The organism is Ruegeria sp. AK4 (assembly GCF_056541025.1).
Map to the genome: position 1 here is coordinate 111,774 of NZ_JBQFXS010000002.1, position 56,048 is coordinate 167,821.

The 56,048-nt window shown below is 61.0% G+C and carries 52 protein-coding genes (2 of these 52 cut by a window edge); 17 read left to right on the plus strand and 35 right to left on the minus strand.

The genetic code is table 11. The features are described from left to right. The 3 genes from ACR0EZ_RS04505 to ACR0EZ_RS04515 all read left to right on the plus strand — a co-directional run. A protein-coding gene (locus ACR0EZ_RS04505; RefSeq protein ID WP_480611414.1) for a cysteine hydrolase family protein crosses the window boundary here: on the plus strand, positions 1-128 show its 3' end. 340 nt of this gene lie to the left of the window's left edge; only the last 128 of its 468 coding nucleotides appear in the window; the start codon falls outside the window, past its left edge; its stop codon occupies positions 126-128. Positions 129-505: 377 nt separating this feature from the next. Beyond that, the gene (locus ACR0EZ_RS04510) at positions 506-1,006 is read left to right on the plus strand and encodes a peptidoglycan-binding domain-containing protein (protein ID WP_480611416.1); all 501 of its coding nucleotides are present in this window, start codon (positions 506-508) and stop codon (positions 1,004-1,006) included. 268 nt (positions 1,007-1,274) lie between these two features. Then, the gene (locus ACR0EZ_RS04515) at positions 1,275-5,531 is read left to right on the plus strand and encodes an autotransporter domain-containing protein (RefSeq protein ID WP_480611418.1); all 4,257 of its coding nucleotides are present in this window, start codon (positions 1,275-1,277) and stop codon (positions 5,529-5,531) included. Between the two features lie 113 nt (positions 5,532-5,644). On the opposite strand, the gene ACR0EZ_RS04520 is transcribed toward ACR0EZ_RS04515, so the two are convergent. From ACR0EZ_RS04520 to ACR0EZ_RS04540, 5 genes are all read right to left on the minus strand, one after another. Continuing rightward, positions 5,645-6,388 carry an outer membrane protein gene (locus ACR0EZ_RS04520; protein ID WP_480611420.1) on the minus strand — a complete coding sequence of 248 codons (744 nt, stop codon included), beginning with the start codon at positions 6,386-6,388 and terminating at the stop codon, positions 5,645-5,647. Positions 6,389-6,461: 73 nt separating this feature from the next. Beyond that, positions 6,462-7,697 (minus strand): DUF3179 domain-containing (seleno)protein, encoded by a 1,236-nt coding sequence (locus ACR0EZ_RS04525; RefSeq protein ID WP_480611422.1) that lies wholly within the window; start codon positions 7,695-7,697, stop codon positions 6,462-6,464. 46 nt (positions 7,698-7,743) lie between these two features. Beyond that, entirely contained in the window at positions 7,744-9,411 is a 1,668-nt protein-coding gene (locus tag ACR0EZ_RS04530) for a sulfatase-like hydrolase/transferase (RefSeq protein WP_480611424.1), read from the minus strand. Between the two features lie 82 nt (positions 9,412-9,493). After that, positions 9,494-11,131 (minus strand): sulfatase-like hydrolase/transferase, encoded by a 1,638-nt coding sequence (locus ACR0EZ_RS04535; RefSeq protein ID WP_480611426.1) that lies wholly within the window; start codon positions 11,129-11,131, stop codon positions 9,494-9,496. Then, the gene (locus ACR0EZ_RS04540; protein WP_480611428.1) at positions 11,128-11,412 is read right to left on the minus strand and encodes a hypothetical protein; all 285 of its coding nucleotides are present in this window, start codon (positions 11,410-11,412) and stop codon (positions 11,128-11,130) included. Before ACR0EZ_RS04540 ends, ACR0EZ_RS04535 begins: the two co-directional genes overlap by 4 nt. A 121-nt stretch (positions 11,413-11,533) precedes the next feature. On the opposite strand from ACR0EZ_RS04540, the gene ACR0EZ_RS04545 reads away from it, so the two are divergent. Beyond that, a complete protein-coding gene (locus ACR0EZ_RS04545) occupies positions 11,534-12,850 on the plus strand; it encodes a tetratricopeptide repeat protein (RefSeq protein ID WP_480611430.1) in 1,317 nt (438 codons plus the stop codon). Between the two features lie 4 nt (positions 12,851-12,854). On the opposite strand, the gene ACR0EZ_RS04550 is transcribed toward ACR0EZ_RS04545, so the two are convergent. Beyond that, entirely contained in the window at positions 12,855-13,742 is an 888-nt protein-coding gene (locus ACR0EZ_RS04550; protein WP_480611432.1) for a LysR family transcriptional regulator, read from the minus strand. A 117-nt stretch (positions 13,743-13,859) separates the two neighbouring features. Here ACR0EZ_RS04550 and ACR0EZ_RS04555 point away from each other — a divergent pair, with 117 nt between their 5' ends. From ACR0EZ_RS04555 to ACR0EZ_RS04565, 3 genes are all read left to right on the plus strand, one after another. Then, on the plus strand, positions 13,860-14,483 hold the full coding sequence (locus tag ACR0EZ_RS04555) for a glutathione S-transferase family protein (RefSeq protein WP_480611434.1): 624 nt from the start codon (positions 13,860-13,862) through the stop codon (positions 14,481-14,483). A gap of 80 nt (positions 14,484-14,563) precedes the next feature. Continuing rightward, positions 14,564-16,621 (plus strand): 2Fe-2S iron-sulfur cluster-binding protein, encoded by a 2,058-nt coding sequence (locus ACR0EZ_RS04560; protein ID WP_480611436.1) that lies wholly within the window; start codon positions 14,564-14,566, stop codon positions 16,619-16,621. Between the two features lie 24 nt (positions 16,622-16,645). Next, positions 16,646-17,113 carry a nuclear transport factor 2 family protein gene (locus ACR0EZ_RS04565; RefSeq protein ID WP_480611438.1) on the plus strand — a complete coding sequence of 156 codons (468 nt, stop codon included), beginning with the start codon at positions 16,646-16,648 and terminating at the stop codon, positions 17,111-17,113. A gap of 41 nt (positions 17,114-17,154) precedes the next feature. Here the strand turns inward: ACR0EZ_RS04565 and ACR0EZ_RS04570 are convergent, their stop codons facing one another. The 6 genes from ACR0EZ_RS04570 to ACR0EZ_RS04595 all read right to left on the minus strand — a co-directional run bounded on the left by ACR0EZ_RS04570 (position 17,155) and on the right by ACR0EZ_RS04595 (position 22,365). Further along, the gene (locus ACR0EZ_RS04570; protein WP_480611440.1) at positions 17,155-17,610 is read right to left on the minus strand and encodes a hypothetical protein; all 456 of its coding nucleotides are present in this window, start codon (positions 17,608-17,610) and stop codon (positions 17,155-17,157) included. A 106-nt stretch (positions 17,611-17,716) separates the two neighbouring features. After that, positions 17,717-18,661 (minus strand): hypothetical protein, encoded by a 945-nt coding sequence (locus ACR0EZ_RS04575; RefSeq protein ID WP_480611442.1) that lies wholly within the window; start codon positions 18,659-18,661, stop codon positions 17,717-17,719. Between the two features lie 86 nt (positions 18,662-18,747). Then, a complete protein-coding gene (locus ACR0EZ_RS04580) occupies positions 18,748-19,386 on the minus strand; it encodes a nucleoside/nucleotide kinase family protein (protein ID WP_480611444.1) in 639 nt (212 codons plus the stop codon). Beyond that, positions 19,383-20,159, minus strand: coding sequence for an ATP-binding cassette domain-containing protein (locus tag ACR0EZ_RS04585; RefSeq protein ID WP_480611803.1), 777 nt, complete (start codon positions 20,157-20,159; stop codon positions 19,383-19,385). The genes ACR0EZ_RS04580 and ACR0EZ_RS04585 overlap by 4 nt, the downstream gene beginning before the upstream one ends. Beyond that, a complete protein-coding gene (locus tag ACR0EZ_RS04590) occupies positions 20,159-21,232 on the minus strand; it encodes an ABC transporter permease (protein ID WP_480611446.1) in 1,074 nt (357 codons plus the stop codon). Before ACR0EZ_RS04590 ends, ACR0EZ_RS04585 begins: the two co-directional genes overlap by 1 nt. Before the next feature lie 113 nt (positions 21,233-21,345). Further along, on the minus strand, positions 21,346-22,365 hold the full coding sequence (locus tag ACR0EZ_RS04595; RefSeq protein WP_480611448.1) for a substrate-binding domain-containing protein: 1,020 nt from the start codon (positions 22,363-22,365) through the stop codon (positions 21,346-21,348). Between the two features lie 257 nt (positions 22,366-22,622). On the opposite strand from ACR0EZ_RS04595, the gene ACR0EZ_RS04600 reads away from it, so the two are divergent. From ACR0EZ_RS04600 to ACR0EZ_RS04615, 4 genes are all read left to right on the plus strand, one after another. Then, the gene (locus tag ACR0EZ_RS04600) at positions 22,623-23,744 is read left to right on the plus strand and encodes an ROK family transcriptional regulator (protein WP_480611804.1); all 1,122 of its coding nucleotides are present in this window, start codon (positions 22,623-22,625) and stop codon (positions 23,742-23,744) included. Positions 23,745-23,843: 99 nt separating this feature from the next. Then, positions 23,844-26,021: a Tex family protein gene (locus ACR0EZ_RS04605; protein WP_480611449.1), complete on the plus strand. Its 2,178-nt coding sequence runs from the start codon at positions 23,844-23,846 to the stop codon at positions 26,019-26,021. A 201-nt stretch (positions 26,022-26,222) separates the two neighbouring features. After that, on the plus strand, positions 26,223-27,620 hold the full coding sequence (locus tag ACR0EZ_RS04610) for a bifunctional enoyl-CoA hydratase/phosphate acetyltransferase (protein WP_480611450.1): 1,398 nt from the start codon (positions 26,223-26,225) through the stop codon (positions 27,618-27,620). Beyond that, positions 27,617-28,819: an acetate/propionate family kinase gene (locus tag ACR0EZ_RS04615; protein WP_480611451.1), complete on the plus strand. Its 1,203-nt coding sequence runs from the start codon at positions 27,617-27,619 to the stop codon at positions 28,817-28,819. Before ACR0EZ_RS04610 ends, ACR0EZ_RS04615 begins: the two co-directional genes overlap by 4 nt. 33 nt (positions 28,820-28,852) lie before the next feature. Here the strand turns inward: ACR0EZ_RS04615 and ACR0EZ_RS04620 are convergent, their stop codons facing one another. From ACR0EZ_RS04620 to ACR0EZ_RS04640, 5 genes are all read right to left on the minus strand, one after another. Continuing rightward, positions 28,853-29,629 carry a citryl-CoA lyase gene (locus ACR0EZ_RS04620; RefSeq protein WP_480611452.1) on the minus strand — a complete coding sequence of 259 codons (777 nt, stop codon included), beginning with the start codon at positions 29,627-29,629 and terminating at the stop codon, positions 28,853-28,855. Further along, entirely contained in the window at positions 29,626-30,813 is a 1,188-nt protein-coding gene (locus ACR0EZ_RS04625) for a CaiB/BaiF CoA transferase family protein (protein ID WP_480611453.1), read from the minus strand. Before ACR0EZ_RS04625 ends, ACR0EZ_RS04620 begins: the two co-directional genes overlap by 4 nt. Next, positions 30,803-32,314: a tripartite tricarboxylate transporter permease gene (locus tag ACR0EZ_RS04630; protein WP_480611454.1), complete on the minus strand. Its 1,512-nt coding sequence runs from the start codon at positions 32,312-32,314 to the stop codon at positions 30,803-30,805. Before ACR0EZ_RS04630 ends, ACR0EZ_RS04625 begins: the two co-directional genes overlap by 11 nt. A 1-nt stretch (position 32,315) precedes the next feature. After that, the gene (locus ACR0EZ_RS04635; RefSeq protein WP_480611455.1) at positions 32,316-32,798 is read right to left on the minus strand and encodes a tripartite tricarboxylate transporter TctB family protein; all 483 of its coding nucleotides are present in this window, start codon (positions 32,796-32,798) and stop codon (positions 32,316-32,318) included. A 67-nt stretch (positions 32,799-32,865) separates the two neighbouring features. Then, on the minus strand, positions 32,866-33,849 hold the full coding sequence (locus tag ACR0EZ_RS04640) for a Bug family tripartite tricarboxylate transporter substrate binding protein (protein ID WP_480611456.1): 984 nt from the start codon (positions 33,847-33,849) through the stop codon (positions 32,866-32,868). Positions 33,850-33,957: 108 nt separating this feature from the next. Here ACR0EZ_RS04640 and ACR0EZ_RS04645 point away from each other — a divergent pair, with 108 nt between their 5' ends. Genes ACR0EZ_RS04645 through ACR0EZ_RS04655 form a run of 3 tightly spaced genes read left to right on the plus strand, consistent with a single transcriptional unit; the run spans position 33,958 to position 36,969 of the window. Further along, complete coding sequence (locus ACR0EZ_RS04645) at positions 33,958-34,626, plus strand: response regulator transcription factor (protein WP_480611457.1); 669 nt, start codon at positions 33,958-33,960, stop codon at positions 34,624-34,626. Further along, on the plus strand, positions 34,616-35,983 hold the full coding sequence (locus tag ACR0EZ_RS04650) for a sensor histidine kinase N-terminal domain-containing protein (RefSeq protein ID WP_480611458.1): 1,368 nt from the start codon (positions 34,616-34,618) through the stop codon (positions 35,981-35,983). Before ACR0EZ_RS04645 ends, ACR0EZ_RS04650 begins: the two co-directional genes overlap by 11 nt. Then, a complete protein-coding gene (locus ACR0EZ_RS04655; protein ID WP_480611459.1) occupies positions 35,962-36,969 on the plus strand; it encodes an ABC transporter substrate-binding protein in 1,008 nt (335 codons plus the stop codon). Before ACR0EZ_RS04650 ends, ACR0EZ_RS04655 begins: the two co-directional genes overlap by 22 nt. Here the strand turns inward: ACR0EZ_RS04655 and ACR0EZ_RS04660 are convergent. Beyond that, positions 36,956-37,357: a winged helix-turn-helix transcriptional regulator gene (locus ACR0EZ_RS04660; RefSeq protein WP_480611460.1), complete on the minus strand. Its 402-nt coding sequence runs from the start codon at positions 37,355-37,357 to the stop codon at positions 36,956-36,958. The two genes, ACR0EZ_RS04655 and ACR0EZ_RS04660, sit on opposite strands and share 14 nt — an antisense overlap. 128 nt (positions 37,358-37,485) lie before the next feature. Between ACR0EZ_RS04660 and ACR0EZ_RS04665 the strand changes: the two genes are divergently transcribed. Then, positions 37,486-38,094: an NAD(P)H-dependent oxidoreductase gene (locus ACR0EZ_RS04665; RefSeq protein ID WP_480611461.1), complete on the plus strand. Its 609-nt coding sequence runs from the start codon at positions 37,486-37,488 to the stop codon at positions 38,092-38,094. Next, positions 38,081-38,800 carry a glutathione S-transferase family protein gene (locus ACR0EZ_RS04670; RefSeq protein ID WP_480611462.1) on the plus strand — a complete coding sequence of 240 codons (720 nt, stop codon included), beginning with the start codon at positions 38,081-38,083 and terminating at the stop codon, positions 38,798-38,800. Before ACR0EZ_RS04665 ends, ACR0EZ_RS04670 begins: the two co-directional genes overlap by 14 nt. A gap of 21 nt (positions 38,801-38,821) precedes the next feature. Here ACR0EZ_RS04670 and ACR0EZ_RS04675 read toward each other — a convergent pair whose 3' ends face one another. The 10 genes from ACR0EZ_RS04675 to ACR0EZ_RS04720 all read right to left on the minus strand — a co-directional run bounded on the left by ACR0EZ_RS04675 (position 38,822) and on the right by ACR0EZ_RS04720 (position 50,581). Further along, positions 38,822-40,138 carry an HlyD family type I secretion periplasmic adaptor subunit gene (locus ACR0EZ_RS04675; RefSeq protein ID WP_480611463.1) on the minus strand — a complete coding sequence of 439 codons (1,317 nt, stop codon included), beginning with the start codon at positions 40,136-40,138 and terminating at the stop codon, positions 38,822-38,824. Beyond that, positions 40,138-41,859, minus strand: a complete 1,722-nt coding sequence (locus tag ACR0EZ_RS04680; protein ID WP_480611464.1) for a type I secretion system permease/ATPase — start codon at positions 41,857-41,859, stop codon at positions 40,138-40,140. Before ACR0EZ_RS04680 ends, ACR0EZ_RS04675 begins: the two co-directional genes overlap by 1 nt. 217 nt (positions 41,860-42,076) lie before the next feature. Further along, positions 42,077-43,201, minus strand: a complete 1,125-nt coding sequence (locus tag ACR0EZ_RS04685; RefSeq protein ID WP_480611465.1) for an aminotransferase — start codon at positions 43,199-43,201, stop codon at positions 42,077-42,079. 37 nt (positions 43,202-43,238) lie between these two features. Then, positions 43,239-44,261 (minus strand): Ldh family oxidoreductase, encoded by a 1,023-nt coding sequence (locus ACR0EZ_RS04690; protein ID WP_480611466.1) that lies wholly within the window; start codon positions 44,259-44,261, stop codon positions 43,239-43,241. A 75-nt stretch (positions 44,262-44,336) separates the two neighbouring features. Next, positions 44,337-45,089 carry an ABC transporter ATP-binding protein gene (locus ACR0EZ_RS04695; RefSeq protein WP_480611467.1) on the minus strand — a complete coding sequence of 251 codons (753 nt, stop codon included), beginning with the start codon at positions 45,087-45,089 and terminating at the stop codon, positions 44,337-44,339. 1 nt (position 45,090) lies between these two features. Continuing rightward, the gene (locus ACR0EZ_RS04700; protein WP_480611468.1) at positions 45,091-45,939 is read right to left on the minus strand and encodes an ABC transporter ATP-binding protein; all 849 of its coding nucleotides are present in this window, start codon (positions 45,937-45,939) and stop codon (positions 45,091-45,093) included. Further along, positions 45,936-46,847, minus strand: a complete 912-nt coding sequence (locus tag ACR0EZ_RS04705) for an ABC transporter permease (RefSeq protein WP_480611469.1) — start codon at positions 46,845-46,847, stop codon at positions 45,936-45,938. The genes ACR0EZ_RS04700 and ACR0EZ_RS04705 overlap by 4 nt, the downstream gene beginning before the upstream one ends. Next, positions 46,844-47,902 carry an ABC transporter permease gene (locus ACR0EZ_RS04710; RefSeq protein ID WP_480611470.1) on the minus strand — a complete coding sequence of 353 codons (1,059 nt, stop codon included), beginning with the start codon at positions 47,900-47,902 and terminating at the stop codon, positions 46,844-46,846. Before ACR0EZ_RS04710 ends, ACR0EZ_RS04705 begins: the two co-directional genes overlap by 4 nt. Beyond that, entirely contained in the window at positions 47,903-49,498 is a 1,596-nt protein-coding gene (locus tag ACR0EZ_RS04715; RefSeq protein ID WP_480611471.1) for an ABC transporter substrate-binding protein, read from the minus strand. It abuts the gene before it with no gap. 27 nt (positions 49,499-49,525) lie between these two features. Continuing rightward, the gene (locus ACR0EZ_RS04720) at positions 49,526-50,581 is read right to left on the minus strand and encodes a dipeptidase (protein WP_480611472.1); all 1,056 of its coding nucleotides are present in this window, start codon (positions 50,579-50,581) and stop codon (positions 49,526-49,528) included. A gap of 121 nt (positions 50,582-50,702) precedes the next feature. On the opposite strand from ACR0EZ_RS04720, the gene ACR0EZ_RS04725 reads away from it, so the two are divergent. Then, positions 50,703-51,614: a LysR family transcriptional regulator gene (locus ACR0EZ_RS04725; protein WP_480611473.1), complete on the plus strand. Its 912-nt coding sequence runs from the start codon at positions 50,703-50,705 to the stop codon at positions 51,612-51,614. Between the two features lie 6 nt (positions 51,615-51,620). On the opposite strand, the gene ACR0EZ_RS04730 is transcribed toward ACR0EZ_RS04725, so the two are convergent. The 7 genes from ACR0EZ_RS04730 to ACR0EZ_RS04760 all read right to left on the minus strand — a co-directional run. Then, positions 51,621-52,742: an energy transducer TonB gene (locus tag ACR0EZ_RS04730; RefSeq protein ID WP_480611474.1), complete on the minus strand. Its 1,122-nt coding sequence runs from the start codon at positions 52,740-52,742 to the stop codon at positions 51,621-51,623. After that, positions 52,739-53,116, minus strand: a complete 378-nt coding sequence (locus ACR0EZ_RS04735) for an ExbD/TolR family protein (protein ID WP_480611475.1) — start codon at positions 53,114-53,116, stop codon at positions 52,739-52,741. The genes ACR0EZ_RS04730 and ACR0EZ_RS04735 overlap by 4 nt, the downstream gene beginning before the upstream one ends. A gap of 4 nt (positions 53,117-53,120) precedes the next feature. Beyond that, positions 53,121-53,486, minus strand: a complete 366-nt coding sequence (locus ACR0EZ_RS04740) for an ExbD/TolR family protein (RefSeq protein WP_480611476.1) — start codon at positions 53,484-53,486, stop codon at positions 53,121-53,123. After that, a complete protein-coding gene (locus ACR0EZ_RS04745; RefSeq protein ID WP_480611477.1) occupies positions 53,479-54,144 on the minus strand; it encodes a MotA/TolQ/ExbB proton channel family protein in 666 nt (221 codons plus the stop codon). Before ACR0EZ_RS04745 ends, ACR0EZ_RS04740 begins: the two co-directional genes overlap by 8 nt. Continuing rightward, positions 54,141-54,575 carry a hypothetical protein gene (locus ACR0EZ_RS04750; protein WP_480611478.1) on the minus strand — a complete coding sequence of 145 codons (435 nt, stop codon included), beginning with the start codon at positions 54,573-54,575 and terminating at the stop codon, positions 54,141-54,143. The genes ACR0EZ_RS04745 and ACR0EZ_RS04750 overlap by 4 nt, the downstream gene beginning before the upstream one ends. 163 nt (positions 54,576-54,738) lie before the next feature. Next, positions 54,739-55,302 carry a TetR/AcrR family transcriptional regulator gene (locus ACR0EZ_RS04755; protein WP_480611479.1) on the minus strand — a complete coding sequence of 188 codons (564 nt, stop codon included), beginning with the start codon at positions 55,300-55,302 and terminating at the stop codon, positions 54,739-54,741. Between the two features lie 6 nt (positions 55,303-55,308). Further along, positions 55,309-56,048 carry the 3' portion of a flavin monoamine oxidase family protein gene (locus ACR0EZ_RS04760; RefSeq protein ID WP_480611480.1) on the minus strand. 322 nt of this gene lie beyond the right edge of the window, so the window shows 740 of its 1,062 coding nt (coding positions 323-1,062); the start codon falls outside the window, past its right edge — the gene reads right to left on this strand; its stop codon occupies positions 55,309-55,311.

Consider the following 56,048-nt stretch of genomic DNA (forward strand, 5'->3'; position numbering starts at 1 on the left):
GATTACAGCCGACCATCGTGGCGGACGCAGTTGTCGGGTCCTCGCTGGATCGCAGTGGCAAGCTGGGTGTGGATCTGTGGCGGCACCACTTCGGACAGGTGGTTGAGAAGCACTCTGACCTGTTCTGACCGCGTTAAGAGTATCGGCCGGATCAGCCGCGGAGTTTTGACCCTTTGGGTTCGGACGACCGGGGTGCGTTCGGTTCGTGATAGCAGCCGGTCGAACGCTTGCTCATGATCTCATTCGATGGGTGATACGCCGCTGACCCGATGTGAAGCACGGTGTTCCGACGCAATCACCGAAGCTGCGGATGGCCGAAAAGGACAATTGGATCGTTCCAGAGACGCACCTTCCTGACCCAAATTTATGATGAAGTTTCAAAGCGATATATTAAAATCTCGCAGTCCAGAAAAATTTAATAACAAAGATGTATGTAAAAGTGTTAATAAAGTTAACAGCTAAATTAGTGGCTTTTGAAAAGTTGTTTACGAGTGGTTAAGGTTAAATGTCGACCAAAGCTCAGATCATTCTTTATTCCGTTGTCGCGATGAGTTTGCTGGCCTGTGCCCCTCCGGGATATGAAAAAGCAGCTTTCACATCCGTTAACTGGCCATCCTCCGACCAGCCGATGTCAATTGAGCAACGTGCCGAAATCGAAGGACGCCTGCGCGCTCTGGACTATCTGAATGAGCCCGCTGACGGGTTGATCACCTCGAGCACGCGCGCTGCGATACGTTCATTCCAAAACGATATCGGAGCCCCGGCAAACGGTTATGTAAGCGCCCAGTTGCTGGACGCACTCAGGACCAACACCGCGTTTTTGTCGAACGAACAGTTGAATCTTCGCGTACAGACCCCTGCGCCTGCACCAACATCACGATCCGTTGCCTCAGCAGTGCCGGCTTCCGGCGCCGCAACGACTGAAACGGATAGCGGCGGCGAAGGCGGCAGCAGCGGCGGCAGTTCTGGCGGTGCCGGAGGCGGAGGTGGCGGAGCTTGGAATTGATCGCTTCAATCAAACCTAATTCTGCGCATTCATTATGCGGTTCTGTCTTGCCCAACTTGGCAAACGGAACCGTAGGCCCGAACTCACCTGTATTACAATCAACCGCCGGTTTCTGGACATCGCCGAAGAGCGGGTGCCGAATCTGGCCAAAACATATTGGGAAATGACGAAATTCCACGCTGATCTTTGTTGATTGGTTGGGATGTAGGGGGACAATACTATGCGAGTACGAAGTGCCAAAAGCACGATGCACGTGCTTATTGCAACCATGTTTTTTTTGCCAAGTACACTTTGGGCCGGCAGTTCAGACGTCGGTCCAGCCCACCAAAGCGTGTATGGAGGATCAATCGACTGCACGCTATGCCACGGGAGCACGACGTCGACCCCTGACAGAAACGCTCCGGAATATGGCTGGTATCTTTACCAAGGTATCGAGAACGCGGTTAATGGTGGGGGGTTTGCCTCGGGTACCCCATCTGCAATTCGGAATGCGTTTAGTGGACTGACGCTTTCTTCATCAAATAGGGACAATTCTGTCGCGCTCAAAGCATTTATTTTGGCGCTTGAACCTGAGTTTGCGCCTTCAATTAGCTCCACTAGAACGTTGACCATTTCACCGGTAGAAGGTGTTAATTCTTACACCGTCAACTTCAATTCAGGCCGGACCAACAAATACCAGACTGCTGGCAGGCTTTCTTCGATTAATGGCACTCCTTCATCGCTTGGTGAAACCCTGGCTCGGGTTGGCAGCGGCAACTCCGTAAAGGTATCATTTTCCTTGACGGAAACTGACATTCGGAAATTGAGCGGAAAAAGGTCTGAATCCTATGATGTAAAATTTGAACCGGTGAATTCCTCCGGCTTCAAGCCTTCGTCGAGCAGTTTTAGGGATCTGAATACGGTCAAAGTGAAACTCTCCAATCTTGCACCGCGCGGGACTGTCGACACGCTCAATGCAAGCAGTTCAAACGTGGACTCGAGTACGAACCAGTGGGTGCTGGACGTTTTGGTGAATGACGATGATCCAGATTCCAAAATACCGATGGGAAACACCGTTGCTCCGCCGTCGAAGCTTGGGTGCGTTGGATTTGCTAGCGGTTCTGCGGCTCTTGGTACAATTCAAGCGAACGGTGCCGGAAACCGTATACTTTACACGTTGCCTTCGCCACTCCCCGCAGGCCCTACGGCAGTCACTTTTGAATACTGCCCGATTGACAGAGAAAATCTGCAAGGTGGGACGATCACCTCGTCAATCTTGGTGCCGGGGCTCAGCAGCGCCGATGCGCCGACGGCTGTAAATGATACATTTCCTGGCACGGGCACGGCAGGTCCGATTGAAGACATTTCATTCTCGGCCTCAGTGGCCTTGAACGACTCGGTGCCACCGGGCGGCGGAACCCCAATATTCAGCGTTCTGACATCGGACACGCAAAACAAGGGTACAGTCACGATGGCACCCGACGGTCGGTTCACGTATACATCCGCCCCCAATTACAACGGCGACGACAGTTTCGTCTACCAAGTAACGAACAGCGCGGGGACAGCCCAAGGGACGGTCAACTTGACCGTCGCATCTGTCAACGATCCTCCGACTGCAAAGGTGGTTGCGCCGATCCAGGTCAATGACACTGTCAAAAGCTTGGATATCGACCTCTTGGATTCTAAATACGTGGTTGATGTCGATGGTGATCCACTCACTGTTACAGCCTCCTCGTTAGCGCCAATTGTAGAAAACTTCCGAGTGCCGAGCGAGATTATTTACGATCCCAAGACGATTGCTGTCCTAAGTAACGGAAATCGCACTCTCACTCTAAAGCCAGATCAACTGAAAGAAATGGATATCGGGGATTTTGCCGAGATAACGGTAAATTACTCGGTCAAAGATGCAGCGCTGACCGAGACTCAATCCCTCACTATCCGAATAAACGGCGTCGATAACTCTATCGGGCGGACACCCGGTTTGTATGCCAACAGTATCAGCAAGCGGTACAACAACCATTTCAAACCAGCCTCGCAACAAACCGGAGGCGCTTGTCTGACATGCCACTTGCCTGGTCGCGTAGGCGTTGACGTGGTATTCAAAAAAGATTGTGATCAGACACCTCCGGTTTTTAACGCCTACGGTTTGGCGCTTTGTCGTGACCGCACGGTCCAGCAAGGTGCGCTCACAAATCTTCCTCAGCGTATGGCAAATGCAGAGGATGTTTTTGCGCCCGAACTGAACACCCCAGCAGAAGCTTTGCAGATCAGTGAATCGGCTGTTGCCGGTGATCCTGTTGGTGCGCCTCTGACTGTTAAAGATGCGGGTAGGACCATTGGAGATAAAGACACTCAAATCGTAACCTATCTGTTTAGCCGTGGCAAAAACTCACCGCCCACCCAGATCGATACAAGCGGGAACTTCCAAATTTCCTCAACCGGGCAGATATCAGTCGCCCAAGGTGCCACATTGATGCCAGGGCGATATGATGTCGCCGTCCTACCGGTCAACGATGCAGGTCAACTTAACGGCAGCGGAAGTATTTTGCGGGGGTTGCCGGGTTTCTTCCCGGCTGAGAACCCTCCCATCGTCACGATTTTTGTAGGCGCTGCGCCCGTCGAACCACAACCGGACGTGACGTCCACCATCGCTAATCTATCGATCTCGATAGACGTTTTGGCAAATGACAAAGGCGGATCAGCAACATCGCTAGCAATACCCACTGCCGCAACAAATGGCACAGTGACGGTCAAAGGAGATTTGACTCTAACATACACGCCGAACCCTGGGTTCGTAGGGACAGATACGTTCACCTACACGGCAACAAACTCTGCCGCGACGACAAATCCCACGTTGGTGACAGTTACTGTTCTGCCCGAAGGCAGCGTCGCGGCGAGAGACGACAGGGCCGTATCGCTCTCAGGCGTTCCTCTGACCATATCCGTTTTGAAGAATGATCTGGGCGCCTTGACGTCCGGCAGCGGATTAACGTCCATCACTCTGCTTTCGGCGCCAGATGCGTCCACTGTAGGAACGATATCGGTTGTTGGCCAAACGCTGGTTTTCACTGCGTTGGACAGCTTTGTTGGAACCACAACTGCAGTTTATCGCGCCGAGAATCCCACAGGGGTTCCCTCCTCGGCGACAGTGACGATTGAAGTCCTCAAGGCTGGCACTTTCACGATTTCTTCCGCCGTACGCGATCCGGAACTGCGCCGCGTTGCGCAGAGTTTCGAGCAAAGCTGTGTGGGTGCGACGAACAAGGAATTTCTGGATACCTGCGTTAACCTGACTGCTGCAGCGCTGAACGGAGAGGATCTTGAAAACGCCATGCGTGCGCTTCGCAATGAAGAGCATTTTGCGACCGTCGACGTCGCTCAGACAATGGCGCGGGATCTGGGGCGCGGGATTTCCAACCGCATCCGCAACCTCAGAAACGGCGGTGTCCGCGGGTTCGACATCAGCGGCGTCAACGTTTCGATGTCAGGTGAGAACATCCCGACGCAGCTATTCAGTGACCTCATTCGCGGCACGCTCGGGCTGTCCCGGGATGATAGGTTGGGACATTCGCCATGGGGTTTCTTCGTGTCCGGTGACTTCTCGTTCAGTGAAAGGGATGGCACATCCAATTCGGACGGCTTTGACAGTCGGGCAGCCAATATTCTGGTCGGGCTGGACTACAGACCAACCGAGTCCAGGGCCATCGGTGCGGCGATCGGGTATACGGATGCGGACACCGACTTCTCGGATGGTGGCGGTCTGGACAGCAAGGCATTTCAGGCGTCCGTTTACGGCTACGCTGACAGTTGGATCGCGCCGGGTATCGATTTTGATGGCTATGTGACGGTCGGCACCGTGTCCTACGAAAGTGACCGGCGCATCCGGTTCCAGGCCAATGGCGTTTCGGTTGATGAAAGTGCGCAGGCCGATTTCGACGGCACTTATATCAATATCGTGCCGACGTTTTCCTATGTTCAAAGCCTCGGCAAATATGGCGATGCGCTCGAAGAGGTCACATCGGGCGCCGAACTGAGGTGGAGGATCGGGCTTGATTACCTGCGTCTGAAAACCGACGCCTACACCGAAACCGGTGGCGGAGGTCTGGCTTTGAACACGGAATCCGAGACCTACGATTCACTGCAACTTGTTTTGGGCGTGACAGCGAGCAGACCGATTTACCTGTCTCAGCAGGTTCGGGCTGAGGTCAGAGGAGGGCTGACCGCACGTGGAGAGCTTCTGGACGACACCCGATATGTCACGTCCAGTTTTGCCAATGCCGGAGTGGGCGCACCCGGTTTCACTATATCCGAGGATGGCACGAACGGGATCGGCGGAACGGTCGATCTGGGGCTGTCCGTGGATTTGTATCTTGGGCAACTGGACTTTGACTATGCCTACGATTTTGCCAGCGACGGGTTCAGTTCGCACGCGCTGTCAATCGGGTATCAGAAAAGCTTCAGTGACCGAAGCGACGTGAGCCTTGGGGTGCAACAGAACTTTACGGATTCGTTCGATCTGCAAGGCCAGTACAACTTGAGGTTCTAGCGATTTGGTGGCTTTGCTGGACACTCCGCTTGAACCGGGCGAACGGGGTGTTTGGCTGGTGACTGCACCCGTTGGTGCTGTGTTAAGTCAATCGCATCCGGTCCACTGCTCTCCTAGAACCGGTAGGTGGCCCCGATAACCGGGCCTGACTGATCGAATTTGAAGTCGTTGCCGTCTATTTCGTGATCGAATGAGATATAGCGATAGCCGCCCCGGATCAGCCACCGCTCGTTGATCGCGTAGTCCGCGGTCAGCAACACCTGCCAGGTTTCGCTGTCACCGCTGAAGCCGCCGTAATCCACGAAGCCGGTGCCGGACCATCTGTCAGACAAAACGACCCGCGCCCTAAGGCCGATCACCGGATCGGTCCAGCTTTCATCCACGGAAACCGACCGGCCGGGTGCTGTCCCGGGCAGAACGTCAAAATCCGTCTCGGTTCTGAACCAGCGGAACCCGGCGGCCACGTCCACATTGGTTGTCGGCGTCTGATACACCCGGTAGCCGAGATACCCGCTGAAGAATTGGGTGGTCAGGGACGTTCTGATCCCGGAACTCGCCGGGCCGGGCGTGTCGTTGCTGAACGAAAGGTCCGTGTAATTGTAATCGGCCAACAGGGACCAGCGCCCGTTGGAGGCCGAAAACGCGCCCATGAAGGCCAGATCAAGGTTCTCCAGTGCGTCGGAGAAGCTGAGCGTGCCGTCCAACGTGCCCATCGGGGTGGCCAGCGAGACATCAGTTTCCGGCGTGAACAGGTAGACAGTCGCCTCGTAAGACCAATCGGACTGCTGGGCCAGGGCCGTGCTGGCGGCCATTGAGAGAAGCGCCGCTGCGATGCTTCCTTTTGTTGTCCAAGCCATTCTGTCCCTCCCGCTCGTTATCTGGTCGTCTCTGTCTTGGCCGCAAACGCAAATTGTCTTTGAAGTTTATCCTTCACGCTGCGGCCTCCGTGGCACCGGCGCTGATGCGGTTGATGTCGGTGTTGGGAAAAAACTCGGCCCAGACATGCCAGAACACGCCCGCGCGCAGGGTTTCGACGCGCTGAAGCTGCCCCTGATCCGAGTGCCCCCAGAAATCGCAGCGGGTGACTGGCTGGCCGCTGTCATTGTACCAGACGCCAAGGCTTTCATATTTTGGGTCCAGGCTGACAACCACATCGCGCCCGCCGACATTGGCATTCACGACCCAGTCGTTTTCGACAATGAAATCATCCGTCCAGCAGGCGGCATCTTGGCCGATGGTGATGCCCCAGACATAGGTTTTGTTCGGCAGGCGATCATCGGACCGGTCCATATTGTCCATCACCGGGGCGTCTTCCTGATGCTGGCGGCCGATGCCCCAGCCAAATGTGATCTCGGTTATCATGTCCAGCAGGCGCAGCAGGGGGTTTGACGAGGGTTTGTTCAGAAACACCTCGCCATCGGGATAGGCCTTGCGGAACCCCCGGAAGGTCATCCGAAAAGTGGGCCAGGGTGTCATCTGCGCTTCGGGGCGCAGCGGGCAGGCGGGGCCGTCGGTATCGGGCGCGCGGTCCGCCTCGCGGAAGCCATAGATGTGCTGGATCGGCTCGCCGGTTTCGTTGTCGCGCAGGATCAGGTTGTTGCCGTGCTGGGCCAGAACTTCCAGGTTCAGGCGCTTGCCTTCGATCCTTGGGGAATAGCCCTGGCCCAGATTGGCCATCGCGCAATAGGTCATGACAACGTCTTCGCCGCCCAAGCCATCCGCATCCCCGGCCAGATGCGGGCGCATGATCTGGGCATCCGGGTGGGCGCGGGCATGGCCGTTGTTTTCCATCACGATGACCGGCGCGGTGGGGCCGACATATTTCTGCGCTTCGTCTAACGGGAAAAACTGCGCGTCATTAAGCTGGTTCCGAAGGCCCAGATGCACCCAGACGTAAGGGAACCCGTACAGAAATAGAACCAGAATGGCCGCCGTCAGCCACAGCCAGAACGGTCCGCCGCCCAACAGAAAATGCGCCAGCGTGGCCACTGCAAAAGCGCCAAGGCCAACCCCGATCAGGCGGTATTCGTTGCGGATGAACCGCACCATATTCTCGCGCTTCACCTTCAGCAGCATTTGCGAGACATCGCCCAGATCGCGGAAATAGACGAACCCGATGCCCAGCGAAACGATCAGTCCCAGTGCGAAGAATATGCTTCCAACCATGCTGTGATCCTCGAATTCGGTGGTGTCCTGCGCGCAGCGCCTTGGGTTATTGCTGCGGTGCACCCCGTTTGGTCATGAACGCCTCGACCGCTTGCTGCGTCTCGGGGCGGATGTTTTCGATCCCTTCATAAGGCATGCCATAGGCGGGTGGAGTATCCGGGTACTTCTCTTTCCGCGCTTTGTGGCGGCCCAGAATGCGTACGAATTCCTGCCCGCCCCAGGATCCGACTTCGGTTGAAACCGAATATTCTTCGCGGGTGTCGCGATAAAGATCGAAGAATTTTGCCAATATTGCGCTTTCGCCCGGCCCCGGCAGTTTCAGCTTGAGCTGATCTTTAACGATCGCCTCGGGTTTGGCGACCGAGTAGATGATCACGTGATCGCGCCGCGCCTTGGATTCATCCGCAAACAGCAGTGCCGCCGACTGGTCCACGCCATCGACCAGACGATCCCTTGGGATGAACCCATCCGCCCCGGCAAAGCGCGAGAGCGTGGTGTACAGGTCCGAGACGTGAATGATACTGTTCAGCAGCCCGTCGGCCTCGATCATGCCGGGCCAGCGGATGAAGGCATCGACCCGCACGCCGCCCTCGGTCGTGTCGCCTTTGCCGCCTGCGTAAATCAACGGGGTAAACCCGGATTGCGGCGCGTATTTGGTGAAATGCCCGTTGTCGCCCATCACGACAACGATGGTGTTGTCGCTGAGGCCAAGTTCATTCATGCGCGCAAACAAATCGCCCAGCCACTGATCCAATAGCTGCATCTTGTCCACATAAAGCCCGCCATTGGCACTTTCCGGCCCGTCCCGCCCGGCGCGGGTGTTGTCCAGCGGGATCATTGGCCAGTATTGCAGGAAGAACGGTTCGTTACCGGCTGCAAGGCGCTCCAGTTCCTCAAGCGTTTTGTCCTGAAAGGCCTGGTTCATCTCGTCATATTTGGCGGCATTCCAGCGCTCGCCGGATTCCATGCGGATTTCGCGGATCGGGCCGCCGGTCTCGCCTTCGATCACCGTCATCATTGCCGAGGCATCCGGCCTGAACCAACCGTCCAAAGTGTATTTGTCGTCGTAATCCCGGATCGCGACCGAGACCTGCTCCCTGATCGCATCGTCGTTGAAGATCGTCAGTTGCCCCTGCTGGTGGATGGCGTGCTGCGCGTAATCAAAGCCCTGATTCATCGCCCAGCTTTCGGCGATATCCCCCATGTGCCACTTGCCGACATGGCTGGTGGCATAGCCTGCCTGTTTCAGAACCTCGGCCAGCGTGACCTCGGCATCGGGCAGGCCGAAGCCCGCGATGTCGACGGTGGTGTCACCCATCCCCATCCGCACGGGCAGGCGGCCGGTCATTTGCGCCACCCGCGTCGGCGTGCACGAGGGTTCGGTATACATCCGAACCATACGCAGCGCCTGATCCGAGAAATCGTTGATGTTGGGCGTCTGGTAGCCCCGGACCGCATTGAGCTCGGGTATGCCCATATCGCCAAAGCCCATATCGTCGATCAGAACGCTGACGATGTTGGGCGGATTGCCGTCATTGCCATCGCGAAAGGCGGCTAGTGCGGCGTCAACGTCTGCGTCGTCCTGCGCCCATTGCTCGGCGTGTTGCGCCTGCAGAATGTAGAACTCTGCATCGTGTTGGATCGGGTTGTCCTGTGCGTATGCATCAGGCACCGCGATGCCCGCACACAAAACCAAATGCCATGGTCGTTTCATACCGTATCCCCCAGGTCTGAAATTTCGTGCATCATTCGAATTATAACATCATTATATTCAAACAATTAGTGAAATTCCCATTTTATTGCCAACTCATGAAAGTATCCCGTGCCAACTGGGATTCCGGGCGCAGATTTTCGATGCCTTCATAGGGCACGCCCTTGCCGATCTCAGTGTGCGGGTACTTGGCGATCATCTTTTGATGGCGCTTGATCATGTCCTGAAAGGACGCCCCGGCCCAGAGCGAGTAGCCGACCAGAGGATGTTTCTCGCGCGGGTCGCGATAGATGTTATAGGTCGGGGCCGCAGCGCCGGGTTGTCCGGGCGCGGGCAGGTGCATCTTGAATTCTTGCTTGACGACCGACCGCAACACCGGGCCTTCGTAGACATAGACATAATCGCGCCGCCCGTTGCCTTCGCCGTTCAGCAACAGGGCTGTCTGGTCGACGCCGTCAATGACCCGATCGCGCGGGATGTGATCCGTTGCCCCGGCGATCCGCGCCAGGGTGGTGTAGATATCGGACACGTGGAAGATGTCGCCTGCGGCGCTGTCGGGTTCGATCACGCCGGGCCAGCGGATGAAGGCATCGGTGCGCACGCCGCCCTCCAGATGCTGGGTCTTGCCGCCGCGATAGATCAGCTGGTTCAGGCCCGATGTGCCTTCGTAGTGATACATCAACCCGTTATCGGCCATCAGGACCACGATTGTATTGTCCGCCTGACCGGTATCCTCGAGCTTGGCCAGAAGGTCGCCGATCCATCCGTCCAGCAATTGCAGCTTGTCGGCGTGGAACCCGCCATTGCCCGAGATCGCCTGATCCGGATAGACGAAGTTCAGCGGATAAAGCGGCCAGTATTGCAGAAAGAACGGGGCCTCTTCCGCGGCAACCCGTTCCAGCTGCTCCAGCGCCTGCCGCTGATAACGCGCGTTCATGTCTTCGTATTTGGCCTGTGTCCAGACCTCTCCGGCGGCCATGTCCACCTCGCGCGCTTGCCCTCCGGCCTCGGCCTCGACACCTGTTACAAGGCCGTAGGGCTTGAAGCGCTCGTCCATCAGAAACTGATCGCTTTGGCCTTCGGGCACATAGCCCAGCATGGTGTTCGAGCGCATCGCCTCGGGGGTCATGAGGCTCAGCTGAACTTGTTGGTGCAGCGGAAAGGCGGCCCAGTCGAAGCCCTGATTGTGGGGGTAGGCTTCCTCGATATCGCCCTGATGCCACTTGCCGACATGGACGGTGTTGTAGCCCACCTGTTTCAGGATTTCGGGCAATGTCACTTCGCTGGCGGGCAGGCCCTCGCCCACCAGAGCGACTTTGACCTCTTCCACACCGGCCCGGATCGGGTGCCGCCCAGTCAGCATGGCGGTGCGGGTCGGGGTACAGGACGGCTCGGTATACATCCGCATCAGCGACAGGCCTTCGGTGGCCAGTTGGTTGATGCTGGGCGTTTCGATGCCCATGACATAATTCAACTTGCGGCTGCCCATCTGACCGAAGCTGACGTCATCAATCAGAATGTAGAGGATGTTGGGCGGCTTTCCGTCATTGGCCGCGCGGATGTCAGCCAGCCTGGCTTCGATTTCAATGTCTTGTGCGTCCCAGGCCTCGCCGTACTGCGCGCGCAGGAACTCAAACTCTCCGTCATGAATGATCGGGTTGTCCTGAGCATATGCGGACCCGGTTCCGATCATCAGCATTGGCAAAATATGTCTAAGTCTCATGGTAACCCCCCCCAAATCGTCGGCCCATTAATCCCCAAGTCAGCGCGGTGCGCCTGCAGCCGGGCATCAATACTGCCGCGCAAATCCGTAAGGCTTTCTGCCAGATCCGCCAGATACCGCATCTGTGGCACCGTCTGCGGTTTTGGCGGTGGTGCCAGTTCGGCAAATACCGCCTTGTAGTCCTGACACATCCGTTCGAACTCGCTGTCCCTGGCCCGCAAGTGCCGCAGAAGCGGAACCGCCCCCGGAAACTGTGACTCAAAGAATTCGTCATCGGTCATGGCCTGCGCTTTTTGCAGTTTTGCCCGCCAAGCCTGCATCCATCAGAATATGTGTTGAACGTTTATCGCCGCATGCTACCGTAGCATCAGGGTGCCAAGTCCTTCATGTGAATGGATAGTTTTGACGGCCACGACACATACCCACGCACAGCCCGCCGCGCAGGTCTTCTCATCGGATCAGATTCGCGCAGCGCTGGAAAAGGTCCTGAACTCGGATGAGTTCAAGGGCTCGGCCCGGATGCGCGCGTTTCTGACCTATGTCGTGACCGAGGCGCTTGCGGGGCGGTCTGACGAGATACGCGCGAAGACCATCGCGATGGATGTGTATGGCTATGATGCGGATGACATTTCGAAACGCGAAGGCGTTATCCGCGTGGATGCGGGCCGGGTCCGGCGGAAACTGGATGCCTATTACGACGGGAAGGGTGCCGCCGAGGATTTGGTGATCTCACTGCCTGTGGGCAGCTACGCGCCGGAGTTTTTGCCAAAGGGCGGTCACACCAAGACCACAATGAATAAGTGGATGGTCGTCGCCGCAGGTCTGGCGCTTGTTGTTGTCGGGGCAATCGGTGGGGTTCTGATCGGTCGCACTGTACCGCCCGAAGACCCCGAAAGCGGGATAACAGCCATCTTCGATGTGTCCCCCGCGCGGGTCGAGGCGATGAACCTTGCCGATGCCGGGCGGGACCTGATCTTTCCCGTCACCGATCTGGCACGGCTTCAGCCCGCCTTGCTGATGTTCCAGACGGCGGTCGAGCGGGACCCGCTTTATTTCGGTGGTCATGCCGGTGTTGCACAGGTCGAAACCATGCTCGCCATTCTGCAATCGGGATTGCCCGTGTCAGCCGAGTTGATGCAGTCGGCGGACCGGAACAGCGCGTACGCGCTGGAACTGGCACCGGACGCGCCGTGGTCGCTTGCTGCGCGCGCCTGGTTCGAGTTCGGGGTGGGCAACCATGACAGCGCGGTGTCTTTGTCCCGGCGCGCGGTCGATCTGGCGCCTGACGACCCGCATATTGCCGAATTCGACGCGCTGATCTCGCTGTACACATCGAATTTCGAGCGGGTTCTGGCCCAATCCGAGCATTATGGGAAACTGGCCCGGGGCAGTGGCCGGCTGGTGTTCGACAACGCGGTAGGGGCGGCCCGGTTCCACACCGGGGATGACCCGGCCGCGATCCGAACATTCGAAAAGACGATTTCCGATGGTGGCCCGTTTGGCCCGATCTCGGCCGCTTACCTGATGGCGGCGCATTGGCGAAACGGCGAACAGGCCGAGGCGCGCCGCCTTGCGCGGGTCTACATGGACACCTGGCCGGACTTTCCAATCGCGGCGGTGAAGTCCCGCGTGTTTGCCGATCCGCAGCCGGTACAGGAACTGATTGAGGCAATGAAAGCTGCGGGATGGTCCGGTCCCGGAGAAGGGGATGAGGGGTGAGCCGCTATTTGTGCCTCAGCTCAGCCACCAGATGATCAATCAGCGCCCGTATCCGCGCGGTCAGGTGGCGGTTCGGCGGATAGGCCGCGTAGAGCCCCACCACATTGGCCTCTTGCGCCTGAAACAGCAGCTGCAGGCTACCTGCGTCCAGAAACGGTTGCGCGGTGTAAAGCGGCACGCGGCCCACGCCCAGACCATCGGCGGCCATATTGGCCACGGCGCGGGGCGAGTTGGCGCGGAAATTTCCTGCCACTGTGATGGTGTATGTGCCGTCCGGCCCCCTGAATCCCCACTGATCCACATTGTTGCCGGTGGCTTGCAGCAGGCAGTTGTGCCCGGTCAAATCCGCCGGGGTTTCGGGTGTACTGAACCGGGCCAGATACTCAGGTGAGGCACAGTAGACGATCCGCATATCCGTCAGTTTGCGGGCCACTAGGGTCGAATCCTTCAGAGCGCCGAAGCGGATCGCCAGATCGAACCCTTCATCCACCAACGAGACATGGTGGTCCGACAAATGCAGTTCGACCGAGACCTTTGGATGCGCCTCCTGAAAGGGTTTCAGCAGATGCACCAGTTGGGCCGAGCCATAGCCCGTGGGGGCGGTGATCCGAATGCGGCCCGCCAGATCGGCCTGCTTTTGCTGCACTAGCCCCTCCAACTCGTCGAACTGTTCCAGCAGGGGCAGGCAGCGTTCGAAATAGGATTTGCCAGTATCGGTCAGGGTGACGCTGCGCGTGGTGCGATGGAAGAGCTGCGCGTTCAGCCGTTCCTCTAGCTGACCGACATATTTGCTGGCAAGCTTGGTGCTGATCCCAACCTGCCGCGCCCCTTCGGTGAACGAGGCATGGGCGGCCACGGCGGCAAAGGTGCGCATTCCGGTGATCGTGTCCATTATCTACACATTGTTCATAGTCATTGAATGAAATGGTATATTATCGCCGGTATCTGGGCAAGCTAAGTTGGGATCCAGTGAAAGACCGACCTCCACACTTGCAAAGGGAACCAACAGATGTCCAACGCCATCCGCATTCACAGTTTTCCGCTGTCCGGCCACGCGCACCGCGCTGTCCTGTTCGCCAACCTGGCCGGGATCGACCATCAGGTGATCAATGTCGATCTGACCGGCGGCGCGCATAAACAGGACGATTTTCTGGCCCTGAACCCGGCCGGGCAGGTGCCCGTTCTGGAAGACGGCGACGTGGTCGTGTCCGACAGCAACGCGATCCTCGTCTATCTGGCCCGGAAATACGCGCCGGCCTATCTGCCAAGCGATCCGGTGCTCGAGGCCGAGGTTCAGAAATTCCTGACCCTCGCCGCCGGAGAGATCACCTTTGGCCCCGCCGCCGCCCGGCTGATCAATGTGTTCAACGCGCCGCTGGACAAGGCGTTTACGCATACGACGGCGGCCAAAGTGCTGGGCAAGCTCGAGGCGCATCTGAACGGGCGCGACTGGCTTGTGGGGGACGCGCCGACCATCGCCGATGTCGCAATCTACAGCTACACGGCCCACGCGCCCGAAGGCGACGTGTCGCTTGAGCCCTATCCGAATGTCCGCCGCCTGCTGGCCAATATCGAAGCGTTGGACGGCTTTGTTCCGATGCCCAAAACCGCAGCCGGCCTGAATGCCGCCTGACACCATCGAAGAGATCGTTAAACACTGACCAGCCGCAAGGTCGCGGCTGGCACATTCCCTTTTGCCGCAAGAGGCCCGCCATGAACGCGCCGATACCGAAAGACATCTCAGTATTTCACAAGGGTGAACAGGCGATGCAAAGCCGGGTCGGTAAGCGCTCGGATATGGAAAAGCTGGGCCGCGCGGTCATTCGCCCCTTCATGCCCGACCAGCACCGCGCGTTTTTCGAGCAAATTCCGTTCATCGTTCTGGGCAGCGTGGATGAGGAGGGCTGGCCGTGGGCCTCGATGTTGCCGGGCAAGCCGGGTTTCATAGGCGCGCCGACCGACAGGCGGTTGACCGTGAATGCAATTCCCGCTGCGGACGATCCGCTTGGGGCCGCGCTCAAAGCCGGGGCCCCGATTGGTGCGCTGGGGATCGAACTGCCCACGCGACGGCGCAATCGGGTGAACGCGATTGTGGGCGAAGTGACAGAGACGGGGTTTGCGCTGGATGTCGTGCAGTCTTTTGGCAATTGCCCGCAATACATTCAGACCCACGATATTCGGTTTATCCGTGACCCTCACGCGCGGCAGCCCGCGCGGACCGAGCGGTTGGCGCAATTGGACAAGGCCGCGCAAAAAGCCATTGCCACCGCCAATTCGTTTTATGTTGCAAGCCACGCCCATACACCCGCGCAAGCCTTTGCCAGCGGGGTCGATGTCTCGCATCGCGGCGGGCGCTCGGGTTTTGTCAAAGTGGACGGCAACAGCCTGCTGGTCCCGGATTTTGCCGGAAACAACTTCTTCAACACGCTGGGAAATTTTCTTCTGACCCCCCGCGCCGGGCTATTGTTTCCCGACTACCAGACCGGTGATCTGCTGATGCTGACAGGAACGGTCGAGGTGCTGGATGAAAACCACCCCGATTTTGCCGCGTTTCACGGCGCGGATCGGGGATGGCGGTTCGAACTGGACCACGGGTTGCGCCTGATCGACGCTTTGCCGTTTCGCGGCGAGTTGCAGGATTATTCGCCCAACAGCCTGATGGCCGATGATTGGCAAAGTTCCGAGGCGCGCGTGCAGGCTGAAAAGCGGCAATCCGCGTGGCGGTCGGTTCGTGTTGCTGCAATTCAGGATGAAAGCGAGACCATCCGGTCTTTCACCTTCGAGCCCACGGACGATCTGCCGCTGCCATCCTTCGAACCGGGCCAGTTCCTGACCATCCGGGTGCAGCCCGACGGCCACCCGCCTTTGACCCGGACCTATACCGTTTCCTCGGCTCCGGGCGATGACGGATATCGCATCTCGGTCAAGCGTGAGCCCGAAGGTGTTGTTTCGAACCATGTGCATGAAAGGCTTGCGGTTGGGGGCCGCATTGAGGTCAAAGCGCCGAAGGGGCGGTTTGTTCTCGACGCAAGTTCCGCGCGGCCTGCCGTCATGATCGCCGGTGGTGTCGGGATCACCCCGATGATCTCGATGGTGCGCCATGTGCTGAACGATCCGCAGAACCTGCGACCGCTGACGGTGTTCTACGCCGCGCAAACAACCGGCCAGCGTGCCTTTCACGGCGAGCTGAACCGGGCGGAGGAGCTTAGTGAGGGCCGCATCCGTTATCTTTCTGTCATTGGACAGCCAGAAGCGGGCGACCGACAAGGCGTGGATTTCTATGAAAAAGGGCGTATCAGCCCGGAATTGATCCGTCAGACGCTGGCCTTGGATGATTACGATTTCTACCTCTGCGGTCCGCCCGGGTTCATGCAAGCGGTCTATGACATGTTGCTGGGGCTTGGGGTGCGGGACGCCCGGATTTTCGCCGAAAGCTTTGGCCCGGCCGCGCTGAAGCGGCGCTTGGAGAGCGAGACACAGAAATTCGTGCCCGAGCCCGAGGCGCAATCGGCGACGGTAACATTCGCGGCCTCCGGCAAGGTCGCGCAATGGAAAGCAGGCGGCGCCACGCTGTTGGAAGTGGCCGAGGCACAGGGCCTGAACCCGCCGTTTTCCTGCCGGGGCGGGTCCTGTGGCAGCTGTCTGACGCGCCGGATCGCGGGAAAGGTTGCGTATCGGACACAACCTACAGCGGACCATTCCAAGGATGACGTTCTGCTGTGCTGCGCCGTTCCCGCCGAAGGGACCGATGATTTGAAACTCGACCTCTGAGACCCTTCAAAAAGGAACATCGACATGGAAACCCGTCCCCCGCTGCCGCCCTTCACCCGTGAGACTGCAATCGAAAAGGTGCGGCTGGCCGAGGATGGCTGGAACAGCCGTGATGCGGCCAAAGTGGCCAGGGCCTATACGCTGGACACCAAATGGCGCAACCGCGTGCATTTCGTGACCAACCGGCAGGAGGCCGAGGCCTTTCTGACCGGCAAGTGGATCCGCGAGAATGAATACCGGCTGATCAAGGAACTCTGGGCGTTCACCGAGAACCGGATTGCGGTGCGCTATGCTTATGAATGGCGCGATGACAGCGGCAACTGGTTCCGGTCCTACGGCAACGAGAACTGGGAATTTGCCCCCGACGGCCTGATGCAGAACCGCCATGCCAGCATCAACGATCTGCCCATTCGGGAAGAGGACCGCCTGTTTCGCTGGCCGCAGGGGCGACGCCCGGATGATCATCCGGGCCTGTCGGATCTGGGTCTGTAACTGGGGCGGGGAACGGCGCGCGCCGTTCCCACTTTAGCCGATCAAACACCGTCAGCGCGTTCCAGCACGGTGCTATAGGCGATCCCGCTGCGCAGGCTGCGGAAATCGGCGTAGATCTTGCCGTCCTCGATCCTGGCGTCGATCAACCCGTTCACCTGACGCTCGGGGTCGGTCCGGGTCTCAATCATGGCGATGGTGCCGGACCCGTCTTGGCTAAACGTGCCGGTCACCTGCGCTTCGCCCCAGTGATCCGAGCTGGCGCGGCTCCATTTGCTGGTGCCCCAGAACACGTTGTCCTGCTGTTGCTTGATCTCAAGCACCCATTCGGATTCATTGAATCGCGGGGCGCCGTCGCTGTGTTCGTTGGGCAGGCCGACCACGGTGTGGCTGCCGCTCCAGACGCCGGTCAGGTCGGGCGTTGTGTCGGCAAAGGCGTTGGTCGAAAGGGCAAGGGTGCTGGCCAGGGCGGCGGCACCGAACAATTTGGCTCTGGTCATGATTTCCTCCGTTTCCTTTCCATAGATGTTGGAAGCGGAGCAGGGGATTGCCATTGCCGAGGCTGATAATAAAGGAAAGTTCATCTGCGCTTCACGGCCAGCCCGATCAGTCGGAAGGCAGCGGCGGCAGGGCGGGGATCATCTCGTCCAGAATGGCTCCGGCCTCGTAGCCCAGCAGATCGACCTCCATCCGCGCGGGGTCGCCAAAGGCCCATTGACCGACAAGCCGCTGCATGCGGACATAGCCCGCGTGTTTCGCCAGCGCGTCCGTCCCGTGTGCGTTTTCGGCAAACAGCACCTGTCCGGCGGCGACTTTTTCAGGCATCACGCGTTCCAGATACAGCCGGACCACGTTGACGTTCTTCACGCTCGATCCGCCGTGGTGCAGAATATACATCTTGTCCCAATCGTCCTTGCCCATGGCCGTCCGCGCGTCCGAGACCGCCTTGTGCAGCGCCGTCAGCTCGGCCCGTGCGGTCTGGCGCATGTTCTTGGCCCAGATCGGGCGCATGTCGTTGATGGCTTTGGTGACCGCCTCGCGCGTGATCTGGTCCTTGGACAGGGCGTCGCTGACGAAGCTGCGGGCGGTGTCCAGCATCTGTTGCTGGCCGGTCAGCAACTCCGGGGACAGCCCGAGGTTGCCGAGGGTTGGCAGCAGCGTGTCAATCTGGGCCGAAATCTCGGAAAATTCCTTTTTCCAGCGGTCTTTATCCGCCGCATCCTCGGGCCAGGGCGTGACCGCGCCGATAATTCCCAGCAGGACGTGCGACGTGGCTTTCAGGTTCTGATAGAGCGGCGCGTTTCTGGTATAGCTGGCCTCACCGTCCTTTGAGATCACCGTGACGTCGCGCGCAATGACCATGACAGGCCGCGTCGCTTCGGTCAGTTGGTCCTGACCGCGATGGAAGATCGACAGCATCGCCTTGTCGAAGGTCTCAATTGCCGCCGCAGCGTCGCTTTGATCGGCCGAGGCCGGGGCCGCAGAGATGAAAACTGTCAGGCCAATCGCGGCTGCCAAATCGACACCGTGCCGGATTATTGAGGTTTGCATATCCCATCCCCCTGAACTTTGTTCACCGGGGCATCATACCGCGTTCGGGGCTTTGGCGCGAATGCTGGGTGTTCAGGGGCCGCGCCCTATCCAAGCACCACGTCGCCGGGCAACGAATGTGACACGACGCGTCTGGCGTTGGGGATGTCATTGGCCAGCGCCCGGTCCTTGGCGGCGTCGGGCGTCAGGCCGTGCGACAGCCATCTGTCCGTCAGCCGGGTTTCGAGGGTCTGCAGATCGACATCCAGAAACACCCGGACCGACCACAGGCTTTGCAGGTCCGCCCAAGGGGGTTCATCCAGCAGCAGGTAGTTGCCTTCGACCAAAACGATCCGCTGGTCTTGGGTGACGATGGACCGGGCCGCGATGGCTTTGTCCAAATCCCGGTCAAATTCGGGCACGGCAACCTCGTCTTCGGTCTGCAGGCGGATCAGAAGCGCGTGGAAGCCTGCGACGTCGAAGGTTTCCGGCGCGCCTTTGCGGTGCAGCATATCGCGCGCCGTCAGGATGGCATTGTCATAGTGAAACCCGTCCATGGACAGCAGGCCGGTCGGATGCCCGCGCCGGTTCAGCTCTGCCTGTGCCAGCGCCGCGACGGTCGACTTGCCTGCACCCGGAGGGCCAGCCACCGCAACCAGATGCCGATTGGATTGAGGCTGCAACGCGGTGGCAGCATCAGCGATCCGCTCCGCCAGTACCTCGGGCGACGGGCCGTCTTGGGTCACGCCGCCCGATCCTCGCCGGGTGGTTCTTTCGCGCCGGTCATAAAGGCCACGGCATCGGACATGGTGTAGTCCTTGGGATCGATCACGCAGAGCCGTTTGCCCAGACGGTGAACGTGGATGCGGTCGGCGACCTCGAACACATGGGGCATGTTGTGGCTGATCAGGATGATCGGGATGCCCCGCGATTTCACGTCAAGGATCAGTTCCAGCACCCGGCGGCTTTCCTTGACCCCCAGCGCGGCGGTAGGTTCGTCCAGAATGATAACCTTGGACCCGAAAGCTGCCGCGCGGGCCACGGCGACGCCCTGCCGCTGACCCCCCGAAAGCGTCTCGACCGCCTGATTGATGTTCTGGATCGTCATCAGGCCCAGCTCGCTCAGCTTGTCGCGGGCGAATTTCTCCATCGCCGGGCGGTCGAGCATGCGCAGCCATGACCCCAGCGGGCCTTTGCGGCGAATTTCGCGCCCCATGAACATGTTGTCGGCGATGGACAGGGCAGGTGACATCGCAAGCGTCTGATAGACGGTTTCGATCCCCGCCTCGCGCGCGTCGATGGGTGAGTGGAAATTCACCTTGTGCCCGTCAAGCCAGACATCGCCTTCGTCCGGTGTCACCGCGCCCGACACCGCTTTGATCAGGGTGGATTTGCCAGCGCCATTGTCGCCGATCACCGCCAGGATCTCACCTGGCATCAGGTCAAAGTCGCACTGGTCCAGCGCCGTGACCTTGCCGTAGCGTTTCACAAGGTTTCGTCCTTTGAGAATGGGTTCCATCAGGCGGCCACCTTTCTGATCCATTGGTCCACGGCAACGGCGGCGATGATCAGGATGCCGATCAGCAGGAACGTCCACTGCGCATCCGCGCCCAACAGGCGTAGGCCCAGAGTGAACACGCCGACAATCAAGGCCCCGAACAGCGACCCGAGGATCGAACCCCGGCCCCCGAACAGGGAAATGCCGCCGATCACAACCGCCGTGATGCTTTCGATATTCGCCAGTTGCCCGGATGTGGGCGAGACCGAGCCGATCCGGCCAATCAGCGCCCAGCCTGCAAACGCGCAGATCAGGCCCGACAGCATATAGACTGACATCAGCGTACGGTGCACGTTGACGCCTGACAGTTCTGCCGCTTCGGGATCGTCTCCGACTGCATAGACATGCCTGCCCCACGCGGTATGGCGCAGCGCGTAGGCAAGGCCCAGGATCAGCGCAATCATGAAGACGACGCCAACCGTAAAGACCGCGCCGCCCACGTTGAACTTCGCACCGAACAACTGAAGGATCGGCGCATTGTCCTCGATATCCTGTGAGCGGATGGTTTCGTTCTGGGAATAGAGGAAATTCGCCGCCAGAACGATTTGCCACATGCCCAGCGTGACGATGAAAGGTGGCAGTTTGATACGGCTGACAAGGAACCCGTTGACGGCTCCGATGATCGTTCCAACCGCCAGCCCGCACAGGATCGCAACCGTGGGCGGCAAGCCGTAGCGAAAGGTGAACTGCCCCATCACGACCGAGGACATCACCATGATTGCCCCGACGCTCAGGTCGATGCCGGCCGTCAGGATCACCAGGCTTTGCGCCGCGGCGACGATGCCGACGATCTGCACCTGTTGCAGGATCAGGGTCAGCGCGAAGGGCGAGAAGAACTTGGCCCCCAGCAGAACGCCAAATATGATGATTGCGGCCACAAGGACGATCAGCGGCACAAGCGAGGGGTTGATGTGCAGAAAATGCTGTATCGTCCCGACGAAGCCCCGATGGTGATCGTCAAATTCGGCGACCTGTTCCGGGCTGCCCTGTGCGGCGGCCTCGAAGTCGTCGGATTTCCCGGATGTGTCGGACATAGAGAATCCCCCATGCGTCAAGCGCCCGTCTTTGGATCACTTTAGCAAGAAATTTGGGTGAGCAGGCAGTTTGGGTCAGGAGGCCGCCATCGGCAGCCTCCCGCAGGTTCAGCTTAACCCCAGCAGAGGTCCATGCCTTCCTTGACCGAGATCGACTCGACGCCATCGGCGGTCTTGTCGGTCACAAGGGCAACACCGGTGTCGTAGAAGTCTTTGCCCGGGGTATTTTCAGGCTTCACGCCTTCATCCGCCCATTTCTTCACGGCTTCCACGCCCAGCGAGGCCATCAGCAGCGGATATTGCTGCGAGGTTGCGCCGATCACACCGTCCGCGACGTTCTGAACGCCGGGGCAGCCGCCATCGACCGACACGATCAGCACGTCATTCTCGCGCCCGATGGCCTTGAGCGCCTCATACGCGCCAGCGGCGGCGGGTTCGTTGATGGTGTGCACAACGTTGATGGTCGGGTCTTTGGCCAGAAGGTTCTCCATCGCGCGGCGGCCGCCTTCTTCGTTGCCTGCGGTGACGTCACTGCCGACAAGGCGTGCATCATCCTCGTCCCCGATCACGTTGGGATCGGCCAGATCAACGCCGAAGCCCTGCAGGAAGCCCTGATTGCGCAGCACGTCCACAGTCGGCTGGCTGACAGCAAGGTCCAGCGTGGCGATCTTGGCGTCGGCGGCTGCGTCCCCAAGCGTGGCCTTGGCCCATTGGCCGATCAGAAGCCCGGCCAGGAAATTATCGGTGGCAAATGTGGCATCTGCCGAGTCGATGGGTTCAAGCGGGGTGTCCAGCGCAATCACAAGAAGCCCCGCATCCCGTGCCTGCTCGACAGCGGGGACAATCGACGAAGTATCCGACGCGGTCAGCAGAATGCCCTTGGCCCCGTCCAGAATGCAGGTCTCGATCGCTTGTACCTGAGTCTCGTGGTCGCCATCGACCTTGCCCGCAAAGGCTTTCAAGGTCATGCCCAGCTCTTCCGCCTTGGCGGTCGCGCCTTCTTTCATTTTGACAAAGAACGGGTTGGTGTCCGTTTTGGTGATCAGGCAGACGGTTTCGCCCGCTGCCATCGCGCCACCGGTTCCGGCGGCCAGAGCCAGCGCTGCTGCGCCCGCGAGGTTCGCAAGTTTCATCTGTAGTTCTCCCATTTTCTCCCATGCCCGTGCGGGCATATGGGTGATCGGGCGGAAATCGACCCGACCCCACAGGAAAATCATCACAAGATTCGAAATATGAGTCAATAAATAAATCACTCTGAATTATTATTGACAGAGATAGGTGATTTTTCCATTCTTTGGGGCAGGGAGGGGCAAATTTGTCTGCCGATTTTACACAGGACAGCACTCCGTCAGAACCGGTTGCGGGGGTGCGGGGCACCAACCAAAGCGGCATGCGCGCGCGCAACGAACGCCTTGTCCTGTCCCTTGTGCGCAGACATAAGGCGCTGGCCAAATCCGAGATCGCGCGGATGACAGGCCTGTCGGCGCAGACGGTTTCGGTCATCATGCGTCAGCTTGAAAAAGATGGTCTGTTGCTGCGCGGTGAGCCGATCCGGGGAAAGGTCGGCCAGCCTTCTGTGCCCATGCGGCTGAACCCCGAAGGCGCGCTGTTCTTCGGGCTGAAAATCGGACGGCGCAGCGCCGAACTGGTGCTGACGGATTTTCTGGGAAACGTCCGTCAGCGCGCAGGTCGCACCTATGACTATCCGACCCCGGATGCGACGCTGGATTTTGCAAACGAATATCTGGGGCAGATGATGTCCGGCCTGTCGCCCGAGGCGCAGACGCGCGTGGCCGGGCTGGGGATCGCGATGCCGTTCTATCTTTGGAACTGGGCGCAAACTCTGCAGGTCCCTCAGGAGAAGATGGACCCCTGGCGGGAGACGGACATCAAAGCCGCCTTGGCGCAGACCTGCGACATCCCGATTTTCGTGCAAAATGATGCAACCGCCGCCTGCGGGGCCGAGCTGGTCTTTGGCCCTCAGGAAGGGCCACGGGATTTTCTGTACTTCTACATGGGATACTTCATCGGCGGCGGCGTTGTCCTGAACGGCTCGATCTTTTCGGGGCGTGGAAATGCCGGGGCGCTTGGGCCCTTGCTGGTTCCAACCGAAACGGGGCAGGTGCAGCCGCTGATCGATGTCGCAAGCCTTTATACTCTGGAACGGTCCGTTGCCGTGCGCGGGCAGGGCACCTCGATCTGGGAGACGACCGAGCATTGGGATGTGCCGGAACCGCTTTTGAACGACTGGCTGGGGCAGGCGGCCTATGGGCTGGCCCATGCGATTGCGTCGTCCTGCAGTGTCATCGACTTCGAATGTGTGAAAATCGACGGCTGGCTGCCGCTGCCGGTCAAGGCGCGGCTGATCGAAGCGGTCAAAGCGCGGCTGTCGCAGTTGAACCTGACCGGTCTTGAACGGCCGATGATTTTCGCCGGGACGGTCGGCCCCGATGCGCGCTCCTTGGGCGCGGCCAGCCTGCCCCTGTCCGAGCGCTATCTGGTTGAGGCGTGACCTTACGAATGGAAAATTCGGCGGGCGGGTTCGCGCCCTCTTCCCCTCACTGAAACGGCTGGCTAAGAAACCCCTCCAGCCCAGTGTCAGGAGGACCCCTTGGACCGCATCGCCCGCACCATCGCCACCGAAATCAATGCACGCCCCGAACAGGTCAGCGCGGCGGTCAATCTGCTGGACGACGGGGCCACCGTGCCCTTTGTCGCGCGCTACCGCAAAGAGGTGACAGGCGGGCTGGACGACACGCAATTGCGCACCCTGTCCGAGCGGTTGGTCTACCTGCGAGAGCTTGAGGCGCGGCGCGAGGTGATCCGGAAATCGATCAGGGAACAGGGCAAGCTGACCGACGATCTGGTCAAATCCATTGCACAGGCGGACACCAAGGCGCAGCTTGAGGATATCTATCTGCCCTACAAGCCCAAGCGCCGGACCAAGGCGATGATCGCGCGCGAAAACGGGTTGGAGCCGCTGGCAGACGCCATTCTCGGCGACCGCAACGCCGATCCCGAAGGCTTGGCGGCGGGCTATGTGTCTGATGCGGTTCCGACGGTGAAAGATGCCCTGAACGGGGCGCGGGACATTCTGACCGAACGTCTGACCGAAAACGCCGCCCTTCTGGGCGAGCTGCGCCAATTCATGCAGCGCGAAGCGGTGCTGAGCGCGCGGGTGATCGAGGGGAAAGAGAAGGAAGGCGCCAAGTTCAGCGATTACTTCGACCATTCCGAATTGTGGTCCGGTGTCCCTTCGCACCGGGCGCTGGCCATGCTGCGCGCATCGAAAGAGGGGATCGTGACGCTGGACATCGCGCCGGAACCGGAATTCGGCGCGGCGCGGGCGGAAAACATCGTGGCGGCCCATCTGCAGACCCGCGGCAGCGGGCCGGGGGATACATGGCTGCGCAAAGTGGCGGGCTGGACCTGGCGCGTGAAGCTGTCGCTGTCGATGATGGTCGAGTTGATGGCCGACCTGCGCAGCCGGGCGCAGGATGAGGCGATTCAGGTCTTCTCGCGCAACCTCAAGGACCTGCTGTTTGCGGCCCCGGCGGGCGCGCGGGCGACGCTGGGTCTGGACCCGGGCATCCGGACCGGGGTGAAGGCGGCTGTGGTCGATGCGACCGGCAAGCTGGTCGCGACGGATACGCTCTATCCGTTTCAGCCCAAAAACGACCTGCGCGGCGCGCAGGCGGCTATCCTGAACCTGATCTCGGCCCATGGCATCGAACTGATCGCCATCGGCAACGGCACCGCCAGCCGGGAAACCGAACGGATGGTCGCGGACACGCTGAGCCTGCTGCCCAAATCGGTCAAAGCGCCGACCAAGGTCGTGGTTTCCGAGGCGGGGGCGTCGGTGTACTCGGCCTCGGAACTGGCGGCGCGGGAATTTCCCGATCTGGACGCCTCGCTGCGCGGGGCGGTGTCGATTGCGCGCCGCCTGCAGGATCCGCTGGCGGAACTGGTCAAGATCGAGCCGAAATCCATCGGTGTCGGGCAGTATCAGCATGACGTGGATCAGCACCGCCTGTCGCAATCGCTGGATTCGGCGATTGAAGACGTGGTGAACGCGGTGGGTGTCGACCTGAACACCGCCTCGGCCCCGCTGCTGTCGCATGTATCGGGGCTCGGGCCGTCGCAGGCCGAGGCCATTGTTGCCCATCGCGATCTGAACGGGCCGTTCAGTTCCCGCAGTGATTTGCTGAACGTCGCACGGCTTGGTCCGCGTGCGTTCGAGCAATGCGCGGGCTTTCTGCGCATCCGCGACGGGGCCGAGCCGCTGGATGCCTCCTCGGTCCACCCCGAGGCCTATGACGTGGCACGCCGCGTCGTTGCGGCCTGCGGGCGCGATATTCGCCAGATCATGGGCCATGACGGAGCGCTGAAGCGGCTGCGGGCCGAGCAGTTTGTCGATGAACGCTTCGGCCTGCCCACGGTGCGCGATATCTTTGCCGAGCTTGAAAAGCCCGGTCGCGATCCCCGGCCCAGCTTTGTAACAGCTTCATTCACCGACGGGGTTGAGGACATCACTGATCTGAAGCCGGGCATGATGCTGGAAGGCACGGTCACAAACGTTGCGGCCTTTGGCGCGTTTGTGGATATCGGCGTGCATCAGGACGGGCTGGTCCATGTCAGCCAACTGGCGGACCGCTTCGTCAAAGACCCGCACGAGGTTGTCCGGACAGGGCAGGTCGTCAAGGTGCGGGTGGTCGAGGTGGATGTGCCCCGCAAACGGATTGGCCTGACCATGCGCAAGAACGCAGGGGCAAACCGCCGCAAACCCTGACAGATGCCGTTCGCCCTAGCACCCTGTCATACCAGTGTTAAAGCAATGCTGCATAGCAGCATTGACGCCGCAACGTTGGAACTTGACGCTCTACGGTGATATTTGCCGTCGGCATAACAGATCGCCATTAAGCAGCGGCACTTACGCGTCGCGGTATGACTAAAAAAGCGGGCAGGTTTCCGAAGCCGGGTAGACGAAGACATGCAATACAAGAACAAACCGTATGACCGCCTTGAAATCGGCGATACCGCCGAATTGCTGCGCAGTTGCTCGATCGATGATTTCTATGTGTTTGCCAACAATTCCGGCAACCACAATCCGCTTCATCTGGCGACCGAAGATGGCGATGGCGACAACATCCCCGAGGCGGTCGCGCCCGCCATGTTTGTCGGCGCGCTGATCTCTGCCGTGCTTGGCAACATCCTGCCGGGGGCGGGCACGCTGTACAAATCCCAGAACCTTGAATTTTCCGCGCGCGCCTATGCGGGGGATGAGCTTCTGTCGAAAGTGACGGTCCTTGAAAAGCGACCGAACCGAGAGGTTCTGTTCGACACCAGCGTTTCGCGTGTCTCGGACGGGGCTGTCATCGTCAGCGGCCATGCGGTTGTGATCGCGCCGGAAAAGGAAATGGTGTTTGCCGAGCTGGACCTGCCCGGTCTGGTCGTCAAGCGGCACCGCCATTTCGACGCCTTGCTTGAAAAGGCCCATGCGCTGCCCGCGATGCCCACGGCGGTTGTCGCCCCGGAAGAGCCGAACTCGCTGGGCGGGGCCTTGCTGGCTGCACGCGAGACGATCATTCAGCCGATCCTGATCGGGGATCCGGACAAAATCACCTCGGCCGCAGACCAGATTGGCGCGTCGCTGGACGGGATCGAGATCGTGCCGGTGCGCGATCACTTCACGGCGGCGAACACGGCGGTGGATCTGGTTGCCGAAGGCCGCGCCAAGGCGCTGATGAAGGGACATCTGCACACGGACGAGCTGCTCAAGGCAGCGCTGCGGCGCGATAACGGGCTGCGGACCGGGCGGCGGTTCACTCATGTGTTCGTGATGGACGTTCCGGGCCAGCCCCGACCCTTGCTGGTGACAGACGCCGCGATCAATATCGAACCGGATCTGGAAACCAAGATCGACATCACCCAGAACGCGATTGATCTGGCGCTGTCGCTGGGGATTGAGGAACCAAGGGCCGGGGTGCTGTCGGCGATCGAGACGGTGAACCCGGCAATCCGGTCTTCGGTCGATGCGGCTTTGCTGTCGAAAATGGCCGAGCGTGGTCAGATCAAAGGGGGGCTGGTGGATGGCCCCCTGGCGATGGACAACGCCGTCAGCCTGGCGGCTGCGCACACCAAGGGGATCGTGTCGCGGGTCGCCGGTCAGACCGATATTCTGGTGGTGCCAAATCTGGACGCGGGCAACATGATGGCCAAGCAGTTGACGTTTATTGCAAATGCGGAAGGGGCCGGCGTGGTGATGGGCGCGAAAGTGCCGATCATCCTGACCAGCCGGGCGGATGATGACAAGGCGCGGCTTGCTTCCTGCGCGGTCGCCGCGCTGCACGCGGCGCGTCTGTCGGCAATGGCAGGAGGGATCAGATGACCCATGTCGTCACTTTGAATGCGGGATCGTCCTCGCTGAAATTCGGTCTGTTCGAGCTGGGCGAGCCTGACCCGGTTGAGGTCTGCGCCGGGGTCGTTGAACGGATTGGTGAGTCCGGGTCGACGCTTCACGCCACAACGGCGGAAGGCAAGGCGGTTGCCAATGACGCCGCCGGAGACATACCGGACCACGCCGCCGCGCTGGACTGCGTGCTGGGCTTGCTGGATCGCGTCTTTCCCCAATGTAAGGTCGGCGCCGTGGGCCACCGCGTCGTTCACGGCGGGCCGGATACCACAACCCCCTTGCCGCTGACCGCAACTTCGATCGAGACGCTGGATAAGCTGTCGCCGTTTGCGCCGCTGCATCAACCCAATAACCTTGCAGGTGTCCGGGCGGCCATGCAGCGGTTTCCGAACGCAGCCCAGATCGCCTGTTTCGACACCGCGTTTCACCGCAACCACCCGTGGGAAAACGACGTTTTCGCCTTGCCCCGCGAGTATTACGACAAAGGTGTGCGGCGCTACGGGTTTCACGGGCTCAGCTACGAATACATCTCGGGCCACTTGGCGGAAACCGCCCCGTTTTTGCATGCGGGCCGGGTTGTTGTCGCGCATCTGGGCAATGGCGCGTCGATGTGTGCGATGATCGGTGGCCGGTCGGTGGGTTCGACCATGGGGTTTTCCGCGCTCGACGGTTTGCCGATGGGCACCCGTTGCGGGCAGCTCGATCCGGGCGTTCTGCTGTACCTTATGGATCAGGAGGGGATGAGCGCCGACGAAATCTCGGACCTGCTGTTCAGGAAATCCGGGCTGTTGGGTTTGTCGGGCCTGTCGAATGACATGCGCACGCTGGAACAGGCCGACACGAAAGAGGCCCGGCAGGCAATCAGCTATTTCACCTTCCGGCTTCGGCGGGAACTGGGGGCCATGACCGCCGTTTTGGGGGGAATCGACGCGCTGGTGTTTACCGGCGGTATTGGCGAGAATTCTCGTCTTGTCCGCGAACGGGTCTGCGCGGGAATGGGGTGGTTGGGTCTTGAGATCGACCCGAACGCCAATGCGGATAACGAACGGATCATCTCGACAAACCTGTCCCGCGTTGCCGTCATGGTGGTGCCCACCAATGAAGAACTGGTCATCGCCCGTGCCGCTGCCGATCTGATCGCTGTCCGGGCCCCCGAGTTTCGCAAGAAGGCTTAGGGAAACATCTGCCGTCGGACCGACGGAGATGCGCTATTGGTCGTCCCCGCCGGTATAAGTCCAGCGATAATGCGGCGGTGTCGGCCCCTTGTTGCGCCCGCCTTGCTGCATCTGCTCCCAGCCATGGGCGAGGATGCCGACCGAGCGGGACAGGCAGAACAACCCGCGCGCGAGGGGCGGCGCGAAGCCCAGTTCAGCGTAGATGACCGCCGTGGCCCCATCGATATTCATCGGAACGGGTTTGCCCTTGCGGCGGGCCAGTTCAGCCTCAACGTCCAGCGCGATCTGGCGGTATCGACCGCAACAAGCCCCTTTGGCAACTGCATCCCCCACCAAATCCATCAGCCGCGGTGCGCGGGGGTCGGTGGGCGTGTGGAACCGATGGCCGAAACCGGGCAGGATTTTCCCCTGCGCGGCGATCCATTCATCCAGCGCGTCCGTCAGCCCGTCGGGGTGGTCCTCCACGAAGTGATACAGGCAAACCGCCTGCTCTCCTGCGCCGCCGTGGATGTCGCCCAGCATGTTCACCGCGCTGGCCATCGCGTTGTTCAGCGGCAGCCCGCAGGTTACGGCCATGCGGGCCGTGGCGATGGACGGAGCCTGCGGCCCGTGATCGACGGCGGCAACCAGTGCAGCCTCGAACAAATGCGCTTGCGCGGGCGACGGTCGGTCGCCGCGCACCATCAGCCAGATCATCTCGGCAAAGCTGAGATTGCCAATCAGGTCCTGAATCGGGTGCCCGCGCAATTCGATCCGGCCGGGTTCCATATCGATGATCGCGGTTTTCCACCAGTCGGACACATCGCTCATATCACGCCCTCCCGGCGCAGCGCATCGATCTCGGTATCGGTCAATCCGACCTCGGACCAGATGGTATGATTGTCCGCCCCGAGTTCCGGCGGTGCGGTTTCAGGCATCCGGCGATTCCCATCCATGACCACCGGGCTGCCTGCCAGTTGCATATCCTCGCCCCGAACGCCGAGTGTTCCGATCAGCCCACGGTCTGCCAGTTGCGGATCAGACAGGGCCTCGGGCACGGTCAGAACCGGCCCGGTCGGTACACCCAGTGCGTTCAGGTCGCGCACCCAGTCGCGTGCCGGACGGGTGCGCAGCGTTTTTTCCAACTCGTCCCGCAGCGCGAGGCGGTTCCGTTTCCGGTCCTCGCGCGTTTCATAATCCGCGTGGTCCATCAGATCCTCGCGCCCAAGATGCCGGGCGAGGGCCTGCCACTGCTCGTCCCGATTGGCGGCGATGTTGATGGGGCTGTCGGCGGTGGCGAAGGTGCCGGACGGGGCCGAGGTGGTGTTTTCGTTGCCATGCGCGCCGGGGTTCACGCCACCAACCAGATAGTTCGAGACCACCCAGCCCATGGTCGAGATCACGGCCTCGGACATGGCCACGTCCAGAAACGCCCCGCGCGGATTTGCGTTCAGCGCGGAGGCCACAGCAAAAGCGGCGGTCATCCCGCCGACCGTATCCGCCAGCGGATAGCCGACCCGGTAGGGGGCCGTGTCTGCGGCACCGGTGATCGACATGACACCGCTGATGCCCTGCACGATCTGATCATAGGCGGGATCGTCCCGGCGCGGGCCGTCCTGCCCAAAGCCGCTGATGGCGCAGTAGATCAGGCGCGGGTTTTCGCCGCGCAGCATGTCGTATCCCAGGCCAAGGCGGTCCATGACGCCGGGGCGGAAGTTTTCGACCAGCACATCCGCCGTCCGAACCAGCCGTTTCAGAAGGTCCTTGCCCGGGTCGGATTTCATATCCAGCGTGATCGATTTCTTGTCCGCGTTCTGCGCCAGAAAGCTGATCCCCATGCCCGCCCTGTTGCGGTCGGGATCAGCGCCCAGAACGCGGGCAAGGTCGCCGCCGCCGGGGCGTTCGACCTTGATCACCTCGGCCCCCATCAGGGCAAGCTGGTAGCAGCAATAGGGTCCGGCCAGAACGTTCGTCAGGTCCAGAACCCGTATGCCTGCCAGCGGCTCAGTCGCCATCCGCGACCCCTGCCGCCCGCGCCCGTGCGCGCCGCGCGCGATAACTGGGCAGCAGCACCAGAAGGGCGGCGATCACCAGCAGGCCCAGCGTCATCGGGCGTTCCCAGATGAACGCGATGCCATCGTATAGCTGCATGGAACGGGCGAAGTTATCCTCCATCATGCCACCTAGGATGAAGCCGATCAGCAGCGGTGCCAGCGGGTAGTCGGCGAATTTCAGCGCCGTGGCGCAGATGCCGAACGCGACCAGTATCAGCAACTCGGTGGCGTTGTTCTGGCCGATATAAGCCCCCATCAGGGTGAAGAACAAAATGAACGGGATCAGATAGTTGCGCGGGACAGCCAGAACCTTGGCGATATAGGGGATCAGCGGCAGGTTCAGGATCAGCAGAACCAGATTGCCGATGAACATCGACATGATCACGGCCCAGAAAATCTGCGGATCGTCGATCATCAGCCGTGGCCCCGGCGTGACGTTCAGCGCGATCAGCGCGCCCAGAAGGATGGCGGTTGTGCCAGAACCGGGAATGCCCAGCGTTAGCAGCGGCACAAACGATCCGGTGCAGGCGGCGTTATTCGCCGTCTCGGGCGCGGCAAGGCCCTTGATCGAGCCCTTGCCGAATTCTTCCTGCTCCTCTTTCGGGGCGATGTTGCGTTCAACCGCATAGCCAAGGAAGCTGGCGATTGTGGCCCCGGCACCGGGCAGGACACCGATGAAGAACCCCTGGACCGACTGCCGGCCCACGACCGGGGCGATGGCCTTGGCTTCGTCCCTGGTGATGCGCAGGTCCTTGATTTCGCCATCATCGCCCTTCAGGTCCTTGGGTTTCAGGACCAGAAACAGCGCCTCGGGCAGGGCGAACATCGCCATGGCGAGGGTGATGAAGCCAAAGCCGGATTGCAGGTCCATGATGCCCATAGTGAAGCGTGGCAGGTTGAACAATGCGCCTTCGCCGACAGTTGCCATGATCAGGCCAAGGACGGTCATGATCATCGCCTTGGCCACTTGTCCTGACCCGGCAAAGGCGGCGATGGCGGAAAGGCCGACGACCATCAGAGCAAAATACTCGGCGGAATGAAACAAAAGCGCGACCGAGGACAGGGCCGGCGCGAAGACCATCAACAGCACAGCCCCCAGCGTTCCGCCCGCGAAACTGGCGATGGCCGCGATGGTCAGCGCCTTGCCGGCCTTGCCTTGTCGCGCCATCGGATAGCCATCGAAGCTTGAAGCCACCGTGCCCGCGACCCCCGGCGCGTTCAGCAGGATGGAAGAGGTCGAGCCGCCGAAGATCGCGCCGTAATACACGCCAGCCAAAAGGATCAGCGCGGCCGAAGGATCGCCCATGGAAATCGCGACCGGGATCATGATGGCGATGATCGACATCGGGCCGAGCCCCGGCAACATGCCGATGAATGTGCCGATCAGACAGCCCGCGACAACCATCAGCAGGTTCTGGATTGAGAATGCCGTTTGCAGGCCGATCAGAAGTCCTTCGAGCATGTCAGCCTCCGAAAATGCCCGGCAGGGGGCGCATGTAGATGCCAAGAACTTCCTGAACCAGATACCAGACGAACCCGGTTGCGATCAGGGCGACAGGCAGCATGATATGCCATTTGCGCTCGCCGAGAATAAACGAGCCGAGGATCAGGAAGGCCGAGGTTGAGATCAGGAACCCGACGGGGCGCAGGCACAGCGCGTAGACCACCATCAGCGCCAGCAGCATCAGCGCCTGACCCAGATGGTACTCCCCAAGCCGCCGGTAATCGATATCCGCCTCTTTTGGTTCCGATTTCTCGAACCCCAGCAAGATGATGGCGCAGGCGATGATGCCCAGAACCGACAGTACTTTGGGAAAGGTGCTTGGCCAGATGGGGTTTCGCTGCATGAAGGGGGGCAGGCTGCCATCCATCGTGAACCAGGCGGCGTAGCCATAGGTCATGCAGACCCCAAGCAGAATAAGCGCGATCCAGCGATCCAGCGCCATGATGTCCCCTCCCTTATTTGGTCTTTAAGTGTGGCAGAGCGGCGGACCGCTCTGCCATGGGTGGTGCTTACAGGAAGCCCAGCTTCTTCATCAGATCGCTGATTTGCTGTTCCTGCTGCTCGAGGAATGTCGAGAAATCGTCGCCAGAGTTGTGGATGTTCACCCAGCCGTTGCGTGCGCGAACCTCTTCCCATTCGGGGGTGTCGTACATCTTGGCGATGGCATCTTGATAGGCGGCCAGCTTGTCTTCGGGCAGGCCGGGTGCCGCAAAGAAGCCGCGCCAGTTGACGAAGGTGGTGTCGATGCCCTGTTCCTTCATGGTCTGCGCATCGGGGGCTGCGTCTACACGCTCGTCCGAGGTTACGCCGATGATCTTGACTTCGCCCGCGTTGGCCAGATCGACCGCTTCCGAGAAACCGGTGGACAGGGCTGCGATCTCACCCGACAGCAGGGCTGCCATGGCCTTGCCGCCTGCGTCATAGGGGATGTACTTGACGCCAAGCGCGTCCTTGCCCGCCGCTTCCATGACCATGGCCGCAACCAGATGGTCCATGCCGCCCGGTACCGAACCGCCGCCAATGGCTGTTGCGCCCGGATCGGCGTCATAGGCGGCCAGCAGATCCTCCATCGAGTTGATCGGGCTGTCCTTGCCCACAACCAGCGCCGCATAGTCACCGATGGTGCCCGAAACCAGCGTCAGGTCGCGGAAGTTATGCGGGAACACACCAGTCAGCGAGCGGATCACGATGGGGGTCGAGTTGACCATCAGCGTGCCATGGTTGCTGTCTGCGTTTTCGATCAGAAAGCCGATGGCCTTGCCGCCGCCCCCGCCGGACATGTTCTCGTAGGACGCGGTGCCCACAAGACCGGCCTTGGTCAGCGCCTCGCCCGTGCCGCGGGCGGTGCCATCCCAGCCGCCGCCTGCGCCGCCGGGGATCAGAAAGTGGATGCTGTCCACGACCTCATGGCCGTCGGCCAGGGCGGGTCCGGTCAGGCCCATTGCAGCCACGGCTGCGATCAGGGCGCGGCGGCCCAGTTTGAATGTCGTCATGTTTTCCTCCCATTTGACAACCGGCCGCAGGGCGGCTCAGATTATGCTGAACCAAAACACATCAACCTGACATCAACCTGTCACGCGCGAAAAAACTGCTGGGACGCGATGAAATTTCTGCTGGTCGAAGACAATCAGGACCTCGCGAATGCGATCAGCTCACGCATGCGGCTGGACGGCCATGTGGTTGATCATGCGGCGAAATTAGAGGACGCAACGGCCTTTGTAGAAACCGGCGAATACGATCTGATCCTGCTGGACATCATGCTGCCCGATGGCGACGGGCGCGACTTCCTCAAACGTCATCGGGCCAGTCATCTGGACACGCCCGTCATCGTTCTGACCGCGCGCAGTCAGGTGTCGGATCGAATCGGCTCGCTTGATCTGGGGGCGGATGACTACGTCACCAAACCCTTCGATCATGCCGAGCTTGAGGCCCGCTGCCGCGCCGTGTTGCGCCGCCAGTCCGGTATCTCGAAATCGACGATTGAAATTGGCGGCATCGTCTTTGACCCGGTGGCCGGTCATCTTACGGTTGGCGGGACTGCCGTGCCGCTCAGAAACCGGGAACTGCGACTGCTGGAGCTGTTCATCAACGCCCCCGGTCAGGTGTTTTCGAAACAGAAACTGGCCGACCGGCTGTTTTCTTATGACGACGATGTTTCGGACAATGCGATCGAGGTCTATGTGGGCCGACTGCGCAAACATCTTGAAAACTCCGACCTGAATATCACCACCCTGCGCGGGCTTGGCTACAGGCTGGATCATGGCGGCTAGTCCAACCGTATCGGGATCGCTGCGAAACCGTCTTGTGCTGATCCTTATCGGCGGGGCGGCGATCCTTGCCCTGCTGCTGTTCTTTGCGGTCCGCAACTACGCCGCCCAGGTGGCGCAGCAGGGGCAGGACAACATTCTGGGTGCGTCGGTGACCTCGATCCTGGACGCGGCTGCCTTGCGGGACGGAGAGCTTGAGGTCGACATTCCCTATGCGGCGTTTTCGATGCTGACCACCCCGGCAGATGACCGGGTGTTCTACGCCATTTTTCAGGACGGAGAGTTCCTGTCCGGCTATCAGGATTTGCCGCTGACCCAGGTGACGGCAGATGGCAGGTGGACCTTCCGGTCGGGCGAGGTGCGCGGCGAAAACGTCCGTCAGGTCAGCGCCAGCCGGACCTTGGTGGGGCTGGGACGGCAGACCGAGATTGAGGTGGCGCTGGGGCAGACGCAGGATGCTTTGGCCGAAACGCTGGACCAGATCTCGCGCAATGCGGCGCTGCTGGGGCTGGGGTTCTTTGCTCTGGCGGCCGGGCTGTCCTTTTGGGCGACCTCATCGACCATCGGTCAGCTCAACAAGCTGACCAATTCGGTCACGCGCCGCGGGCCGCAGGATCTGAGCCCATTCCGAAAGCCGGTGCCGCGCGAGATGGCACCGCTGGTCACATCGCTGAACTCGCTGATGGGGCGGTTGGACCAATCGCTGAGCCAGTCCGAGGATTTCATCGCCGAGGCCGCGCATCGGGTGCGAACGCCCCTGGCAACGGTCCGGTCCTATGCCGATGCCACCCTGCACCGGGTCGAAAAGGAAGAAAACCGCGAGGCGTTGCGTTCCATGGTCCGGGCCATCGACGAAAGCTCGCGTGCGGCGGGGCAGTTGCTGGATCACGCGATGATCACCTTCCGGGCCGACCATCTGGTGCGCGAGGATATCGATCTGGTCGCCCTGATCCGCGAGCTTGTGCAACGGCTGACCCCGATTGCCGAGATGAAAGACCTGTCGCTGTCGCTGGCAGGCGATGCCGAACTGACCTATTCCGGCGATCCGATCCTGATCCAGAACGCGGTGCGCAACATGATCGACAATGCGCTGAAATACGCGCCTGCCGACAGCACCGTCGTCATTGAAGTGACCGCTGGTCCCGACGTTCAGATCAAGGTCATCGATCAGGGCCCCGGTTTTCCTGCGGATGAGATCGAAACGCTGACGCGGCGGTTCGAACGGGGCCAGAACGCCACCGGCACCATCGGCTCGGGTCTGGGGCTGACCATCGCGCAGGACGTTGCAACGGCGCATGGCGGCTCGCTTGTGTTGACCAACCAACCGGAGGGCGGCGCATGCGTTATCTTATCGCTCTGATCCTGTGCCTGTTGCCCGCCGGTATTTGGGCCAATGAATGGGAAGATCAGCGGGTTTTCAACACGGACGGCGAAGGCGCGCGCCTGCGCGTTGTCTCGAGCACCGACACAGCCTTGTTCGCGCCGATTATCGAGGATTTCGTGGCCGAGAACCCCTCGATCTCGGTCGAATATCTTGTGACCGGCACCGCAGATATCGACAGGCTTGTCCGGGCGACGCCCGATGCGTTCGATATCGTCATCTCCAGCGCCATGGACTTGCAACTGAAACTGGCCAATGACGGGTTTGCCCTGCCGGTCGAAGATGTTCCCCTTCCGTCCTGGGCCCAGTGGCATGACCGCCTGTTTGCGTTCACGTCGGAACCCGCGACAATCGTGGTCAATCGCGATGCCTTCGCGGGCGGGCCGATCCCGCAGACACGGCAGGACCTGATCGAAATCCTGCGCGCGCGGCCCGAGGATTTCCGCGGCAAGGTCGGGACCTACGACATCCGCCAATCGGGTCTAGGCTATCTGTTCGCCACCCAGGACGCCCGCGCGTCCGAGACCTATTGGCGGCTGATGGAGGTTCTGGGCGGGCTGGATGTGCGCCTCTATTGCTGTTCTGCCAACATGATCAATGATCTGGCCGATGGAAAGATCGCCGTCGCGTACAATGTGCTTGGCAGCTATGCCGCTGTTCGGACCGAAGGCAAGGACATGCTGGAAATCATTCTGCCATCGGACTTTCAAACCACCATGATGCGCACGGCAATGGTTCTGAAAGATGCGCAGGATCCGAAATCCGCCGCGATGTTCGTGCGTCACCTGATCGAGAAAAACAGCGCGCCCTCGGGCGAGGGGTTCGCGCTGCCTCAGCTGATGTCCGGCACCGAAACGGACGAACGCGCGGCCATTTCGCTGGGCCCGGCATTGCTGACCTTTCTGGACCGGTTGAAGCGCAAGAAATTCCTGTCGGAATGGGAAAACGCGGTTATTCAGCGCTAGATAGTGCCGTGGCCCGAGGGCCGTCTGCAAGCGCCTGCGGCAGGCCATCGCTCCACTTCCGAAGCTCTTCCAGAAATCCCAGCGCGGTGCGCCCGAAGTCGGTGATCGAGTATTGGACGGACACGGGCGCGGTATCCATCACCTGCCGGTGGACAAGGCCCTGCGCTTCAAGCTGCCTCAGACGTTCCGAGATCATCTTTTTGCTGGCACCCCCGATCATCCGGGACAAATCGTTGAACCGAACCGGTCCGTCCCGCAGATGCCACAGGATCGAGCCCGTCCACTTGCCACCGATTATCCGCATGCCACGTTCGATGGCGCACGGCTCGGTGCAGGCGTCGGCAACGGTGCGGCGGCCTTTGGCATCCTCTTCGATCTTTGCGTGCATGGCGCGGTTCCGTTCGATTTTTATAGGTTACAAAAAGTAAACTGGTTGCATTTTATTCCCACCATCCACAACTTCGGTCCGTGCCCTCTGCAAGTCAAGGGGGCGGCTTCGATCTTGAGGATATGGAAATGAGCAACATCCTGATTGTAAACGGCACGCAACCTTACGATTTTGCGCCCGGGAGGCTGAATGCCAGCCTGACCGAACGGGCCCGCGCCCAGCTTGCCGGGCAGGGGCATAGGGTTCGGGTCACCACCGTTGCGGACGGTTACGACGCAAATGCCGAAATTGACGCCCATCTTTGGGCGGATGTGGTCATCATGCAGTTTCCGGTGAACTGGATGGGTGTGCCATGGGTGCTCAAGAAGTACATTGACGAGGTGTATACGGCCGGCATGGATGGCCGGTTGGCGGTTGGGGATGGGCGGACATCGGATGCCCCGAAATCCAATTATGGGATGGGGGGTGTTTTGAAGGGCAAGACATACATGCTGGCGGTCACGTTCAACGCGCCGAGTGAGGCGTTCGACAACCCGGCAGAGCCGTTTTTTGCCGGTGGCAGCGTCGATGATTTGCTCAGGCCGATGCACCTGAACGGCAAATTTCTGGGCATGCAGCCGCTGCCGACATTTGCCGCGTTTGATGTGATGAAGAATCCGACAATCGAAGCTGATTTCCGGCGCTTCGACGCACATCTGAAAACCCTGTTTGCCGAGGTCGAAAATGTCCCGGCCTGATATCCACCTTTACACCGCCGGAACGATGAACGGCTACAAACCGGTCATATTCCTCGAGGAGGCAGGCGTTCCCTACGACCTGACCCATATCAACTTTTCCAAACAGGAACAGAAAACGCCGGATTATCTGGCGCTGAACCCCAATGGCAAGATCCCGACGATCTACGACCGGGCCGAAGGCCGGGCGATCTTTGAAAGCGGCGCGATCCTGTGGCATCTCGCAGAAAAATATGGGAAATTCCTGCCATCCGATCCGGTTAAACGGTCCGAAGTCCTGCAGTGGCTGTTCTTTCAGGTCGGCCATGTTGGCCCGATGATGGGGCAAGCGATGTATTTCCAGCATATCGCGGCCCCAAACGGGCATGAAGAACCGTTTTCGATCCGTCGCTACGTCGACGAAAGCCGCCGTCTGTTGGAGGTTATGAACGCCCGGCTAAACGGGCGCGACTGGATTGTCGCCGAGGAATACACCATTGCCGACATGATGCTGTACCCATGGGCGCGCGCCTATGTCTGGGCGCGGGTCGAGGTTGACGACCTGCCGCATCTGAAAGCGTGGTTCGACCGGATCGACGCCCGGCCCGCTGTCCAAAAGGCGCTGACGATTCCCAAGGCCAATCCGCAATTCTGGAACAAGAATGCAGATGCCAGCGCCTTTGCCAAAGAAAACGCCGCCCGGTTTGAGGGCGACGTCAGGAAAGACTGAATCAGGGAACCGATGGCCGGTTTATTCGCGGAAGGCGCGGTTGAAGTAATCTGCCATCGGCTTCACCAGATAGGACAGCGGCGTGCGTTCGTCGGTCTTGATCATGGTCTCGACCGGCATGCCGGGCAGCAGTTCCTGACCGTTCAGCCGTTCGATCTGGCCGTCGTCCGGGGCGACCTCGGCCCGATAAAAGGTGAAGCCGGTCTGCTCATCGGTGAACGTATCGGCTGAGACGTTGACCACATGGCCGTCCAGTTCCGGCGTCTCGCGCTGATTGAAGGCGGAAAAGCGCAGCGCGACGGGCTGACCGACATGCAACTGGTCCACATGGATTGCATCCACACGTGCCGCAACCAGCAACGGGGTGTCCTGAGGCACCACGTACAGCATCGGCTCGCCCGGCTGAACAACGGATTGCAGGGCAAAGACCTGACTGTCGTAGACGCGGCCTGTGACCGGCGCGCGAATATCCAGCCGTGACAGACGTTCGGCCAGTGACAGGCGCCGCTCGGCCAGTTCGGCGATCTGGGTCTGGACCTCGCGCAGAGTGGTGATCGCCTCTTCGCGCCGTGTGGCGGACAGTTCGACGATCTCGATCTCGGTCGCGGCGATCTGGCCTTTCAGACGCGCCACCGCCGCTTCGAGCCTGCCGATTTCGCCGGTCAGGCTGGCCTCTTCGCGCTGCAGGGCCAGAACCCGGCTGACTTGCGTCAGGCCCCGGTCCAGCAGGCTTTGCTGGTCGTCCAGTTCGGCCTGAATGAGTTCCACCTGACGGCGCAGGGATACAAGCTGCGCTTCGGTGCCTTCGATCTCGCTTTCGATCTGAACCAGCTGCTTGCTCAACTGTTCCGTCTGCTTGTTCTTCGTTTCCAGCCGCGCATCGAACAGGCTTTGCTGTCCGGCGATCAGATCGGATGCGATTTCGTATTCCTGCTGCACGTCACCCAGCCGTGACGCCAGTTGGTCCGAGTTTTCCCCGTCGCGCTCGGCTTCCAGCCGGGCCCGGCGCGCCAGAAGCTCGAACAGTTGGGTTTCGACGATTGTCTGTTCCGAGGACAGGAACGTGTCGTCCAGCCGCAGCAGCATGTCGCCCTCGGCTACCACATCGCCATCGCGGACGAAAATCTCGCCGACAACGCCGCCATCGGGGTGTTCCACCACCTGACGGTTGCTTTGCACCTCGATCACGCCCGATGACACGATGGCACCTGCAAGCTGTGTTTTGATGGACCAGATGCCCAGCCCACCGACCAGAACGGCCAGCGCGGCAAATCCGACCAGCGCGGGCACGGTGATCCGCCAGGCGGGGCGGGCTTTCTGTTTGGTCTTGGCGGACATCATTCACCTACCTGGCTGAGCTTGCGCTTGATCGCGCCTGCATTCTGCACCATCGCGTTCAGCACCTCGTCCCGGCTGCCGAATTTCACCACCTGACCCTTTTCGACCACCGCCAGATCGTCACATTCGGAAATCGCCTGAGGGCGGTGAGTCATGATGATTGCCGCCTTGCCTTCGGCTTTCAGCCCGCGCACGGCTGCATTCAGCGCCTCGGTCCCGTCCGCATCCAGTGCCGAGTTCGGCTCGTCCAGGATCAGCAATACCGGATCGCCGTAAAGCGCCCGCGCCAGCGCGATGCGCTGTTTCTGGCCGCCGGACAACTGGCTGTCATTGCCTTCCAGAAAGGTGTCATAACCCTTTTCCAGCGTCAGGATCAGATCATGCGCCTTGGCTTTCTTGGCAGCCTCAACAACGGCCTGAGGGTCCGGGTTTTCGGACATGCGGGCGATGTTTTCGGCAACGGTGCCGTTAAACAGCGTGACCGTTTGTGGCAGATAGCCGATGTGGTGGCCCAGATCGTCAGGGTCGTACTGATCCAGCGTAGCACCCCCCAGCCGGATCTCGCCTGCTGCCGGTTGCCACAGGCCCAGCAGGGCCTTTGCCAGCGTCGTCTTGCCGGACCCGCTTTTCCCGATGACGCCAAGCGCCTTGCCGGGCTCAAGCCGCAGGCTGACATTGCGCAGCGTCGGGGTCGACGCACCGGGCGGGATGACAGTCAGGGTTTTGGCCGTCAGGCGCGCGGCAGGGGTCGGCAGCTTGGTACGGGGCCGTTCCGGCGGGGTCTGATCCAGAAACCGGCTGAGCGATATCCACGCCGTCCGCGTGCATTCGATCATGCCCCATTGACCCACGGCCTGTTCCACCGGAGCCAGCGCGCGGCCCAGCAGAATCGAACCGGCGATCATCGCACCCGGCGTCAGCTCGTTCTGCAGCACCAGATATGCGCCCAGGGCCAGCATGGCCGATTGCAGAAACAGCCGCAGCGACTTGGTCAGAGAGGTGAAGCTGCCGGTCCAGTCGCTGGCCGCGATGGTCTGGTGCAGCGCGTCCGAACGCTGGTTCAGCCAACGTTTGGTCACGTCTTCCTGCATGCCTTGCGAGCGGACAACCTCGGCCGCCTGCCGGGCGTGCTCGGCAAAGGCATTTGCCCGCGCCGACGATGTTTGCGCCTCGGCCACTTTGCGATGGGTCAGCGCCTGGTTCAGCAGGGCGATGACGATCAGCAACCCTCCGCCCGCCACGGCCAGCCAACCGAGCAGGGGATGGAACAGGAAGATCGCGGCCAGAAAGACCGGGGTCCACGGGACATCCATCACTGCAAGCAGCACGGGCGAGGCGCAAAGCCTTTGAATCGTTTCAAGATCCCGCAAAGCGGTTGCCGGGGCGGACCGGGTCTGCGGGATCAGGGACCGGCGTAGGGTGGCGTCGAAAACCCGTTCGTCCAGTTGCGACTGAAAGCGGGCCCCGAACCGCGCCACGATCCGGCCTCGGGCGAAATCCAGCATCGCCATCAGCCCATAGAGCAAGGCAACCAGCAGGAACAGGGCGGTCAACGTTTCAACGGCGCGCGAACCCAGAACCCGGTCATAGACCTGCAGCATGAACAGGGGGCCGGTCAGCATCAGCAGGTTTACGAATATGCTGAACAGAAAGGCCAGTCCCAGAAAGGTTATGCCCTGATTGCGCACATTGCGCAGTTCATGACGGGGGGCCGCAGACATACGGGTATTCGGTTTCAAGGTTTTTCTTCCGCAACAGGCAGTGGGAGATCAGAGAGACCCGCGATTTAAGGCGGTCCCTTGACCTTTCCAACACGGTATATCCACTCCGGCAAGAAACCGCGAATGAAAAGACCCGGCCAAGGCGTTTTTTGGCCGGTTTTGGCGGAAAGATGAACTGCCGTGGCGTTTCACTTGGCGATAGCAGCGCTTGGCGCCGTCAGGATTGCTGCGCGGACAAAAACCCAGACACGCGTTTCAGACCTTGCCGCAGAATCTCGGGGTTGTTGGCGTAACCGATGCGGACATACCCTTCCATGTTCAGCGCCTCACCCGGCGTGAACAGAACGCCGGTGTCTTGCAGCAACCGGACGCAGAGGTCCCGCGAACTGATCGGCAGATCGTATTTCAGCAATGCCGTGGTGCCCGAACGGGGTGGAACCCATGAAATCCCGGGTTCGTGATCCACCCAGTCCCGCAGGATCGCCAGATTGCCACGGGTGATCTGCTGACTGCGCGCCAGCAGCTTGTCGCGGTTCTCCAAAGCCAGTGCGGCAAAGTGATCATCGATCATCCCGACCGAGATGGTGTCGTAGTCGCGGTGGATCGTCACCGCCTCGATCACCTCGCGCGGGGCAGTGATCCAGCCCAGCCGGAGCCCGGCCAGCGAATAGGCCTTGGACATTCCGGCGGTGCTGATACCCTTTTCGTAGATATCCGCGATCGAGGCCGTCATGCCGGACCCGTCCTGATCGGTGCCGCGATAGACCTCGTCACACAGAATCCAGGCATCCGCGGCGCGGGCGATCTCGGCGAACTGTTCCAGCATCGCCCGATCCATCAGCGCGCCGGTCGGGTTGTTGGGATTGTTGATGGCAATCAGGCGGGTTTCCGGTTCGACCAAAGCGCGTAGCTCGTCCAGATCCGGCAGAAAGCCGTTTTCTTCGCGCAGATGCAGGTGATGCACATTGGCCCCGATGCTGGCCGGTATCGAATAATGCTGCTGATAGGTCGGCACCACGGCCACCACGCGATCACCTGCCGAGACCAGAGTCTTGTGCACCAGCATATTTGCGCCAATCGTGCCATGGGTGACGATGGTGTTTTCCGGAGCCTGCCGGTCATACAGCGCCGCAATTGCACGGCGCAGCCGGTCCGAACCTTCGATGGCCCCATAGGTCATCTTCATGTCCAGCAGGTCGGACAGATCGGTGGCGTTGCGGCCTGTCAGCGCCAGAAGTTCCTGAATGGTCAGGCTTTCGACGCAGGTCTCGGCCAGGTTCCAGTCGCATCTGGTTTCCCATTCGTTCATCCAGATTTCGACGCCGAAAGGTTCAATATGCATTCGGGTGGTTCCTTACTCACTGCCGCAGAGGCGCAACTTAATGCCCGACCCTAAGCGCGTCGAGAGCGGTCAGAATATCGGTGCTGATGGGTACGCCATTGGCCTCGGCATCGGCGCGGGTTTTTAAACGCCCGTCGCCGGGCACCCGGGCCTGCCCGTTGCCTTCGATCTCGGCGCAGATGCGCGTGACGTAATCGTCAAAGGCCGGATTGCCAAAGCGGGTCGGGTCCAGCGCAATCAGGGTCGCGCCGCCTTTGATGTTGAGCGCGTCGCGCGCCTCGCGCTCAGCGTTGTCGACGGCCAGCGTGCCGCCCGCCAAAGCCGCGCCCAGAACCTCGACCAGAAAGGCGATGGCTGCGCCTTTGTGCGCGCCAAAGGGCAGCATCGACCGCGTTTCCAGTATGGCTTTCGGGTCCGTCGTCGGCTGGCCATGGGCGTCCAGACCCGAGGGCTGTTTCAGCGCGCGATCTTCGGCAGCGGCCAGCTTGATTTCCAGCAGGGCCGCGGTGGACGAGGCCTGATCCCAGACAATCGGCGCGCGCCCCTCACGCGGGCAGGCAAAGGCCATCGGGTTGGTGCCAAAGACCGGCCTTTCACCGCCATGGGGCACCACCAGGGCAAGCGAGTTGATGACGGCAATGGCCAGAAGCCCTTCCTCGGCCAGGGGTTCCGTGTCGAAGCGCAGGGCCCCCAGATGGTGGCAATTGGCACAGGTGAAGGCGGCGATCCCGTTTTCGCGGGCCATCGAGATCAATTCCGCGCGCGCTGCGCGGGCGGCAATCTGATAATAGCCGTTATCGGCATCGCCCCGCAGCACCCCCGGCGCGATGCGGGTCACGGTGGGCGAGGCGGCGGGATTGGCGTAGCCGGACGTGAAGCTTTGCACATAGGCGGGCAGGTTGCGCAGCCCGTGGCTGCGCGGTCCGTCCCGTTCGGACAGCATGATGATATCCGCAATCACGTCGCTGCCATTGTCGTCCATCCCGGCGGAGGTCAGAACAGATTTGGCCAGGTCCCGAATTTCGGCGAGCGAAAGCTGTTTTGTTGATGCGTCTGTCACGTGATGCCTCATGTCTGATATTGGGTGGATGCCCGACCGTACCGGCCACCACACACTGATCCCCTGAACTTGAAATCACTGAGGCGCGACCGAGGCTTTTAGCAATTCCTGCGAATAGGGGTGTATCGGGGTCCCGGATCGCAACGTGTCGGCGGTCATGACCTCGACGATTTCTCCGTTTCGCATCACCGCAAGCTGGTCGCACATATGCGCAATCACCGGCAGGTCGTGAGACACCATCAGATAGGTCAGGTTGCGCTGTGCCCGCAGGTTGGTCAGCAGGTTGAGCACTTCAGCCTGCACGCTGACGTCAAGGGCCGAGGTGGGTTCGTCCAGCAGCAGGATATCCGGCTCGCCCGCCAAGGCCCGGGCGATGGCGACGCGCTGGCGCTGACCGCCGGACAGTTGGTGAGGATAGCGGAACCGGAATCGCTGCCCCAGACCGACGTCGTTCAGCAGGGTCATCACCCGCTCGTCAATGTCGCCCATTCCGTGCAGGCTGAGGGTCTCGCTCAGAACCTGATCGACCGTGTGCCGGGGATGGAGCGAGGCATAGGGGTCCTGAAACACCATCTGCACGGTTCGAAAAAACGCCCGGTCCCGTCTGGCGCCGGACAGATCACGGCCTTCCACGCAAATCCTGCCGGACCATTGCGGGGCCAATCCGGTGATCGCGCGCAGAATGGTCGATTTGCCCGATCCGCTTTCGCCGACAAGGCCGAAGCTTTCGCCCTCCATCACCGAAAACGCTGCGTCCCGAACCGCATCCACGCGGTCATGGGCACCGCCGAACCAGACATTCAGACCCTGGATATCGAGTGCGGTCATCTTACCCCCTGACACTTGGCGCATCCGCCCAGGACGGGTCGCGGGTCAGAACGCTCAGATGATCGCGCTTTTCGTCCAGACGGGGCAGGGAATTCAGCAAACCTTGGGTATAGGGATGCTGCGCCTCGTGCAGCTTGTTGGCCTGACAGACTTCGACAATGCGCCCGGAATACATGATGAGCACCCGGTCGCAAAACTCCGACACCAGATTCAGGTCGTGGCTGATAAAGATCAGCCCCATCCCGCGTTCTTTGACAAGCCCGTCCATGATATTCAGAACCTGCCGCTGGACGCTGACATCCAGCGCCGAGGTCGGCTCGTCCGCGATCAGAATCTTCGGGCTGGGGATCAGCATCATCGCGATCATGATGCGCTGCCCCATGCCGCCCGAGACTTCGTGCGGGTAAGACCGCATGACCCGTTCGGGGTCGCGGATCGACACATCCTGCAACATCTCGATGGCCTTCTTCCGCGCCGCCTGCCGCGAGCCGGAATTGTGCTGCAGATAGGCCTCCATGATCTGTTCGCCGACCGTGACCACCGGATTGAGCGAGAATTTGGGGTCCTGCATGACCATCGAAATCTGCTTGCCGCGTACGGACCGCATCTCGCGCTCATCCAGCGTCAGCAGGTCGCGGTCTTCCAGATTGATGTGGCTCGCTTCGACAATCCCGGGCTTGCGGATCAGCCGCAGGATCGCGCGCCCGGTCATGGATTTGCCCGAGCCGCTTTCGCCCACGATGCCCAACCGCTCGCGCCCCAGCGAGAACGACACGCCGCGTACCGCATCGAACACGCCCTGCCGGGTTGGAAACCGGACCCACAGGTCCTCGACATCCAGCAGGGTCATTGGCCACCATCCTTCGGGTCCAGAACGTCCCGCAGCCCGTCGCCCAGCAGGTTGAAGGCCAGCGAAACCGTAAAGATCGCCAGCCCCGGCACGGTGGCGACCCACCAGTGATCCAAAATGAACCGGCGGCCTTCGGAAATCATCGCGCCCCATTCCGGGCTGGGCGGCTGTGCGCCGAGACCCAGAAAGCCCAGACCGGCGGCGGCCAGAATGATGCCGGCCATATCTAGCGTCACGCGGACGATCAGGGACGAGATACACAGAGGCCAGATATGGCGTGTGATGATCCGCAACGGCCCCGCGCCCTGCAAGCGGATCGCGTTGATATAGTCGGCTGAGCGGATGGTCAGCGTCTCGGCCCGCGCCATGCGGGCATAGGGCGGCCATGCGGTCAGTGAAATCGCAAGCACCGCGTTTTCGATGCCCGCACCAAGAGCGGCCACGAAGGCCAGCGCCAGAACCAGACGCGGGAAGGCGAGGAAGATATCGGTGATCCGCATCAGGATCACATCCACCCAACCGCCTGCATAGCCCGCGACCGTTCCGACCAGCAGCCCCGCAACCGGTGCGATCAGCGCAACCAGCGCCACTATGTAAAGCGTGATGCGCGCGCCATGGATCAGGCGCGACAGGATATCCCGGCCCAGGCTGTCGGTGCCCAGCAAATGCCCCTCGGTCCCGATGGGTTTCAGGCGGCTGGACAGGTCCTGCACAAACGGATCATGCGGGGCCAGAATGGGGGCCAGGATGGCCGTGAAAATCAGCACGATCAGGATGGTCAGGCCGACCATCGCCATCGAGTTGGACCGCAGATTCAACCAGCCTTTGTAAAGGCTCGACAATCTGGCATGACGGCGCGAGGTCGGCGCGTCGGTCAGCAGCCAGTGTTTCAGGGTCAGATCGCTCATTTCGACCTCGGGTCCAGGAAGCGGTAGAGCAGGTCGGAAAAGATGTTCAGGCAGATGAAGATCAGCCCGACCACAACCGTGCCCCCAAGAACGGCGTTCATATCAGCGCTCAGCAGGGCGGTGGTGATATAGCTGCCGATGCCGGGCCAGCTAAAGATGATCTCGGTCAGAACCGACCCTTCCAGCAGGTTCGCGTAACTCAGCGCGATCACGGTGATCAGTTGCACGCGGATGTTCTTGAACGCATGGCGCCAGATCACCTGCCGCTCGGACAGGCCCTTGACCCGCGCAGTGATGACATATTCGGCCGAGAGCTGTTCCAGCATGAAAGACCGCGTCATCCGGCTGATATAGGCCAGCGAGTAATAGCCCAGCAGAGCCGCAGGCAGAATGATGTGAGACATTGCGTTGCGGAACACATCCCAGTCCCGCGCCAGCGCGCTGTCCACCAGGATCAGGCCGGTGCGCGTGGGCACGATGTCCTGATAGAATATGTCCAGACGGCCCGGGCCGCCGACCCAGCCGAGAATTCCGTAAAACACCAGCAGACCCATCAGGCCCAGCCAGAAAATCGGCATCGAATAACCCACCAGCGCCACAACACGGGCGATCTGGTCGATCCATGAGCCTCGTTTGACGGCGGCAATCACGCCCAGTGGCACACCGATCAGGATGCCGATCAGCACCCCAAGCGTGGCCAGTTCCAGCGTTGCCGGAAAGACGCGGGCGATATCCTCGGCGACGGGCCGGGCATTCAGCAGCGAGTCGCCGAAATCGCCCTGCAGCACATCCCGCAGATAATACCAGAACTGCACCAGCAGCGGCTTGTCGAGGCCAAGCTCCTGATGCACCGCATCATAGGTCGATTGCGACGCGCGCTCGCCGACGATGGCCAGCACCGGGTCGATTGGCATCACGCGACCGATGATGAAGGTCACGAACAACAGGCCAAGCATGGTAATCGCAATGGTGCCCAGCGTCGCCAATATGCTTCTGGCCCAATGGAGGAGAGGCGCCGAACGGCGCCCCCCCTGAGGTCTTTCGGCCAGCGCCATTTACTTGGTCACCTGCCAATACGAGGCCGAGGTGATCGCCTGACCGGTCGAAAAGTCGGTCACGTTATCGCGCAGCGCGGACTGCTCGATCTGCTGGAACATCACGACAAAGGGCGATGTATCGCGGAACAGGGCCTGAATGTCCTTGTACATATCGGCGCGTTTCGCGGTGTCATTCTCGGTCACGGCAGCAGCGGTCATCTCGGTCAACCCGCCGGTATCCCACGAGTTGCGCCAGGCCAACAGACCGGTGGCATTGGCCGCGTCCGAGTTGTCGGGGTTATAGGCAAACGTGCCCGCATTGGTCTGCGGATCGGGATAGTCCGGCCCCCATGCGCCCAGATACACGTCCAGTTCCCGCGCGCGGTAGCGGGCGAGGATCTGCTTGGCAGTGCCCACGGTGATATTCATCTTGATCCCGACCTGACCCAGCGCGTTCTGCAGCGCCTGCGCGATCTCGATCCGTTCCTGCGCTTCGCGCACGCCGACCTCGATCTCAAGCCCACTGACACCCGCTTCGTCCAGCAGGGATTTGGCTTTTTCGACGTCGAAGGTGAACGGGTTGTTGTCCGAGGCCCCCAGATAGGTCTGCGGCAGGAAATTCTGATGGATCGTGTACTGACCCTTCAGGAAACTGTCGCGCATGCCTTCATAGTCGATCAGATACTTGAACGCCTGACGGACCTGTGGCTTGCTGAGTTCGGGGTGTTTCTGGTTCAGCGAGACATACATCAGACGGCCTTTCAGCTCGTCCGCGATGCGGATGCCCTCGGCTGAGGAGATACCGGCCACATCCTCGGGGTTCAGGTTGCGGGCAACGTCGATGTCACCGCGTTCCAGCAGCAGGCGCTGGCTGGCGCTTTCCTGAACATGGCGCACGACCACACGCTCCATCGCCGGGGCGCCCAGATAGAAATCCGGGTTGGATTGCAGCGTGACGCTTTCATTCGGCTTCCAGCTGACCAGCGAATAGGCCCCCGACCCGGCCGAGTTGGTCTTGAGCCACTCGTTGCCCAGATCGCCGTCCTTGTCGTGCTCCATCACCGTCTTCTTGTCGACGATGCCGCCAATGGTAGCGGTCAGGCAGTTCAGCACGAAAGAAGTCGCATAAGGCTTGTCGGTCGTGATGGTCACGGTGTCACCATCCGCGACGATTGTCTGCTCGACGTTTTCCGGCGTGAAGCCGAACTGGGTCAGGATAAAGGCCGGGGTCTTGTTCAGGATGATCGCGCGGCTGAGCGAGAACTGCACATCCTCTGCCGTCACCGGATTGCCGGAATGAAAGCTCAGCCCTTCGCGGATTTTGAAGGTGATGGATTTGCCGTCCTCGGACACCGTCCAGCTTTCTGCAATCTCGGGCTGGAACCCGGCGTCGAGGTTCAGCGGGTCGAAATTGACCAGCTTCTGATAGACGTTCCGGCTGACATCCGAGCCTGCGAATTCAAAGCTTTCCGCGGGGTCCAGCGTTGTGATGTCGTCGATCCTGTTGGCGATGACCAGCATGTTGGGCGGCGTTTCCGCAACCGCCGCGTTCGATGTCACGGCCAGCGCCAAACTCAGCGCGGCCCCGGTAAGTAATCTGTTGAATGCGTTCATTTTGTCCTCTCTGTCTTTTGGTTTTGGTCACGATCCCCAGGTCTTTTCCAGAACCCGCAACCAGTTCTCATGGCAGAGCTTCTTGACGAGCTCTTCGCCGTATCCATGCCGCAGCATGGCATCCCGTAATTGAGGCAACATCGAGATATCGGTGATCTCATCCGGTACGATGGCCCCGTCATAGTCCGAGCCCAGCCCGACCCGATCCTCGCCCAGTATCCCCATCAGGTGATCCAGATGCCGCATCACCTGAACTAAGTGCACATCCGGCAACATTCGCCCGTCTTCGCGCAGGAACGCGGCAGCGAAGTTCAGGCCGACCATCCCGTCACTTTCGGCGATGGTGCGCAGCTGATCGTCGGTCAGGTTGCGGGTATGGGGGCAAATGGCGTGGGCGTTGGAATGGGTGGCGACCAGCGGCGCCTCGGAATGGCGGGCCACGTCCCAGAACCCCCGTTCGTTGAGGTGCGACAGGTCCAGCATGATGCCAAGCTCATTGCACCGGCGCACCAGTCTAAGGCCGTGATCGGTCAGCCCGTCGCCGGTATCCGGCCCCGAGGGGTATCGGAACGGCACCCCGTGGCCGAAGATGTTTGGCCTGCTCCAGACCGGCCCGATCGACCGCAGGCCCGCAGCATGGAACACATCCAGCGCGTGCAGATCGGTATCGATGGCCTCGGCCCCTTCGATATGTAGGATCGCGGCGATGCGGTTGTCCGCGATGCAGGCGCGAATATCGGCTGCCGACCGCACCACGCGCAGCGCGTCCAGACGTTCCAGTTCGAACAGGATGGCCGCCTGGCTCAGGGCCGAGGGCAGGGCGTCTTCGGCATCGATCTGATCCGGCAGCGGCAGGTCGTATTCCGGCTGCACCATCTCTTCCATCTTGGCGTCCGCGTCCATCGGCGATGGCACCCAGATGGCAAAGAACCCCCCGGCAAAGCCGCCGGCCCGCGCCTTGGGCAAGTCAATCGCACCATCGAGGCCGGACAGGAACCGTTTGGCCCCGGCCAGCCCGCCAGACTTGGCAAGCTTTGACAGGACATCATTGTGACCGTCAAAGATCGGGGGTGTAGAAGTCATGATTGTGTAGCTGCAAAAAGTCTCATTTCGACACACGCTAACAGACCAGATCATCATTGTTGCCAAAAAATTCAATGAGTTTTACTCATTGATCTAGTCGCTTTCATGAGGGTCCGCCGCAATGGGAAAGCCCAGAAACTGGCATTCGTTGCCCGAGTATCAGGCCCTGCGCGCGTTGATGCAGGCGGGAACAACAGCGGCGGCAGCGCGCCAGCTTGGCCTGTCGCAATCTGCGGTCAGCCGGTCGATCGGCAGCCTCGAATCCCGATTGGGTAAGACATTGTTCGAACGCGATGCGGGGCGGCTGCGGCCGACGCAAGAGGCGGTTCGCCTCAACATGCGGCTTGATCCGCTGTTCGAGGCGCTGGACCGCATCGACGGCCCCAGCGAAACAGTGCAGGAAACCCTGCGACTTGTCGCACCACCCAGCTACGCCCATCGCTATCTGGTGTCGCTGATCGCCAGCTTTCTGCGCGGGAACCCGGGGTTCTTTGTCAATCTGGAAGTCACGACATCGGATATGGTGACGCTTGGCGTGCTGGAAAACCGGGCCGATCTGGCGGTGACAGGGATCGAGCAAAGCCGGGCAGGGATCAAACTCATCCCCTTTCGCGCGTCGCCTGCGGTCTGTGTGATGCGGCCAGAACACGCCCTTGCGCAGCGCGATGTGTTGACGCCATCGGACCTGCATCAGCAGGAATTGATTGCCCTGACATACCGGCATGGACGTCGGGGCCAGCTTGACCGATTGCTGCATCAGGCCCGTGCCGAACCCCATATTGTAGCCGAGGTATCCACCTCATTCGCAGCAGCCGATCTGGCGCGCGAGGGGTTGGGGCTGGCCGTCATCAATCCCTTCCCGGTCTACATGTACCGCGCGCCCGATCTGGCCTTTGTCCGGTTTGACTCGCCCATGCGCTACCGAGGGCATTTTGTCGTGTCCGACCAGCGCCCGATCCCGCGCATCGCGCGGGCGTTCATGCGGCACCTGCGGCTGAACACGCCGCCCGATCCGTTCTCGGAGCGCAACTAGCGCCGGTTATCCCCCCGGCGGGCTGTTCTGGTAGTAGAATGACAGCTTCCGGCTGACCCCGCCCGGTGGCGGTGGGAACGGCGCGGCGACGCGCACTTGTTCCCGTGCCGCGCGCTCCACATCCGGCGAGCCCGAACTGCGGATGATATCGACCCAGGCCAGCGAGCCATCCGGGTCAATCTGGAAAAACACCTGCGCATACCCGCGGGCCTTTACGAAAACCGGTGGCGCGCGGTTGAGATGCACCAGAACGCGACCGGCATAGTTCGTCTCATTCGCGTTTCCGGGACCACGGCCGCCGGACCGTGTGCCCGAGTCGCTGCGGGTAAAGGCATCAAGCCCTTCGCGGCGATAGACGGTCAGCGGCGAGTCGATGGTTTGTTCGGGGAACTTCAGATTGTCGAAATTCCTCAGGTTTCTTGGTGTGCCCTGCGGCGTGGTCTGGGGCCTGCGATCAGGAAGGCGCGGGCGGATCGAGGCGGTCACGGCCTGTTCGGACTCGGTTTCTTCGGTGTCCTCGGGCGTCGGCTCAACTGAGATGTCCGGTTCAACCGCGTCACGCTCCAGTGGGATCACAGGCACTGCCGTGACCTCGGGCGCTGGCAGAGCGGCCAGTTGTTCGGGTGCGACCGGTGCCTCGGCTGGGGTTTCGACGGTTGCATCTGGCGTGCCCTGCGGGACCTCAGCGACAGTATCGGGCTCGACCGGAGGGGTTTCGGTTGCCTCATCGCTGGCACTTTCTTTGCTGTCGGGCTGGCCGACGGGCTCGACCACCTCGGGTTCCGGCGCTTCCGGCTGGGCAATCTGCGAGGTTCCCGTGTCGGGCGCGAACACCCGCTGCGGATCGGGCGAGGCCACCTTGGCCTGACTTGTCGGTATCTCGGCGGGTTCGGGTTCCGGCGGGGTTTCAACCGGAGGTTCCGGGGTTTCCGCCTGTTCCGGTTCGACTGGTTCAGACGGGGTTTCGGCAAGGTCTTCGAAACTGTTGCCCAAAGCCACCGTGTCGGGTGCGGTTTCCGTGGTCTGCGGCGCGGCCAGATTGGGTGCGGTCATGCTCAGGCCAAGGATATGCACAACAAGTGACACCAAGGCGGCCACCACGGCGACGAAAACCGACCGGCGGATCATTCCAGAGCCTGCTCGGTGACGAGAAACACAGACGATGCGCCCAGCCTGCGCAGCGCCCCCGCGACCTTGATCAGCCGCGGGCCGGGGGCGTTCCGGTCGGGCAGGATGCGCACGGGCCCGTCCTGATGGATAGCCATGTAGCGTTCCGGATCGGTCGGCGTGCCGCGAAAGCTGAGCGTGCCATCCTGATGCAGGATCAGCGCATCGGGCGGCTCACGCCCCTCAAGCTCGGCAGTGTCCACGAGGTCAAGATCGGGATCCAGCGGCGGGGCCACGGTGCCGGCGATCAGAAAGAACACCAGCATCAGGAACACAACGTTGATCAGCGGAATGGTCGAATCGCGGGACCGGCGGGGGCGGGCGTGGCGGATCATGGCCTTACTCCAACACCGTCACGGTCAGCCCATCGCGTCCACGCAATGGCACCAGCAGGTCCACCAGCCGCTGGGCCGAGGTCTCGGTATCAAGGCTGATTAGGACCTGTCCGGTTTCGACCTGTGCGACCAGCTCGTCCAGCGTCACCGGCGCGCCGTTCAGCGCCAGCCGGTCGGGGCCAAGCTGTACAAATACACGCTCGGTAGTATCGCCCGAGGCCGCGTTGCCCGCCGTTGCATTGCTTAGCTCGATCTCGGCAAACCGTGAAAAGGTCGAGGTCAGCATGAAGAACAGCAACAAAAGAAAGATCACGTCGATCAGGGGCGTCATCGCCATGCGGCGCCGGATAAAGGGGGCCGGGTTACGCATGTTCCGGTGCGGTTCCGGGGCGTCCAGCGCCCGCCACTTCATGCAGGGCATGGCCGGGCACCAGAATGGTGCGCAGGGCCTTGTCGGCAAAAACCCTTTCCCGCGCAGTGCGGCTTTCGAACCACGACAGCACCATCGACGTGGGCATCGCCACCGCCAGCCCCACGGCGGTTGTCACCAGCGCGACCCAGATGCCGCCCGCAAGAAGCGACGGATCGACCGATGAGCCAGAGGTCTGAAGGCTGCGAAACGCTTCGATCATGCCCAGAACCGTGCCGAACAGCCCAAGCAGGGGCGCAAGCTGGGCAACCGTGTCGAGCAGGCGGAACCCGCGTTCCAGCCCTGCAAGCGCAAGGCCTGCTTCGGCGTCCAGCCGGTCATCGAGGCCTGGCGTGTCCGGCGCATCCATCGCAGCACTGACAATGGGCGCAAGATAGCTGCCGCTTTTGGTAAGATGCGCGCGGGCGGCTGCCCGGTCGCCTGCATCCCAGGCGGCCAGTGCTTCGGACAGGACCTTGTGCCGCCCGACGCCACAGGCCGCGAATTGCCACAGCTTGTAGATCGTCACCGCCAGTGTCAGCACGGACATGACGATCAGGATGGCGACAACAGGCCCGCCGAGGGCCAGAATTTCACGAAACGCGTCAAGAATGCTCATCCCAGAAGCTCCACATCCACACGGCTGCTCAGCGACAGCGATTGCTGACAGATATCGCTTTCCGCGCCGTTGACCACGCAAGAGTTCGCCCCGTTGATCAGCGCCTGCCCGACATCGGCGCAAGCCGTGCCGGACAGGTCGAACTGGCGCACACGGGGGCGGTCAGCGGGCAGGTCGCGGAAGTCAAACAGGGACAGGCTCATCACACCGCCGTTGGCGTCAAAGATCACCGTCTCGAACACGGCTTTCTCGATGGGGGTTCCGGTCTGGTTTCGGGCCAGAAAGGTCAGTCGGCAGGCCTGGCCCGCGTCTTGTACCGTGTTCAGTTCCAGAAACAGGCCCGAACCGGTGGTTTCGGCCTCCTGGGCCGTGGCCGCAATCGGTGATGCTCCGGCAAGCAGGGCCGCAAATGCGAAGGGACGAAACGACATCAAGGGGCTCTCCTGACTACAGGGCGCGGAATGTGAAGGCCCGCGATGCTCCGCTGGCGCTGTATCCGTCATATCCAAGTAGACGCATGGGTGAAAGGGTGGCCGACGCCATTGTGACCCGACGCGTGAGCGGTGTCTTGCCAGAGGTGTTGCAGCGGCGTGATCAAAGACGAGAGGTCAGGATATCGACCGCCGCATCGAAACTCGCCACGTTTTCTTCGGCGCGGGCAGACAGATGCGCGCCTTCGAGCAGGGCCAGCGTCGCGCGGGCATCGGCGGTCGGGTTGGTAACGCCCCGGATCGTTCCGTCTTGCCGCCCAAGTTCGAAGACCGCAGTGATCCGTTGTATCATCATTGCCCTGAACGTCCTGATCTTTTCGATCACCTCGTCCGACAGGCTTTCGCGGCCGCAGATGAGCGATACACACAGGCACAGCGTTTCGCCTCCGTTCAGCGCCTTGCGATAGAGCGTAATCATGGCGCGCAGACGTTCGGCACCGGTTTTGTACTGGCTTTCGATGCCGGTGCACTGGTCGTCCATCGCTGCGTGGTAGCGTTCCATCAACGCGGCGGACAGGGCGGCTTTGGTCGGGAAGTGATAGTGGATCGAGGCTTTGCGGATGCCGACCGCTTCGGCCAGATCGGCATAGCTGAAACCATCGAACCCCCGCGCCCGCGCGGCGCGTTCAGCAACGTCCAGCAAGGCTGTTTTGGTGTCTGTTGTCATGGCGGATCAGACCCTTTCCAATGCGATACGGGCCAACGCGGTCTCTGCCGCCTCCAGGGCCCCTTCGATATAGCCGCCGAACTGAACCGCGACCTCGGTGCCGCCAAAAATCAGCCGGTCGCCCCAGATATCTTTCAGCGCGTGTGGAAGCCCATACCGAGGATGGGCGTATAGCGGCTGCAGATCCCGCTCGGTCGAGGTGAATGGGTCAAAAGCCCAGTCCTTGATGCTGAGCGACAGAGGGTTAGCGGCTTCGGGTCCGAACAGGCGGACCAGTTGCGCCCCGATCAGTTGGCGCAGCATCGGCTCGTCCAGACGCGTTTGCGGGGGCGTGCCGACAAATCCGAACAGGGCATAGGGGCCGTCCTTCGCGGGCGAGGCATCGTGGATTTCCACCATCGGGCCCCGGCGGCTTGTCGCGTCACCGGACAGGCCAGCCTTGCGCCAGAAGGGGGTTTCGTAAACGGCGACGGCTTTGGCCTGACCAGCCATCCATGTGGCGACCCCGGTCATCGCGGCGACGGTCTGGTCGGGGAGGGTTGGGGAAAAGGCGATGTTCGTAGCGACCCGAGGCGGCAGGGCCATCACAACCTGTTGTGCGTGGAAGATCAAACCGTTGCGGGCGGTTGCGGTAACTCCGTCGCTTGATTTTGAAAGTGCGTCGATGGGAGTGGAAAGGTGCAAACGCCCCTCCGGAATTTCGGCGGCCAGCGCATCAATCAAGGCCCCAAACCCCTGTTTCAAAC

What these genes read in the sequence shown, in the direction of transcription:
- ACR0EZ_RS04555 (WP_480611434.1), top strand. Translation starts at nt 13,860, where the DNA reads ATGTCCAACGCCATCCGCATTCACAGTTTTCCGCTGTCCGGCCACGCG.
- ACR0EZ_RS04585 (WP_480611803.1), bottom strand. Translation starts at nt 20,159, where the DNA reads ATGGAACCCATTCTCAAAGGACGAAACCTTGTGAAACGCTACGGCAAG.
- ACR0EZ_RS04645 (WP_480611457.1), top strand. Translation starts at nt 33,958, where the DNA reads ATGAAATTTCTGCTGGTCGAAGACAATCAGGACCTCGCGAATGCGATC.
- ACR0EZ_RS04635 (WP_480611455.1), bottom strand. Translation starts at nt 32,798, where the DNA reads ATGGCGCTGGATCGCTGGATCGCGCTTATTCTGCTTGGGGTCTGCATG.
- ACR0EZ_RS04570 (WP_480611440.1), bottom strand. Translation starts at nt 17,610, where the DNA reads ATGACCAGAGCCAAATTGTTCGGTGCCGCCGCCCTGGCCAGCACCCTT.
- ACR0EZ_RS04615 (WP_480611451.1), top strand. Translation starts at nt 27,617, where the DNA reads ATGACCCATGTCGTCACTTTGAATGCGGGATCGTCCTCGCTGAAATTC.
- ACR0EZ_RS04675 (WP_480611463.1), bottom strand. Translation starts at nt 40,138, where the DNA reads ATGTCCGCCAAGACCAAACAGAAAGCCCGCCCCGCCTGGCGGATCACC.
- ACR0EZ_RS04720 (WP_480611472.1), bottom strand. Translation starts at nt 50,581, where the DNA reads ATGACTTCTACACCCCCGATCTTTGACGGTCACAATGATGTCCTGTCA.
- ACR0EZ_RS04630 (WP_480611454.1), bottom strand. Translation starts at nt 32,314, where the DNA reads ATGCTCGAAGGACTTCTGATCGGCCTGCAAACGGCATTCTCAATCCAG.
- ACR0EZ_RS04750 (WP_480611478.1), bottom strand. Translation starts at nt 54,575, where the DNA reads ATGTCGTTTCGTCCCTTCGCATTTGCGGCCCTGCTTGCCGGAGCATCA.
- ACR0EZ_RS04600 (WP_480611804.1), top strand. Translation starts at nt 22,623, where the DNA reads ATGCGCGCGCGCAACGAACGCCTTGTCCTGTCCCTTGTGCGCAGACAT.
- ACR0EZ_RS04735 (WP_480611475.1), bottom strand. Translation starts at nt 53,116, where the DNA reads ATGATCCGCCACGCCCGCCCCCGCCGGTCCCGCGATTCGACCATTCCG.
- ACR0EZ_RS04655 (WP_480611459.1), top strand. Translation starts at nt 35,962, where the DNA reads ATGCGTTATCTTATCGCTCTGATCCTGTGCCTGTTGCCCGCCGGTATT.
- ACR0EZ_RS04685 (WP_480611465.1), bottom strand. Translation starts at nt 43,201, where the DNA reads ATGCATATTGAACCTTTCGGCGTCGAAATCTGGATGAACGAATGGGAA.
- ACR0EZ_RS04680 (WP_480611464.1), bottom strand. Translation starts at nt 41,859, where the DNA reads ATGTCTGCGGCCCCCCGTCATGAACTGCGCAATGTGCGCAATCAGGGC.
- ACR0EZ_RS04665 (WP_480611461.1), top strand. Translation starts at nt 37,486, where the DNA reads ATGAGCAACATCCTGATTGTAAACGGCACGCAACCTTACGATTTTGCG.
- ACR0EZ_RS04695 (WP_480611467.1), bottom strand. Translation starts at nt 45,089, where the DNA reads ATGACCGCACTCGATATCCAGGGTCTGAATGTCTGGTTCGGCGGTGCC.
- ACR0EZ_RS04610 (WP_480611450.1), top strand. Translation starts at nt 26,223, where the DNA reads ATGCAATACAAGAACAAACCGTATGACCGCCTTGAAATCGGCGATACC.
- ACR0EZ_RS04515 (WP_480611418.1), top strand. Translation starts at nt 1,275, where the DNA reads ATGTTTTTTTTGCCAAGTACACTTTGGGCCGGCAGTTCAGACGTCGGT.
- ACR0EZ_RS04640 (WP_480611456.1), bottom strand. Translation starts at nt 33,849, where the DNA reads ATGACGACATTCAAACTGGGCCGCCGCGCCCTGATCGCAGCCGTGGCT.
- ACR0EZ_RS04725 (WP_480611473.1), top strand. Translation starts at nt 50,703, where the DNA reads ATGGGAAAGCCCAGAAACTGGCATTCGTTGCCCGAGTATCAGGCCCTG.
- ACR0EZ_RS04540 (WP_480611428.1), bottom strand. Translation starts at nt 11,412, where the DNA reads ATGACCGATGACGAATTCTTTGAGTCACAGTTTCCGGGGGCGGTTCCG.
- ACR0EZ_RS04575 (WP_480611442.1), bottom strand. Translation starts at nt 18,661, where the DNA reads ATGCAAACCTCAATAATCCGGCACGGTGTCGATTTGGCAGCCGCGATT.
- ACR0EZ_RS04755 (WP_480611479.1), bottom strand. Translation starts at nt 55,302, where the DNA reads ATGACAACAGACACCAAAACAGCCTTGCTGGACGTTGCTGAACGCGCC.
- ACR0EZ_RS04530 (WP_480611424.1), bottom strand. Translation starts at nt 9,411, where the DNA reads ATGAAACGACCATGGCATTTGGTTTTGTGTGCGGGCATCGCGGTGCCT.
- ACR0EZ_RS04710 (WP_480611470.1), bottom strand. Translation starts at nt 47,902, where the DNA reads ATGGCGCTGGCCGAAAGACCTCAGGGGGGGCGCCGTTCGGCGCCTCTC.
- ACR0EZ_RS04535 (WP_480611426.1), bottom strand. Translation starts at nt 11,131, where the DNA reads ATGAGACTTAGACATATTTTGCCAATGCTGATGATCGGAACCGGGTCC.
- ACR0EZ_RS04565 (WP_480611438.1), top strand. Translation starts at nt 16,646, where the DNA reads ATGGAAACCCGTCCCCCGCTGCCGCCCTTCACCCGTGAGACTGCAATC.
- ACR0EZ_RS04550 (WP_480611432.1), bottom strand. Translation starts at nt 13,742, where the DNA reads ATGGACACGATCACCGGAATGCGCACCTTTGCCGCCGTGGCCGCCCAT.
- ACR0EZ_RS04525 (WP_480611422.1), bottom strand. Translation starts at nt 7,697, where the DNA reads ATGGTTGGAAGCATATTCTTCGCACTGGGACTGATCGTTTCGCTGGGC.
- ACR0EZ_RS04590 (WP_480611446.1), bottom strand. Translation starts at nt 21,232, where the DNA reads ATGTCCGACACATCCGGGAAATCCGACGACTTCGAGGCCGCCGCACAG.
- ACR0EZ_RS04510 (WP_480611416.1), top strand. Translation starts at nt 506, where the DNA reads ATGTCGACCAAAGCTCAGATCATTCTTTATTCCGTTGTCGCGATGAGT.
- ACR0EZ_RS04715 (WP_480611471.1), bottom strand. Translation starts at nt 49,498, where the DNA reads ATGAACGCATTCAACAGATTACTTACCGGGGCCGCGCTGAGTTTGGCG.
- ACR0EZ_RS04705 (WP_480611469.1), bottom strand. Translation starts at nt 46,847, where the DNA reads ATGAGCGATCTGACCCTGAAACACTGGCTGCTGACCGACGCGCCGACC.
- ACR0EZ_RS04660 (WP_480611460.1), bottom strand. Translation starts at nt 37,357, where the DNA reads ATGCACGCAAAGATCGAAGAGGATGCCAAAGGCCGCCGCACCGTTGCC.
- ACR0EZ_RS04560 (WP_480611436.1), top strand. Translation starts at nt 14,564, where the DNA reads ATGAACGCGCCGATACCGAAAGACATCTCAGTATTTCACAAGGGTGAA.
- ACR0EZ_RS04745 (WP_480611477.1), bottom strand. Translation starts at nt 54,144, where the DNA reads ATGAGCATTCTTGACGCGTTTCGTGAAATTCTGGCCCTCGGCGGGCCT.
- ACR0EZ_RS04625 (WP_480611453.1), bottom strand. Translation starts at nt 30,813, where the DNA reads ATGGCGACTGAGCCGCTGGCAGGCATACGGGTTCTGGACCTGACGAAC.
- ACR0EZ_RS04650 (WP_480611458.1), top strand. Translation starts at nt 34,616, where the DNA reads ATGGCGGCTAGTCCAACCGTATCGGGATCGCTGCGAAACCGTCTTGTG.
- ACR0EZ_RS04620 (WP_480611452.1), bottom strand. Translation starts at nt 29,629, where the DNA reads ATGAGCGATGTGTCCGACTGGTGGAAAACCGCGATCATCGATATGGAA.
- ACR0EZ_RS04595 (WP_480611448.1), bottom strand. Translation starts at nt 22,365, where the DNA reads ATGAAACTTGCGAACCTCGCGGGCGCAGCAGCGCTGGCTCTGGCCGCC.
- ACR0EZ_RS04730 (WP_480611474.1), bottom strand. Translation starts at nt 52,742, where the DNA reads ATGATCCGCCGGTCGGTTTTCGTCGCCGTGGTGGCCGCCTTGGTGTCA.
- ACR0EZ_RS04700 (WP_480611468.1), bottom strand. Translation starts at nt 45,939, where the DNA reads ATGACCCTGCTGGATGTCGAGGACCTGTGGGTCCGGTTTCCAACCCGG.
- ACR0EZ_RS04520 (WP_480611420.1), bottom strand. Translation starts at nt 6,388, where the DNA reads ATGGCTTGGACAACAAAAGGAAGCATCGCAGCGGCGCTTCTCTCAATG.
- ACR0EZ_RS04670 (WP_480611462.1), top strand. Translation starts at nt 38,081, where the DNA reads ATGTCCCGGCCTGATATCCACCTTTACACCGCCGGAACGATGAACGGC.
- ACR0EZ_RS04740 (WP_480611476.1), bottom strand. Translation starts at nt 53,486, where the DNA reads ATGCGTAACCCGGCCCCCTTTATCCGGCGCCGCATGGCGATGACGCCC.